Origin of the sequence: Streptomyces sp. NPDC093801 (assembly GCF_040701585.1) — a bacterium.
Classification (GTDB): domain Bacteria; phylum Actinomycetota; class Actinomycetes; order Streptomycetales; family Streptomycetaceae; genus Streptomyces.
On the sequence record NZ_JBFBDP010000001.1, the window covers coordinates 56832 to 112508 of the forward strand.

General features: G+C 74.4%; 52 protein-coding genes and 1 pseudogene (1 of these 53 cut by a window edge). 23 read left to right on the plus strand and 30 right to left on the minus strand.

The window, feature by feature from the left end:
• Positions 1-118: 118 nt before the first annotated feature.
• The 3 genes from AB0469_RS00250 to AB0469_RS00260 all read right to left on the minus strand — a co-directional run bounded on the left by AB0469_RS00250 (position 119) and on the right by AB0469_RS00260 (position 3062).
• The gene (locus tag AB0469_RS00250; protein WP_366449017.1) at positions 119-643 is read right to left on the minus strand and encodes a hypothetical protein; all 525 of its coding nucleotides are present in this window, start codon (positions 641-643) and stop codon (positions 119-121) included.
• A gap of 298 nt (positions 644-941) precedes the next feature.
• Positions 942-2645 (minus strand): sulfate permease, encoded by a 1704-nt coding sequence (gene sulP / locus AB0469_RS00255; protein WP_366449018.1) that lies wholly within the window; start codon positions 2643-2645, stop codon positions 942-944.
• Between the two features lie 93 nt (positions 2646-2738).
• Positions 2739-3062 (minus strand): SHOCT domain-containing protein, encoded by a 324-nt coding sequence (locus AB0469_RS00260; RefSeq protein ID WP_366449019.1) that lies wholly within the window; start codon positions 3060-3062, stop codon positions 2739-2741.
• A gap of 241 nt (positions 3063-3303) precedes the next feature.
• Here AB0469_RS00260 and AB0469_RS00265 point away from each other — a divergent pair, with 241 nt between their 5' ends.
• From AB0469_RS00265 to AB0469_RS00285, 5 genes are all read left to right on the plus strand, one after another.
• Complete coding sequence (locus AB0469_RS00265; RefSeq protein WP_366449020.1) at positions 3304-3984, plus strand: CBS domain-containing protein; 681 nt, start codon at positions 3304-3306, stop codon at positions 3982-3984.
• Between the two features lie 47 nt (positions 3985-4031).
• A complete protein-coding gene (locus AB0469_RS00270; RefSeq protein ID WP_366449021.1) occupies positions 4032-4745 on the plus strand; it encodes a response regulator transcription factor in 714 nt (237 codons plus the stop codon).
• Positions 4746-4907: 162 nt separating this feature from the next.
• Positions 4908-5576: a CBS domain-containing protein gene (locus tag AB0469_RS00275; protein WP_366449022.1), complete on the plus strand. Its 669-nt coding sequence runs from the start codon at positions 4908-4910 to the stop codon at positions 5574-5576.
• Positions 5577-5616: 40 nt separating this feature from the next.
• Entirely contained in the window at positions 5617-6612 is a 996-nt protein-coding gene (locus AB0469_RS00280; RefSeq protein ID WP_366449023.1) for a nitroreductase family protein, read from the plus strand.
• Between the two features lie 187 nt (positions 6613-6799).
• The gene (locus AB0469_RS00285; protein ID WP_366449024.1) at positions 6800-8482 is read left to right on the plus strand and encodes a GAF domain-containing sensor histidine kinase; all 1683 of its coding nucleotides are present in this window, start codon (positions 6800-6802) and stop codon (positions 8480-8482) included.
• A 46-nt stretch (positions 8483-8528) separates the two neighbouring features.
• On the opposite strand, the gene AB0469_RS00290 is transcribed toward AB0469_RS00285, so the two are convergent.
• Both AB0469_RS00290 and AB0469_RS00295 read right to left on the minus strand, forming a co-directional pair.
• Positions 8529-8957: a pyridoxamine 5'-phosphate oxidase family protein gene (locus AB0469_RS00290; RefSeq protein WP_366449279.1), complete on the minus strand. Its 429-nt coding sequence runs from the start codon at positions 8955-8957 to the stop codon at positions 8529-8531.
• A 94-nt stretch (positions 8958-9051) separates the two neighbouring features.
• Positions 9052-9378, minus strand: a complete 327-nt coding sequence (locus tag AB0469_RS00295) for an STAS domain-containing protein (protein ID WP_366449025.1) — start codon at positions 9376-9378, stop codon at positions 9052-9054.
• A gap of 252 nt (positions 9379-9630) precedes the next feature.
• Here AB0469_RS00295 and AB0469_RS00300 point away from each other — a divergent pair, with 252 nt between their 5' ends.
• Complete coding sequence (locus tag AB0469_RS00300; RefSeq protein ID WP_366449026.1) at positions 9631-10344, plus strand: response regulator transcription factor; 714 nt, start codon at positions 9631-9633, stop codon at positions 10342-10344.
• A gap of 204 nt (positions 10345-10548) precedes the next feature.
• Positions 10549-12918: a phosphoketolase family protein gene (locus AB0469_RS00305; protein ID WP_366449027.1), complete on the plus strand. Its 2370-nt coding sequence runs from the start codon at positions 10549-10551 to the stop codon at positions 12916-12918.
• 28 nt (positions 12919-12946) lie between these two features.
• Here AB0469_RS00305 and AB0469_RS00310 read toward each other — a convergent pair whose 3' ends face one another.
• Positions 12947-13519 (minus strand): WHG domain-containing protein, encoded by a 573-nt coding sequence (locus AB0469_RS00310; RefSeq protein WP_366449028.1) that lies wholly within the window; start codon positions 13517-13519, stop codon positions 12947-12949.
• A 207-nt stretch (positions 13520-13726) separates the two neighbouring features.
• Between AB0469_RS00310 and AB0469_RS00315 the strand changes: the two genes are divergently transcribed.
• Positions 13727-14092 carry an amphi-Trp domain-containing protein gene (locus AB0469_RS00315; RefSeq protein ID WP_366449029.1) on the plus strand — a complete coding sequence of 122 codons (366 nt, stop codon included), beginning with the start codon at positions 13727-13729 and terminating at the stop codon, positions 14090-14092.
• Between the two features lie 15 nt (positions 14093-14107).
• Here AB0469_RS00315 and AB0469_RS00320 read toward each other — a convergent pair whose 3' ends face one another.
• From AB0469_RS00320 to AB0469_RS00350, 7 genes are all read right to left on the minus strand, one after another.
• The gene (locus AB0469_RS00320) at positions 14108-15139 is read right to left on the minus strand and encodes a CorA family divalent cation transporter (protein ID WP_366449030.1); all 1032 of its coding nucleotides are present in this window, start codon (positions 15137-15139) and stop codon (positions 14108-14110) included.
• An 80-nt stretch (positions 15140-15219) separates the two neighbouring features.
• A complete protein-coding gene (locus AB0469_RS00325) occupies positions 15220-15495 on the minus strand; it encodes an isoamylase early set domain-containing protein (RefSeq protein WP_366449031.1) in 276 nt (91 codons plus the stop codon).
• Positions 15496-15629: 134 nt separating this feature from the next.
• Positions 15630-16466 carry a class II glutamine amidotransferase gene (locus tag AB0469_RS00330; RefSeq protein WP_366449032.1) on the minus strand — a complete coding sequence of 279 codons (837 nt, stop codon included), beginning with the start codon at positions 16464-16466 and terminating at the stop codon, positions 15630-15632.
• 118 nt (positions 16467-16584) lie between these two features.
• A complete protein-coding gene (locus AB0469_RS00335; protein WP_366449033.1) occupies positions 16585-16863 on the minus strand; it encodes an SHOCT domain-containing protein in 279 nt (92 codons plus the stop codon).
• A gap of 76 nt (positions 16864-16939) precedes the next feature.
• Positions 16940-17362, minus strand: a complete 423-nt coding sequence (locus tag AB0469_RS00340) for a DUF6325 family protein (protein ID WP_366449280.1) — start codon at positions 17360-17362, stop codon at positions 16940-16942.
• A gap of 129 nt (positions 17363-17491) precedes the next feature.
• Positions 17492-18190, minus strand: coding sequence for a hypothetical protein (locus AB0469_RS00345; RefSeq protein WP_366449034.1), 699 nt, complete (start codon positions 18188-18190; stop codon positions 17492-17494).
• Entirely contained in the window at positions 18178-19098 is a 921-nt protein-coding gene (locus AB0469_RS00350) for an aldose 1-epimerase family protein (protein WP_366449035.1), read from the minus strand. Before AB0469_RS00350 ends, AB0469_RS00345 begins: the two co-directional genes overlap by 13 nt.
• 265 nt (positions 19099-19363) lie before the next feature.
• On the opposite strand from AB0469_RS00350, the gene AB0469_RS00355 reads away from it, so the two are divergent.
• The 4 genes from AB0469_RS00355 to AB0469_RS00370 all read left to right on the plus strand — a co-directional run bounded on the left by AB0469_RS00355 (position 19364) and on the right by AB0469_RS00370 (position 24404).
• On the plus strand, positions 19364-21184 hold the full coding sequence (locus AB0469_RS00355) for a glycoside hydrolase family 15 protein (protein ID WP_366449036.1): 1821 nt from the start codon (positions 19364-19366) through the stop codon (positions 21182-21184).
• Between the two features lie 2 nt (positions 21185-21186).
• Positions 21187-22131 carry a cyclase family protein gene (locus AB0469_RS00360; RefSeq protein WP_366449037.1) on the plus strand — a complete coding sequence of 315 codons (945 nt, stop codon included), beginning with the start codon at positions 21187-21189 and terminating at the stop codon, positions 22129-22131.
• 38 nt (positions 22132-22169) lie between these two features.
• Entirely contained in the window at positions 22170-22694 is a 525-nt protein-coding gene (locus AB0469_RS00365; protein ID WP_366449038.1) for a gluconokinase, read from the plus strand.
• Between the two features lie 129 nt (positions 22695-22823).
• Positions 22824-24404 (plus strand): GMC family oxidoreductase, encoded by a 1581-nt coding sequence (locus AB0469_RS00370; protein WP_366449039.1) that lies wholly within the window; start codon positions 22824-22826, stop codon positions 24402-24404.
• A gap of 41 nt (positions 24405-24445) precedes the next feature.
• Here the strand turns inward: AB0469_RS00370 and AB0469_RS00375 are convergent, their stop codons facing one another.
• From AB0469_RS00375 to AB0469_RS00415, 9 genes are all read right to left on the minus strand, one after another.
• Positions 24446-25486: a cytochrome d ubiquinol oxidase subunit II gene (locus AB0469_RS00375; RefSeq protein ID WP_366449040.1), complete on the minus strand. Its 1041-nt coding sequence runs from the start codon at positions 25484-25486 to the stop codon at positions 24446-24448.
• The gene (locus AB0469_RS00380; RefSeq protein ID WP_366449041.1) at positions 25486-26976 is read right to left on the minus strand and encodes a cytochrome ubiquinol oxidase subunit I; all 1491 of its coding nucleotides are present in this window, start codon (positions 26974-26976) and stop codon (positions 25486-25488) included. The genes AB0469_RS00375 and AB0469_RS00380 overlap by 1 nt, the downstream gene beginning before the upstream one ends.
• A 157-nt stretch (positions 26977-27133) precedes the next feature.
• Complete coding sequence (locus tag AB0469_RS00385; RefSeq protein WP_366449281.1) at positions 27134-27928, minus strand: SDR family oxidoreductase; 795 nt, start codon at positions 27926-27928, stop codon at positions 27134-27136.
• A gap of 376 nt (positions 27929-28304) precedes the next feature.
• Positions 28305-30236 (minus strand): MFS transporter, encoded by a 1932-nt coding sequence (locus tag AB0469_RS00390; RefSeq protein ID WP_366449042.1) that lies wholly within the window; start codon positions 30234-30236, stop codon positions 28305-28307.
• Positions 30237-30259: 23 nt separating this feature from the next.
• Complete coding sequence (locus tag AB0469_RS00395) at positions 30260-31597, minus strand: carotenoid oxygenase family protein (protein ID WP_366449043.1); 1338 nt, start codon at positions 31595-31597, stop codon at positions 30260-30262.
• Positions 31598-31999: 402 nt separating this feature from the next.
• Positions 32000-32665, minus strand: coding sequence for a response regulator transcription factor (locus tag AB0469_RS00400; protein WP_366449044.1), 666 nt, complete (start codon positions 32663-32665; stop codon positions 32000-32002).
• Positions 32662-33837, minus strand: a complete 1176-nt coding sequence (locus tag AB0469_RS00405) for a histidine kinase (protein ID WP_366449045.1) — start codon at positions 33835-33837, stop codon at positions 32662-32664. Before AB0469_RS00405 ends, AB0469_RS00400 begins: the two co-directional genes overlap by 4 nt.
• A gap of 32 nt (positions 33838-33869) precedes the next feature.
• The gene (locus tag AB0469_RS00410; RefSeq protein ID WP_366449046.1) at positions 33870-34646 is read right to left on the minus strand and encodes a hypothetical protein; all 777 of its coding nucleotides are present in this window, start codon (positions 34644-34646) and stop codon (positions 33870-33872) included.
• Positions 34643-35539: an ATP-binding cassette domain-containing protein gene (locus AB0469_RS00415; protein ID WP_366449282.1), complete on the minus strand. Its 897-nt coding sequence runs from the start codon at positions 35537-35539 to the stop codon at positions 34643-34645. Before AB0469_RS00415 ends, AB0469_RS00410 begins: the two co-directional genes overlap by 4 nt.
• 219 nt (positions 35540-35758) lie before the next feature.
• Here AB0469_RS00415 and AB0469_RS00420 point away from each other — a divergent pair, with 219 nt between their 5' ends.
• From AB0469_RS00420 to AB0469_RS00430, 3 genes are all read left to right on the plus strand, one after another.
• Positions 35759-36052, plus strand: a complete 294-nt coding sequence (locus AB0469_RS00420; RefSeq protein ID WP_366449047.1) for a hypothetical protein — start codon at positions 35759-35761, stop codon at positions 36050-36052.
• 310 nt (positions 36053-36362) lie between these two features.
• Positions 36363-40346 carry an AAA domain-containing protein gene (locus tag AB0469_RS00425; protein WP_366449048.1) on the plus strand — a complete coding sequence of 1328 codons (3984 nt, stop codon included), beginning with the start codon at positions 36363-36365 and terminating at the stop codon, positions 40344-40346.
• A 494-nt stretch (positions 40347-40840) separates the two neighbouring features.
• On the plus strand, positions 40841-41242 hold the full coding sequence (locus AB0469_RS00430) for a hypothetical protein (RefSeq protein WP_366449049.1): 402 nt from the start codon (positions 40841-40843) through the stop codon (positions 41240-41242).
• An 85-nt stretch (positions 41243-41327) separates the two neighbouring features.
• Here AB0469_RS00430 and AB0469_RS00435 read toward each other — a convergent pair whose 3' ends face one another.
• Positions 41328-42293, minus strand: a complete 966-nt coding sequence (locus AB0469_RS00435; RefSeq protein ID WP_366449050.1) for a pirin family protein — start codon at positions 42291-42293, stop codon at positions 41328-41330.
• A gap of 102 nt (positions 42294-42395) precedes the next feature.
• Between AB0469_RS00435 and AB0469_RS00440 the strand changes: the two genes are divergently transcribed.
• The 6 genes from AB0469_RS00440 (at position 42396) to AB0469_RS00465 (ending at position 46689) form a co-directional block, all read left to right on the plus strand.
• Entirely contained in the window at positions 42396-43598 is a 1203-nt protein-coding gene (locus AB0469_RS00440; protein WP_366449051.1) for a methyltransferase, read from the plus strand.
• Between the two features lie 87 nt (positions 43599-43685).
• Positions 43686-44444, plus strand: coding sequence for a MerR family transcriptional regulator (locus tag AB0469_RS00445; protein ID WP_366449052.1), 759 nt, complete (start codon positions 43686-43688; stop codon positions 44442-44444).
• A 107-nt stretch (positions 44445-44551) separates the two neighbouring features.
• A complete protein-coding gene (locus tag AB0469_RS00450) occupies positions 44552-45202 on the plus strand; it encodes a DUF6230 family protein (RefSeq protein ID WP_366449053.1) in 651 nt (216 codons plus the stop codon).
• On the plus strand, positions 45193-45630 hold the full coding sequence (locus AB0469_RS00455; protein ID WP_366449054.1) for a DUF6114 domain-containing protein: 438 nt from the start codon (positions 45193-45195) through the stop codon (positions 45628-45630). Before AB0469_RS00450 ends, AB0469_RS00455 begins: the two co-directional genes overlap by 10 nt.
• Positions 45627-46277, plus strand: a complete 651-nt coding sequence (locus AB0469_RS00460; RefSeq protein WP_366449055.1) for a hypothetical protein — start codon at positions 45627-45629, stop codon at positions 46275-46277. The genes AB0469_RS00455 and AB0469_RS00460 overlap by 4 nt, the downstream gene beginning before the upstream one ends.
• 91 nt (positions 46278-46368) lie before the next feature.
• On the plus strand, positions 46369-46689 hold the full coding sequence (locus AB0469_RS00465; protein ID WP_366449056.1) for a DUF2087 domain-containing protein: 321 nt from the start codon (positions 46369-46371) through the stop codon (positions 46687-46689).
• On the opposite strand, the gene AB0469_RS00470 is transcribed toward AB0469_RS00465, so the two are convergent.
• Positions 46662-47423: a metallophosphoesterase gene (locus AB0469_RS00470; protein ID WP_366449057.1), complete on the minus strand. Its 762-nt coding sequence runs from the start codon at positions 47421-47423 to the stop codon at positions 46662-46664. The two genes, AB0469_RS00465 and AB0469_RS00470, sit on opposite strands and share 28 nt — an antisense overlap.
• 226 nt (positions 47424-47649) lie before the next feature.
• On the opposite strand from AB0469_RS00470, the pseudogene AB0469_RS00475 reads away from it, so the two are divergent.
• Both AB0469_RS00475 and AB0469_RS00480 read left to right on the plus strand, forming a co-directional pair.
• Positions 47650-48294 (plus strand): annotated as a pseudogene (locus tag AB0469_RS00475) (phosphoribosyltransferase family protein); the annotation flags it as partial.
• 269 nt (positions 48295-48563) lie between these two features.
• The gene (locus AB0469_RS00480) at positions 48564-49316 is read left to right on the plus strand and encodes an SDR family oxidoreductase (RefSeq protein WP_366449058.1); all 753 of its coding nucleotides are present in this window, start codon (positions 48564-48566) and stop codon (positions 49314-49316) included.
• A gap of 3 nt (positions 49317-49319) precedes the next feature.
• Here the strand turns inward: AB0469_RS00480 and AB0469_RS00485 are convergent, their stop codons facing one another.
• The 6 genes from AB0469_RS00485 to AB0469_RS00510 all read right to left on the minus strand — a co-directional run.
• Positions 49320-50759 carry an NAD(P)/FAD-dependent oxidoreductase gene (locus tag AB0469_RS00485; RefSeq protein WP_366449059.1) on the minus strand — a complete coding sequence of 480 codons (1440 nt, stop codon included), beginning with the start codon at positions 50757-50759 and terminating at the stop codon, positions 49320-49322.
• Positions 50760-50802: 43 nt separating this feature from the next.
• On the minus strand, positions 50803-51201 hold the full coding sequence (locus tag AB0469_RS00490; protein ID WP_366449060.1) for a thioredoxin family protein: 399 nt from the start codon (positions 51199-51201) through the stop codon (positions 50803-50805).
• Positions 51202-51348: 147 nt separating this feature from the next.
• On the minus strand, positions 51349-52788 hold the full coding sequence (locus tag AB0469_RS00495; protein WP_366449061.1) for an aldehyde dehydrogenase family protein: 1440 nt from the start codon (positions 52786-52788) through the stop codon (positions 51349-51351).
• A gap of 191 nt (positions 52789-52979) precedes the next feature.
• Positions 52980-54179 (minus strand): thiolase family protein, encoded by a 1200-nt coding sequence (locus tag AB0469_RS00500; RefSeq protein ID WP_366449062.1) that lies wholly within the window; start codon positions 54177-54179, stop codon positions 52980-52982.
• 260 nt (positions 54180-54439) lie between these two features.
• On the minus strand, positions 54440-55453 hold the full coding sequence (locus AB0469_RS00505; RefSeq protein ID WP_366449063.1) for a LacI family DNA-binding transcriptional regulator: 1014 nt from the start codon (positions 55451-55453) through the stop codon (positions 54440-54442).
• Positions 55454-55518: 65 nt separating this feature from the next.
• Positions 55519-55677 carry the 3' end of a DUF6596 domain-containing protein gene (locus AB0469_RS00510; protein WP_366449064.1) on the minus strand. Its footprint extends 1059 nt past the window's final position, so the window shows 159 of its 1218 coding nt (coding positions 1060-1218); its start codon lies beyond the right edge, outside the window; its stop codon occupies positions 55519-55521.

The window sequence follows — 55677 nt, forward strand, 5'->3', positions numbered from 1 at the left end:
GGGGGGGGGGGCGGGGCGCGACGGGCGCTGCCGCGCCCCCCCCCGCCCTAGTGGTCCAGACCAATAGATCCGGAGGTCGGGGGCGATTTCAGGCCACCCCCGGCCGGTACGGAGGCCGTCAGGCGCAGAGGACGCGGGTCTCGGGGGTGTAGACCGGGCCACCGCTGGTGTTGGTGCTGTCGCTGAACTCGGCGTAGTAGTACGAGTAGAAGCCGATGTTGCCGTTGCAGCCGGAGTCGGCGGCCACCTGGAGGGTCAGCGTCACCGTGCGGCTCTGGCCGGGGGGTATGGTCGCACCGTAGTTGGCGCCGAGGTCGGACGGGCCGACGCCGGAGCAGGCGGCGGCACCGGTCGGGGTGGCCACGCTGCAGCCGGTGAAGCTGTACTTGAGGTCGGCGCGCTGGGTGGTGAGCCAGGTCGGGGAGATGGTCTGGTAGACGAACCAGACGTCGTAGGTCTTGTTGTTGGTGAGCGTCATCGAGAGGTTGACCGTCCCGCCGGGGGTGACGGTCGCGGCGTTCGTGGTGAACGCCAGGGCGGCCGGGGCGGGGTCGGCCTGGGCCGCGGGGGCGAGGCCGAACAGGGCCAGGACGAGGGCGAGGATCGCGGCGAGGCCGAGGCGGCCCTTCAGAGGTGATCGCATGGCCCGGGAGGCTAGGGCGGCGCCTCGCGCGCCGTCTGCCCCCCGGAGCGGCGCGGGGGTCCACAAAGGCCAGAAGTGTGCGCCCCGTGAAGACCTTCTGATGAACCCGTGAGGATGATCACGCAGCGTATAGCGGCAGTCCACGGTGGGTGTCCGCACGGCTAAACCCGGCCCCCGCGGCCGGAAGGCGCCCCCGGGGCGCGAATGGCGCGTACATGACCCTGGCATGTTCCGGAGTCCCTGCCACCACTTCCCGGACGCCCCCGAGCGCCCGGTCCGGCGGCGGACCGGGGACGGGTCAGGGACCGTCCTCGCGGCCCTCGGCCCGCTGCCAGGCGCGGTAGGCGGCGACCGCCGTGGGGAGGGTGGGGTAGATGCGGTCGGGGCCCACCTTCGCCGTGAGGCCGTAGGCGTCCAGGGGGTCGCGGAGGTCCTGCTTCACCCGGGCCAGCGCGAACACGACGTCCCGCCGGACGAGTTCGGAGCGCAGGGCCTCGACGGCGTCGAGGGCGGTGATGTCGACCTCGACGTTCGCCTCGGTGTTGAGGACGAACCAGTGGACCGGTGCGCTCTGGACGTCGACGGCGGCCAGGGCGCGGCGGTGGAAGTCCTCGGCGTTGGCGAAGAACAGCGGGGAGTCGTACCGGTAGACGAGCAGGCCGGGGATGGTGCGGGCGGTCGGGTGGTCGTCGATGTCGTGCATGCCCGCCAGACCGGGCACGATGCCCTCGACGGCGTCGTGCGGGCGGGCGACCCGGGCGAGCAGGTCGATGACGGAGAGGGCCACCGCGACCAGGACGCCGTAGAGGATCCCGAGGGCGAGGACGCCGAGGGTGCAGCCGAGGGCCAGCAGGAGTTCGCGCCGGCGGAAGGCCGCGAGGCGGCGGAACTGGCCCACCTCTACCAGGCGGACGGCGGCGTAGACGACGATCGCGCCGAGGGCGGCGTCGGGGGTGTGGGCCAGCAGGGGGCCGAGGAAGAGCAGCACGGCCGCCACGCAGGCGGCGCCGACGAGGGAGTACACCTGGGTGCGGGCGCCGGCGGATTCGGCGAGGGCGGTGCGGCTGGCGCTGCTGCTGACGGGGAACCCGTGCAGGAGGCCGGCCCCGAGGTTGGCCGCGCCGAGCGCCAGGAGCTCCCGGTTGGCCTCCAGGGGGTACGGGTCGTCGTGGCGGACGAAGGCGCGGGCGGTCAGGATGACGTCGGTGTAGCCGACCATGAGGACGCCCAGGGCGGGCAGGAGCAGGTCCGGGAGGTCGCCCGGCCGGGGCAGCGCGAGGCCCGGCAGGCCGGTCGGGACCGCGCCGATGACGGCGACGCCGTGGTCCTCGTCGAGGGCGAGGACCGCGACCGCCGCCGTGGCGAGGACGAGGACGACGAGCGGGCCGGGCACGGCGCGCCACACCCGGGGCAGGGTGAACAGCAGGAGCAGGCAGCCGGCCCCCAGCCAGACCGTGGTCGGGTGGACGTCGCCGAGGTCGCGGACGAAGGAGAGGAGCTGGGGGAAGAAGCCCGAGCCGCCGCCCTCGGTGCCGGTCAGCCGGGGCAGCTGGTCCACGATCATGATGAACGCGACTCCCGCCAGGTAGCCCACGAGCACGGGCCGGGACAGGAGGTCGGAGAGGAAGCCGAGCCGGGCGGCCCAGGCCACCAGGCACAGCAGGCCGACGACGAGGGCCAGGGCCGCGGCGAGCGCCGCGTACCGGGCGGGGTCTCCGGCCGCCGCCGGGCCCACGGCCACGGCGGTCATCAGCGCGGTGGTCGACTCGGGGCCGACGGACAGCAGGCGGGAGGAGCCGCTGAGGGCGTAGAGGACCATGGCCGGCAGGACGGCCCACAGGCCGGTGACCGGAGGCAGTCCGGCCACGCCCGCGTAGGCCATGACCTGCGGGACCAGGTAGGCGGCGACGGTGATGCCGGCGAGGAGGTCGCCGCCCAGCCAGGCCCTGCGGTAGCCGCGGACGGCGTGCGGGACGGCGGCGGTCCGTCCGTGGGTCGGCATGGAACCTCCGGGGCTCGCGGCGGGCGGCGGATCGGTGCCGCACCATCGTGCCGCGCCCCCGGCCCCGCAGGCGTGAAGCGCACGGGCCGGCGGCTACGCGCCCCACCGCGGGGCGCCGCGCGGGCCGGGGCCTTCCCCGGGGGGCGCGGGTCCCGCCGCGTGGCCGCGCAGGACGGCGAGCCGCCGCCCGTACTCCTCGTCGTCGATCTCGCCCCGGGCGTACCGCTCGGCGAGGAGCGTCTCGGCGCCCCTGGCGGGGTCGGCGCCCGCGGCGGGTGCCGACCGTCCGGGGGCGGCGTCCCCCCTGGAGGCGCGGACCACCAGGACGACGGCGGCGACGATCAGGCCCCAGAACACCAGGGTCGTGAGGGACATCGCGAACCAGCCCCAGGGTCCCATGTGACCGTTCCAGTACATCGTGCACCTGCCTGGTCGACGGGGCGGGCGGCCGCGGACCGGCCGTCCGCCGCCAGCGTCCCCCCGGACGGGCGGGACCGGGGAGGGGCCGGTCGGGTCCCCGACGGGGCCACAGGGCCCCTGTCCGCAGGGGAGCGGTGCGCGAAGACTGGAGGCGGACCCGAACCCGGGTGGCCGCCCGGGCGCACCCCGCCGGACCGGCTCCCGGACTCCGCCCGTCCCCGTCGCCGAGGAGGCGGTCATGCCCGCATCCCGCTACACCGTCAGTGACGTCATGACGCACACCGCCGTCGCCATCGGCCGTGAGGCGTCCTACAAGGAGATCGTCGAGCTGATGCACGAGTGGAAGGTCAGCGCGCTCCCCGTCCTGGAGGGCGAGGGGAGGGTCGTCGGCGTGGTCTCCGAGGCGGACCTCCTGCCGAAGGAGGAGTTCCGGAGCGCGGAGCCCGCGCTGCCCGAGCAGCTGGAGGAGGCGTCCAAGGCGGGCGCGGTCCTGGCCGAGGAGCTGATGTCGAGCCCCGCCGTCACCGTCCACCCCGGCGCTCCCGTCGCCGAGGCCGCCCGGATCATGGCCCGCAGGGGCGTCAAGCGCCTGCCCGTCGTGAACGGGGTCGGCATGCTGGAGGGCGTCGTCAGCCGCAGTGACCTGCTGAAGGTCTTCCTGCGCCCCGACGAGGAGCTCGCCGAGGAGATCCGCCGGGAGGTGCTCTCCGGTCCGGCTCCGGGCGCGGGCCTGGACCTCACCGTGGAGGAGGGCGTCGTGACCCTGCGCGGCCCGCTGCGGGACCGCGCGCTGGTGCCCCTGCTCGCGCGGGCGGTCCGGGCGGTCGAGGGCGTGGTGGACGTCCGGCTGGAGCTCGACGGCCCGGCCGGCGGGGCCGCCCGGACGGCCGGTCCCGGGGTGCGGCACGCGGCTTCCTGAGACAATGCGGGTGGAAGAACCCGGCGGGCACCGAACCAGGGGCGACCATGTCCGACGCTGTGCAGCCCTCCCCCGAGGCACCGGTCAAGGTGTTCCTCCTCGACGACCACGAGGTGGTCCGGCGCGGCCTGCGGGACCTCCTGGAAGCCGAACCGGACATCACCGTGGTGGGCGAGGCCGGCACGGCCGAGCAGGCCCTGGCCCGCGGGCCGGCGCTGCGGCCCGACGTCGCCGTGCTCGACGTGCGGCTGCCCGACGGCGACGGCATCGGCGTCTGCCGGGAGCTGCGCTCGCGCATGCCGGACCTCGCCTGCCTGATGCTCACCTCGTTCGACGACGAGGACGCCCTGCTGGACGCGATCATGGCGGGGGCCGCCGGGTACGTGCTGAAACAGATCAAGGGCTCCGACCTGGTCTCCGCCGTCCGCACGGTCGCCACCGGCCAGTCCATGCTGGACCCGGCCACGACCGCCCGCCTGATGCATTCGCTGCGCGACCCGGAGGCGGTCAGGGAGCCGCACGACGCCCGGCTGGCGGCGCTGACGGAGCGGGAGCGGGCCGTCCTGGAGCTCATCGGGGACGGTCTGACCAACCGGCAGATCGCGAAGCGGCTCTACCTGTCCGAGAAGACGGTCAAGAACCACATCTCGCGGCTCCTGGGCAAGCTCGGGGTGGAACGCCGGGTCCAGGCGGCCGTCATCGCCGCCCAGGTCCACGAGGACGCCCCGCCCCCTCCCGCGGGTCCCGCCGCCCGCCCGTGAGGACGGAGCCGTGCGGGCCCGGACCGGTGGGCCCTTCCGGTCCCCGGACGGGGCCGTTCGGCCCTCGATCCGCACGCCGCACCGGCGGAAGGTGAGGGGCACACCCCATCCGACACCAGCCGCCGACCCGGCAGAGCACGGCCCGGCGGAGCGGGAGGCACCGTGAACCGGATCAAAGTGGCGGACCTGATGTCCGACGAGGTCGTCTCCGCAGCCCCCGGCACCGCCGTCAAGGACATCGTGAGACTGCTCGCCCAGTACGACATCAGCGGGATCCCCGTCCTCGACGACGAGGACCGCGTCGTGGGCGTGGTCTCGCAGACGGACGTCCTGGCCCGCGCCGCACCCCTCCGCGCCGAAGACCCCGGGCGCAACGGGGACGGGGAGCGGCCGCCGACGGCGGGCACCATCATGTCCTCCCCCGCCGTCACCGTCCGCGCCGAGGAGACGGCCGCCGACGCCGCCCGGCTGATGACGCGGCGCGGCATCGAACGGCTGCCCGTGGTCGACGTGGAGGACCGGCTCGTCGGCATCGTCACCCGCCGGGACCTGCTGCGCATGTTCCTGCGGCCCGACAGCGAGATCCGCCGGCGGGTCCGGGAGGTCCTGGAGGACGTGCTGGACGTGCCGGCCGGGGACGTCGAGGTGCACGTGGTGGACGGGATCGTCACCCTGGAGGGCCGCCTGCCCGACCGGAGCCGGCTGCCGGTCCTGCTGGGCCTCGTCGAACGGATCGACGGGGTGGTGGCCGTGGCCCCGCGCCTCACCGCCGGCTCCGGCGACGCGCAGGGCAGCGGGGACGACCGGTCCCGCCAGGCGATGCCGTGGTGACGCGCCGGGACCCCCACGGACCACAGACAGGACCAGTGCCATGACCACAGCCCACGTCGACGCCGCGACGGCCGCACTGCTCGTCGGCGACGCCGTCACCGCCCCCTCCATGCACAACGCCCAGCCCTGGCGGTTCGTCCTGCGCCCAGACAGCGGGGCGCTCGCCCTGTACGGCGATCCTCAGCGGGCCATGACGCGGACCGACCCCGACCACCGCGCGCTCCACCTCGGCTGCGCCGCGGCCCTGTTCAACCTGCGCGTGTCCGCGGCCCGGCGCCGGCTCGGCGCCCGTGTGGACCTGCTGCCCGACGCCTCCGACCCCTGGCTGCTGGCCACGGTCGCCTTCGACGGGACGTGCGCCGACGACGGGGACCGGGACCTGTCCGCGCTGCACGGCGCGCTGCGGCGCCGGCACACCAGCCGGTACCCGTTCAGCGACGAGCCCGTGCCGCCCGCGATCCTGGACGGGCTCCGGGCGGCCGCCCGGCTGGAGGGCTGCCGGCTGGCCGTCCCCGACGTCTGGCACGCCGACACCGTGCTCTCCCTCGTGCGCGACGCGGAACACCGCGAGGAGCTGGACCCGGCGGTCCGGGCCGAGACGGCCGCCTGGACCGGCGCCGGGCCCGACGGGGCCGCCGTGCGCCGCGACGGGGTTCCCGCCGCGGCCTTCGGCCCGCGCGCCTCCGGCGGCCCGGCGCCCGTCCGCGACTTCGGCCGGGCCGCCCCCGTACCCGACCGCGGCTGGGCGGTGTTCGAGGAGCGGCCGCAGCTCGCCCTGCTGAGCACGGCCGGCGACACCCCCGCCGACTGGCTGCGCGCCGGCCAGGCACTGGAACGCGTCCTCCTCCAGGCCACCACCGACGGCCTGGCCACCTCGATGACCTCCCAGCCCCTCGAATGGCCGGAGCTGCGCTGGACGGCCCGCGACCCGCTCGCCGCCACGGGCCACATCCAGATGGTCCTGCGCCTCGGCTACGGCCCGGCGGGGGCCGACACCCCGCGCCGGCCGGTGGCGGAGGTCCTGGAGACCGGATGACGCACCCCCGCGGCCCCGCCGCGCGGGCGGACGGCGGGACGGCGCGAAGCCGTGCGGCGGCGCCCGCAACGGGGCCCGCCGGACCGCCGCGAATCGATACGCTGACCGTAGTCATGCCGGAACAACGGGTGGGCAATCGGAGGTCGGACGCGTGGGTGTGGGGGATCCGTTGACTCGGGTACCGCGGATGCGGCTGGACGAGCTGCTGGACGAGCTCCAGGTGCGCATCGACGAGGTGCGCGGCACCCGCGACCGGGTGCACAGCCTGCTGGAGGCCGTCGTGTCGGTCGGGCGGCAGCTGGACCTCTCGCAGGTGCTGCGCCGGATCGTGGAGGCGGCGGCGCTGCTGGTGGACGCCGAGTACGGGGCCCTGGGTGTGATCGGCCCCGACGGCCGCACGCTGGCGCAGTTCCTGACGGTGGGGCTGACCGACGAGGAGATCGCGGCGATCGGCCCGCTGCCGGCCGGCCACGGCCTGCTCGGCGAGGTGATCCACCACCCGGAGCCGCTGCGCCTCACCGACCTCGGGGCGCACTCCTCCTCGTACGGGTTCCCGGCCCACCACCCGCCCATGCGCACCTTCCTCGGCGTGCCGATCCGCGTCCGTGACGAGGTGTTCGGGAACCTCTACCTGACCGACAAGCGGGGCGGCGTCGACTTCGACACCGAGGACGAGACCGTGATCTCCACCCTCTCGGTGGCCGCCGGGGTGGCGATCGACAACGCCCGGCTCTACGAGGGGGCCCAGCGCCAGCAGCTGTGGCTCAGGGCGAACGCGGAGATCACCGAGAGCCTGCTGTCCGGCAGTTCGCGCCCGGCGGTGCTGGAGCTCATCGCCCGCCGCGCCCAGGAGATCACCGCGGCACGGCTGGCGCACGTCGCCGTGCCGGTAGCCGGTGTCGACGGCCTGGTCGTGGAGTTCGCGGCCGGCGCGGACGGGGCCGCGTGCCAGGGGCTGGTGGTCCCCTTCGAGGGCACGCTCTCCGGGGCCGCGCACCGCGCGGGCAAGCCGGTGACGGCGATGCAGGTCTCGGGGGACGGGCTCCATCCGGCCGAGGCGCGGGGGCGGCAGGCGCTGGGGCCCACGGTCGCGGTTCCGCTCGGCACCGCGGGCGGGGAGAGCCGGGGCGTCCTGCTGCTGTCGCGGCCGACGGGCGACCCGGCGTTCGGCGAGGGCGAGCTGGAGCCGCTCGTCGCCTTCGCCGGGCAGGCGGCCCTCGCCCTGGAGCTGGCGGAACGACGCCGGGACGCCGAGCAGATAGCACTGCTGGAGGAACGCGACCGGATCGCCCGCGACCTCCACGACCTGGCCATCCAGCGGCTCTTCGCCACCGGTATGACGCTGCAGAGCGCCGCCCGGCTCGTGGAGCACGACGGGGCCGCCGAACGCGTCGGCCGGGCGGTCGACGACCTGGACGAGACCATCAAGATCATCCGGTCCACGATCTTCGGGCTGCGCACCAAGGACCGCGAGGGCGGCCCCGGGCTGCGGGCGCGCGCCGCCCGCGCCGTCGGCGACGCGGCCGTCTCCCTCGGCCATCCGCCGCGCCTGAGCATGGAGGGGCTCCTCGACACCGACGTCCCCGCGCCGATCGCCGACCACGTGGTGGCGGCGCTGGGCGAGCTCCTGAGCAACGCGGCCCGCCACGCACGGGCGACCCGGGTCGGGGTGACCCTCCGGGCCGGCCTGGGCGAGATCGTGCTGACCGTCTCCGACAACGGCACCGGTATTCCGCCCCAGGGGCGCAGGAGCGGTCTGCGCAACCTCGACGAGCGGGCCCGGGGCGTGGGCGGGACCTTCAGCGTCGAGACCCCCGAGGAGGGGGGCAGCCGGCTCGTGTGGCGGGCGCCGCTCCCCGGCGGCGCCTGAGGGCGGGCCCGCGGCCGCGGGGCGCCGGGCTCACGGAGGGGCGGGGTCAGACGCGCAGCGCCCGGACGGCCGGCGGCGCGGCCTCCAGCCGGAAGCCGGTGACCAGGTCCGGGCGGATGCGCAGGGTGCCCTCCATGGGCCGCCCCACCCAGGGGCACAGCAACTCCGCGTACCGGGCGGCGTCCTCGGCCTCGGTCACCGGCCGCACGTAGCCGGTGACGACGACGCTCCAGCCCAGGTGGGTCTCGGGGTCGATGGCGTCCGCCTCGTACGCCACCACCACGCCGGGGACGTCGGCGGGGGCCGCCAGGGAGGCCAGCGCGCCGCCCCCGTGGACCCGGATGACGATGTCCTCGCCGTCGACGAGGTGGTTCACCGGCCGTACGGCCGGCAGCGCGTGCCGGGTGAAGACGATGCGGCCCAGCGACACCGTGGCGAGGAGCTCCAGGGCCTCGGCCCTGTCCAGTTCCCGCATGTGCCGGACGGCCGTCGTGGGCGTCCGGCGGGCGGGCCGGCGCAGGGCTTCCTGGTCCATGGTGCGCACCTCCGTCCGGCGCGGGCGCCGGTGGTCACGAGACGACGAGCTTCAGGTCGCGGTCGGCGCCGAGCACCCGTATGGACCTGGCGACCAGGGGCGGCACGTCGCACAGCAGGAGCCGGGTCCCCGCCACACGGCAGCGGCAGTCCAGGCTGAGGAAGAGGTCGATGCCGGCGCTGTCGCAGAAGGAGAGGTCGCCTAGGTCCAGCACCAGGTTGGGGTGGTCGGATTCCGCGAGGGCGCACAGGCGCGGCCGCACCAGCCCGGCCGTGTGGAAGTCGAGCTCGCCGGCCAGGGCGACGCGCAGGCCGTGGTCGTCGTGCGCCACCGTCCTCAGGTCGATCAAGGCGGTCGTCATGGCATCCTCCGCGCTGCGTGCGGCCCCTGCGGGCCGCGCCCTTCCCCGTGCGCCACCAGTCCAGCCGGTGCCGCGCGCCCTCCGGAAGGCCCGGCAGGCCCCACGGACAGGGCCGAAGGTCCCTTCCTGCGGGGTCCGGTCGGTACCGCACCCCCGCGATCAGGGCCGATCGGCCCTGGCCGTTCGGCCCACCGGCCGGGCAGGATGCCGGTGTTCGCGCGTGCGGGCGGACCCAGGCGAAGGAGTTGTGCGATGACCGGCGGCAGTGCCCCCTCCCCCGATGCGGAGCCCATCGGCGTCTTCCTCCTCGACGATCACGAGGTCGTGCGCCGGGGGGTGCACGACCTGCTGGACGCCGAACCCGACCTGACCGTGGTGGGCGAGGCGGGCACGGCCGAACAGGCCCTGGTGCGCATCCCCGCGCTGCGGCCCCGGGTCGCGGTCCTCGACGTGCGGCTCCAGGACGGCGACGGGGTGAGCGTGTGCCGTGAACTGCGCTCGCGGATGCCCGACCTGGCCTGCCTGATGCTGACCTCGTTCGACGACGAGGAGGCGCTGCTGGACGCCGTGATGGCGGGTGCCTCGGGCTACGTCCTGAAGCAGATCACCGGGACCGACCTGGTGACCGCCGTCCGGACGGTGGCCGCGGGCCAGTCGATGCTCGACCCCGGGGCGACGGCACGGCTGATGGCGCGCATGCGCGGCGAGGTGCCCGAGGAGGAGCGGGTGCCGGGGCTGCCCGGTTTCACGGACCGGGAGAAGGAGATCCTGCTCATGGTCAGCGAGGGGCTCACCAACCGGGAGATCGGCAAGCGGCTGTACCTCGCGGAGAAGACCGTGAAGAACATCATCTCGCGGCTGTTCGTCAAGCTCGGGGTGGAGCGGCGCGTGCAGGCCGCCGTGATCGCCAGCCACGCCCTGACCCCGCCCGGCCGGCACCCGGCTCCGGCGCCGGCCGCGGAATAGGGCGCCCCGTGGGGGCGGCGCCGGCCGGGGGAGGACCGGGCGCCGCCGGGATTCACCCTCTCCGGTCCGGGCAGGTGCGCGAAAGGGCCGACGGTCCCTCCCGGAGGGCCGGTCCTCCCCCTGCGGACCGGGCCCCGCCCGGTGCAAGGTGGGGGCATCGGCCCAGTCGACGGACTCCCGGACCCCTCAACCGCAGGAGCGGACATGACGGCGTTGACCGCGCACTCGATCTCGGAGCTGGACGCCCACTGGCGCGCCGCCAACTACCTGGCCGCGGGCCAGATCTACCTCATGGACAACCCCCTGCTGACCGAACCGCTGCGGCCGGAGCACATCAAGCCGCGGCTGCTCGGCCACTGGGGCACCTCCCCCGGCCTGAACCTGGTGTACACCCACCTCAACCGGGTGATCGTGGAGCGCTCGCTGGAGGCCCTGTGCGTCTGGGGTCCCGGGCACGGCGGCCCGGCCGTCCTCGCCAACTCCTGGCTGGAGGGGACGTACGGCGAGACCTACCCGGACGTGCCGCGCGACGCAGGCGGCATGGCCCGGCTGTTCCGGCAGTTCTCCTTCCCCGGCGGCGTGCCCAGCCACGTGGCGCCGGAGACGCCCGGCTCCATCCACGAGGGCGGGGAGCTGGGGTACTCCCTCGCCCACGCCTACGGGGCCGCCTTCGACCGGCCCGGCCTGCTGGTCGCCTGCGTCATCGGCGACGGCGAGGCGGAGACGGGCCCGCTGGCCGCGTCCTGGCACGCGAACAAGTTCCTCGACCCCGTCCACGACGGGGCCGTCCTGCCCGTCCTGCACCTCAACGGCTACAAGATCGCCAACCCGACGGTGCTGTCCCGGATCCCCGAGTCGGAGCTCGACGCGCTGCTGCGCGGCTACGGCCACGAGCCGCTGTACGTGACCGGCAGCGACCCCGCCCTGGTCCACCGGTCCATGGCCCGCGCGATGGACCGGGCCCTGGACCGCATCGCCGTCATCCAGCGGGAGGCGCGGGCGGCGGGCACCGACCGCGGCCGGGAGTACCCGCGCTGGCCGGTGGTCGTGCTGCGCACCCCGAAGGGCTGGACGGGACCGGCGGCCGTCGACGGCGATCCGGTCGAGGGCACGTGGCGCTCCCACCAGGTACCGCTCGCCGGGGTGCGCGAGAACCCCGCGCACCTGAGGCAGCTGGAGGACTGGCTGCGCTCGTACCGGCCGGAGGAGCTCTTCGACCCCGCGGGCCGTCCCAAGCCGCAGGTCCTGGCCTGCGTCCCGGAGGGCGGCCGCCGCCTGGGCGCGGTGCCCTGCGCGAACGGGGGCCGGCTGCTGCGGCCGCTCCCGCTGCCCGCGCCCGACGCGCACACCGTCCCGGTCGACAAGCCGGGCCGCACCCTGCACGAGCCGACCCGGGTGCTCGGCCGCTACCTCACGCAGGTCATGCGGGACACGGCGGGGCGCAGGGACTTCCGGGTCGTCGGGCCGGACGAGACCGCCTCGAACCGGCTGGACGACCTGTACGCGGCCACCGGCAAGGCCTGGCAGGGCGCCACCGAGCCGGTGGACCGGAACCTGGCCCGGGACGGCCGGGTCATGGAGATCCTGTCGGAGCACGTCTGCCAGGGCTGGCTGGAGGGATACCTCCTCACCGGCCGCCACGGCCTGTTCTCCACGTACGAGGCCTTCGCCCACATCGTCGACTCGATGGTCGGCCAGCACGTCAAATGGCTCAAGACCGCGCGCGAACTGTCCTGGCGGGCGCCGATCGCCTCCCTCAACTACCTGCTCACCTCGCACGTCTGGCGCCAGGACAACAACGGCTTCTCGCACCAGGACCCCGGGTTCGTCGACCACGTCCTCAACAAGAGCCCCGAGGTCGTGCGGGTCTACCTGCCGCCGGACGCCAACACCCTCCTGGCCGTGGCCGACCACGCGCTGCGCAGCCGCGACCGGGTCAACGTGATCGTCGCCGGCAAGCAGCCGTGCTTCGACTGGCTCCCCGCCGACGAGGCCCGCACGCACGTCGCGCGCGGCGCCGGGATCTGGGCGTGGGCGGGCACCGACGACGGATCCCGCGCACCGGACGTGGTGCTGGCCTGCGCCGGCGACGTGCCGACGATGGAGGTGCTGGCCGCCTCGGCCCTGCTGCGCGAGCACCTCCCCTCGCTGGCCGTCCGCGTCGTCAACGTGGTCGACATCGCCCGCCTGATGCCCCACGAGGAGCACCCGCACGGCATGACGGACACCGAGTACGACGCCCTGTTCACCACCGACCGGCCGGTGGTGTTCGCCTACCACGGCTATCCGTGGCTCATCCACCGGCTCGCCTACCGCCGCAGGGGCCACCCGCAGCTGCACGTCCGCGGGTACAAGGAGTCCGGGACGACCACGACCCCGTTCGACATGGTGGTCCGCAACGGCATGGACCGCTACCGGCTGGTCATGGACGTGATCGACCGCGTCCCCGGCCTCGCCGGCCGCGCCGAACACCTGCGCCAGGCCATGGCCGACCGGCACATCCGCCACCACGACTGGATCCGCGAGCACGGCACGGACCTTCCGGAGGTCGCCGACTGGTCCTGGCCCTACTGAGCCGCCGCGCCCGCCGCGGCGCGGCAGGTCAGCCGGCGGGCCAGGTGCGCAGCAGGGTGTCGAGGGCGTCGACGATGCGCTCCCAGCTCTCCTGGCTGTCCGGGGTGCTGTGGCTGAAGCCGCCGGTCCCCTCCAGGCTGACGTAGCCGTGGAAGACGCTGCCGAGCATGCGGACGGCGTGGGTCTCCTCCGGTTCGGCCAGGTCGTAGCCGCGCAGGACGGCGCGGGTCATCCGGGCGTGCCGTACGCCGGCGCTCGCCAGGGCGGTCTCGGTGTCCAGCGGGAACCGGGTCGCGGCGTAGCGGCCCGGGTGCTGCCGGGCGTAGTCCCTCAGGGCGTCGGCGTACGCCCTGAGGGCGTCCTTGCCGGAGCGGCCGGCGAGGGCGTCGGCGGCCCGGTCGGCGAGCTCCTCCAGGCAGGTCAGCGCGATCCGGGTCTTCAGGTCCTGGGAGTTGCGCAGGTGGGAGTACAGGCTCGCGACCTTGACGTCGAACCTCCGGGCGAGTTCCGAGAGCGTCACCCGCTCGAAGCCGATCTCGTCCGCCAGCTCCGCCCCGGCACGTACCAGCCGGTCCGCCGTGAGCCCCGCACGCCGTGCCATGGCGCCTCCTCCAGAAGTCCACCTACGACGCATCGGGATTTCCTAAAGCATATAGGCGGGCCGGACGGCCGGACGGTCCGGCCGTCCGGGCCCGGGGCCGGAGCGTCACCCCACGGGACCCGCGGGCCGTGCGGGATGCCACCCGGAACCGGACCATGGCAGGTGTGCGACCCGTTCGGTCGGACGTGCCGTTCCCCGGAGGAAGCCATGAAGGACCTCAAGTTCGAACAGAAGCGCTCGATGACCCGTGCCGAAGCCGCCGACCAGCTCGCGGGGCTCGCCCGGGCCCTGCGCGAGGGCGGGGAGGCCGAGGTCGATCTGGGCACGGGCACGCTGAGCCTGCGGGTCCCCGACGAACTCCACAGCGAGGTGGAGATCGAGGTGGACGGGGACGAGATCGAGCTGGAGATCGAGCTGAAGTGGACCACCGGACGCCCCCGCGCGGCCGCCGCCCGTACGCCGGAACCGGCGCCGCAGCCGCGTCCGGCCCCCGCGGCGGCGTCCGCGTCCGCACGGCCCCGGAAGACCGCCGCGACGGCCAAACCCCGGCGCTCCCCCGCCAAGCGCGCCTGAGCAGGGGCTGGACGGCTAGTCGTCCTCGCGCAGCCTGCGCCAGACGCGGGTGCGGTGCAGCACGTAGAGGCAGCCGGCGAGGACCAGCAGCTGAAGGCCGACGGCGAGCAGCCAGAACTCCTCGCGGCTCTCCATGCTGTCCGTCAGGAACGTGAAGTTCATGCCGAAGAACCCGGTCAGGAACGACAGCGGCAGGAAGACCACCGACACGATCGCCAGCCGGTTGATCACGCCGTTCTGTTCGCCGGCGCTGAGCGAGGCGTGGCTGGCGAACGCCCGGCGGGTGGCCTCCTTGAGGGACTCGATGTCCGCGAGCACCAGGCGCCCCCTGGTCTGGAACTCCTGGGCGAGCCGCCGCCGCTCCTGCGGGAAGGCGGGACTCAGCATCCGCCGGGTGAGGACCTCGTCGGTCACGTCCAGGAAGGGCCGCAGGAAGTGGTGCAGCTGCGCGGAGCGCCGGCGCAGCCGCGCCAGCCGGTAGAGCTGTTCGGGGCGGCGCTCCTCGAACAGGGCGTCCTCGATGGCCTCGGCCTCCAGCAGGGCCTGCACGGCGGCCCGGCGGAAGGTCCCCAGCGCCTCGCCGAGCAGGAAGAAGAGCACGGCCACGGTGTCGTCCGCCTCCTGCCGCGCCAGCCTCTCCGGCAGGTCGCGCGCCTGTTCGCCCCGGCCCCGGTGCACCGTGATCAGGAAGCGCTCCGTCACCAGCACGTGGACGTGGGTGATCTGCTCCCCGCGCACCAGTGGTACGACCAGGCAGGCCCGGTCGCCCAGGTACTCGGCGCGCGGCTGCTCCCCCACCCGGCCGAACCAGTCCAGTCCCTCGAAGTCCAGGCCGAGCAGGTCGGCGACCGCTTCCTCCCCGGCCGGAGCCCGCGCCGGCTCGGCTTCCAGGAGCCCCTCCTCCAGAAGGTCCTCCTCCGGGACCTCGCCCTCCGGAAGCTCCACGTCGACGAGCAGGAAGGGGTCCGACGCCAGCCGGGCCCGTACCTCCGCCACATCGGGGCGGGTGACGCGCATGTCCGGCATCGACACCACCGTCAGCTCCATCGCACCCGTGCTCTCCCCCGGTCCGCGCGCCGCCCCGCCCTCCGGCGGCCGCGGCCCTCCCGGGTCCGTCCGCCCGCCGCTCAGGTGTGGAGCCGGCCGTTGGCGCCGTCGTGGCCGTCGGCCTGCTCGTCGTCGAACCAGTAGTCGCCGGCCGCCAGGTAGCGGAAGGAGTGGCTGCCGCGGGCGGGCAGGGCCACCGTCGCGGCCCGGGTGCCGTCACCGCGGGGGGTGAGGGGGTGCGCGGAGGGGTTCCACTGGTTGAAGTCCCCCACCACGCTGACCGGCCCGTCCGGGGCGCCCTCCGGGAGGACGAAGGTGACCTGCGTACGGTCCTCGAGCTGTTGGCGTTCCAGCACGGACGACTCCCGACGGTGAGCTGGCAGAGGCCATGCACCGTCGCACGGCCCGCCCCTCGCCGGCGCCGCACACGCCGGGGACGGCGTGCGCCGTCACCCGCCCGGCCGCCCGGGACCGGACGGCCGGCGGGGCGTCAGGCGGCCGGGACGAACGGGTGGAGCGAGTCGTCGCCGCGGCGCACCACGCCGTAGCTGTGCTCGGGCACCTCGTTCCAGGCCCCGGGAAGGTCGCCCAGCGGCTCCGAGACCACGAGCCGGGTCTCGTCGGACAGCTCCTGGAGGAAGGACATGTCGGGGTGCAGCGCGCGCAGGGAGTCCACCCGGGTGCTGTAGTAGAGCGACCGGGCGTCGCCCCCGCTGGCGTAGCGGAACGCCCACAGCGCCTCGCCGTCCGTGACGGCGACCGTCATCTGCATCGGGTCCTCGACGCCGTGCGCGCGGCCGGTGCGCTCCACGAGGCCGACCATCCGGGCCACCGCGCCCGGGGGGTCCTCCTCCAGCCCCAGGGTCAGGGCCAGGTAGAACATCACCTCGGAGTCCGTGGTCCCCTCCATCCCGGGGAAGAGGGAGGGCTCGACCGCCAGGCAGAGCTCCCTGCGCATCTCGTGGAAGCCGGCGATGGAGCCGTTGTGCATCCACAGCCAGCGGCCGTGGCGGAAGGGGTGGCAGTTCGTCTGCTGGACGGCCGTGCCCGTCGAGGCCCTGATGTGGGCGAAGAAGAGCGGGGACGTGACGTGCTGGGCGATCTCCCGCAGGTTGCGGTTGTTCCAGGCGGGTCCGACGTCCCGCATCACCGCGGGGGTGTCGATGCCGGACTCCCGCGTGTACCAGCCGATTCCGAAGCCGTCGCCGTTGGTCGTCTCGACGCCCAGCCGCGCGTGCAGGCTCTGGTCGATCAGGGAGTGCGCGGGTTTGTAGAGGATGGTGTCGAGGAGCACGGGGGTTCCCGAATAGGCCAGCCACCTGCACATGGTCGATCACCTCTCCGCGGGGACGGGTCGTGGTCCCAGCATGGCCCCGCAGCCGGACGCGCACCTCACCCCCGGCGGGTGAGGTGCGCGTCCGGGACGCCGCCGGGCCCGGCGGCGCTCAGCCGAGGATCCTGCGCTTCTGCTCCTCGAACTCAGCCTCCGTGAGCACGCCCTGCGCCTTGAGCTCGCCGAGCTGCTTCAGTTCGTCCAGCATGTTCGACCGGTCGGGGGCGGGCGCCGCGGCCGGCGGCGGGGGTGGGGGCGGCGGGGCGGGCTCGGGCTCCGGCTGCTGGGCGGCCCACCGGCCGGCCTGCCGGCGGGACACACGGTTCGAGACCGCGGTCGCGGTTCCCGCGACCACGGCGGTGCGGGCTACGCCGCGGAGAAGTCCTGGCATGGCGGTCCTTCGCTGTCTCTCCCGTCCGCCGGGGGAAGGCGGCGGGGCGTCGGCTGTCGGTGGGTGTCCGGTGCGGTCAGGAGTCGGCCTCGGTCGCCTCCAGCGAGGCGAGGATCGCCTGGACGGGGATGCGTCCCGAGGCGACCAGCTGGGCCCCGCCGCGGCGCAGGGCGGCGGCGAGCGGCGCCGCCCAGACGTTCTCGTAGACCAGCAGTCCGGCGGAGCTGCCGGGCTCGATGGCGTGGGCGGCCTCCTCCAGGTCGTCCTGGCCCAGGAGGCCCGACGACGCGCCCTCGAAGACGGCGAGGTCGAGCTCCCCGTCGGCGTCGAGGTCCGCGATCTCCAGCCCGACCACCGAGCCGTCCTGGTCCTTCCTGATGAAGACCAGGTCGAGGATGCGGATGAGGCCGCGGTCCACCAGGTCGACGAGCAGGGGGAAGCCCTCACCGGTCATCCGGTTGCCGGGGAACTCCACCACGAGGTAGTCGATGGGGCCCATCTCCTCGATCGGCTCTCGCGTGTCGGCTTCTTCACTCACGGCGTCACCTACGGGTGTTGGCGGGTACCCCCCTCAGGGCCATTGCACCACCGGACGCCCGCGGTCGCGACCGGCCGGCCCGGCGGTTCCTCAGGCGAGGACGTTGACGGCCCGGGCGATCACGAGACCCAGGATGACCAGGGAGATGACGGACTGGAGGGTCATGGCGATCTTGGCCCAGGGGGCGAGCGGCATGACGTCGGTGGGGCTCAGCGCGGTCGAGTTGGTGAACCCCAGGTAGAAGTAGTCGACGTAGCGGGGGCGCCAGTCCCGCGCGTTCAGTTCGGGGCTGAGGTGCTGGGGGAAGGCGAGTGCGGGAGTGGCGGGCATCCCGTGGGCCCGGACGGCCGGACCGCCGCTGTCGAGCTCGAAGTACAGCAGGGAGAAGGCGAGGACGGTCGAGGTCCAGACGCTGCCGCCGGCCAGCAGGAGGGAGGTGGCGGAGTTGGTCTCGTTCCCGCCGTGGATCAGGTCGTCGATCAGCTGCACGGTGGACCAGAGGGATCCGCACGCCAGTACGGTCACCAGGGAGATGGACACGGCGCGCAGCGCGTCCGAGCGGCGGCTGATCCGGACGGGGTCGCCCGAGACCAGCGCCACCAGGAGCAGCCCCTCGGCGACGGGGAGCGCCCAGCGGGGCCCCAGGCGCAGGTCGTCGGGCAGGAGCAGGGTCAGTACGGCGGAGGCGAGGACGGCCACGGCCATCGGCCAGCGGTGCTCTCCGTGCGTGCCGGCTTCCGGCTCCGGCTCCGGCGGCCGGCCCGGCCGCGCGGGCTTCACCGCCCCCACGGCGTGATCCCCCAGCGGACGGTGTGGTGCGCGCCCGGGGCGAGGCCGACGAGGCCCGTGCCGCTGCGGAAGGCGTCCGGCGGGCAGGTCATGGGCTCGACGGCGACGGCGCGGCGCCGCTCCCCGGGCGGCAGGGTGTCACCGGTGTAGAGCTGCACCCAGTCGGCGCCCGGCCCGAGCCAGACGTCCGTGCCGAGGGCGCCCGACGGATGGGCCAGGCGGACGACGGCCCGCCCGTCCGCGTCCCGTTCCAGGTCGCCGAAGGGGGTGTCCAGCCGGAGCGCCCCGACGGCGCGCGGCGCCCGCAGGTCGTACTCCGTCCCGGCGACCGGCTCGGCGGCCACGGGCAGCCCCCGCCCGTCGGTGACCAGCCGCGTCCGTGCGGGCAGGGTCAGCACCGCCTCGTCGACGGACGCGGTGCCGGCCATGACGTAGGGGTGCTGGCCGAAACCGTAGGGCGCGGGGTCCGGGCCGAGGTTGCGCGCCGTGACGGCGACCTCGAGGCCGTGCCCGCCCAGGGCGTACTCGGCGCGGACGCCGAGGTGGAAGGGGTAGCCCGGCTGCGGCCGGAGCTCCACGTCGAGCACGGCCCGGTCGGCGCCCTCCTCGGCCACCCGCCAGGGCACCCAGCGGAGCAGTCCGTGGATGGCGTTGCCCGCGGCCGGCTCGGTGAGCGGCAGCTGCAGTTCCCGCCCTTCCCAGACGTAGCGGCCGTCCCGGATCCGGTTGGGCCACGGCACGAGGATCTGGCCGCGGCCGCCGGTGACCGGGTCCTGCGCGGCGAACCCGTCGATCACGGCGCGTCCGCCGGCGGTGTACGAGCGGAGCGCAGCGCCCAGCTCGACGACGACGGCCTCGTGCGCGCCGTGTCGGAGGGTCAGCTGGCGTCCGGTGCGGCTGTCCTGCACGCGTGGCCTCCTCGGTCCGCCCGGCGGCGGTCCGAGGCGCGGGCGTGGTCGTGGCCTGCGGTGACGGCCTCGGTCAGGAGGATGCGGCCGCGCGCCGGGCCGGTCAAGCGCGACACGTCGCCCGGGGGCCGGCCGGGTGCGGTGCGCCGCCCCGCCGGGCGGCTGGCCGGCCGTGCCGGGCCCGGTCGGCACGGCGTGGCGGGAGGGACCCGGGTGAGCGATGGTGGGTCTGCGGGAACATCTGCCGAGCCTCCCCGGAGTCACCATGGACCGCTACCCACCCATCGCCGAGCACGGACTGGTGGGCGACCTGCAGACCGCCGCCCTCGTGTCGTCGAGGGGTGTCGTCGACTGGTTCGCCGCTCCCCGGTTCGACTCCCCCAGCATCTTCGCCGCCCTGCTCGACCACGACCGCGGCGGCTACTTCGAGCTGACTCCCGAGCACCCCGACGTGACCTGCAAGCAGCTCTACTACACCGGCACGGCCATCCTGGTGACCCGCTTCATGTCGCCCGACGGGGTCGGCGAGGTGTTCGACTTCATGCCCCCCGACCGGACCCGCATCCCCACCGACCGGCACACCCTGGTCCGCGCGGTGCGCTGCGTACGGGGGACCGTCGACTTCTCCCTCGTCTGCCGGCCGCGTTTCGACTACGGCCGGGCCGAGCACTCGCTCGAACTGGACGGCGGCCGGGCCGTGTTCCGCTCACCGGAGATCGACGCCCACCTCCAGGCCACCTTCCCGCTGAAGCGCGACGGCCAGGACGTGCGGGGCAGGGTGAGGCTGAGTGCCGGCGAGTCCGGCGGCGCCGTCTTCACCGTGTGCGCCGCCGGCGGCGAGGCCCCGGTGACGCCCACGGTCGGGGCGGTCACCGACCAGTTCTGGGAGGTCGCGGGATTCTGGCAGGACTGGCTGCGCCAGTCCCGCTACCGGGGCCGCTGGCCCGAGCAGGTGCACCGCTCGGTGATCACCCTCAAGCTCCTCACCTACGCGCCCACCGGCGCCCTGGTCGCGGCGGCCACCATGGGCCTGCCCGAGCAGGTCGGCGGTGAGCGCAACTGGGACTACCGGTTCACCTGGGTGCGCGACGGCGCCCTGTCCGTGCGGGCCATGCTGGACCTCGGCTTCGTCGAGGAGGCCACGGCCTTCGTCCACTGGCTGGCGGAGAGGCTGCGCGAGCGCGAGGGCCGGGAGGCGGAGCCCCTCCAGACGATGTACCGGGTCGACGGGGACCCCGACCTGGTGGAGGAGACCCTCGACCACTTCGAGGGCTATCGCGGCTCCGCGCCCGTACGCATCGGCAACGGCGCCGCCGACCAGCTCCAGCTCGACATCTACGGCGAGGCGCTCTACGCGCTCTCCCAGGGCTACGAGATCGCCCAGCAGGCCAGCTACACGGGGTGGAAGACGGTCGCGAAGGCGCTGGACTGGCTCACCGGGGCCTGGAACCGTCCGGACGAGGGCATCTGGGAGACCCGCGGCGGCCGGAAGGACTTCACCTACAGCAGGCTGATGTGCTGGGTCGCCTTCGACCAGGGCCTCCAGCTCGCCGAGCGCTTCCGGCGCCCCGCCGACCTGGAGGGGTGGCGCCGCGCGAGGGACGAGATCTTCGAGCAGATCATGCAGCGCGGCTGGAGCGAGAAGGACCGCTCCTTCGTGCAGCACTACGAGGGCGACGTCCTGGACGCCTCCCTGCTGCTCATGCCCAGGGTCAAGTTCATCGCCCCCAAGGACCCCGTCTGGCTGTCCACCCTCGACGCGATGGACCGCACACTGGTCTCCGACAGCCTCGTCTACCGCTACGACCCGGCGGCCTCGCCGGACGGACTGCGCGGCTCGGAGGGCACGTTCAGCCTGTGCACGTTCCTCTACGTGGACGCGCTGGCCCGGGCGGGACGGCTGCCGCTGGCCCGGTACACCTTCGAGAAGATGCAGACGTACGCGAACCACGTCGGCCTCTTCGCCGAGGAGATCGGTCCGAGCGGGGAGCAACTGGGCAACTTCCCGCAGGCGTTCACCCACCTGTCCCTCATCATGGCCGCCACGACCCTCGACCGGGCGCTCGACGAGCAGCTGGAACGCTGACGATGCCCCTCCCGGCCCCTGCGGCGGGTGCGCCGCGGCTGACCGCGGCCGAGTTCGCCGCGCTCTACGCACGCGTCCGCCGCCCGGCCGGCGCCTCCCCGCGGCGCGGCGCCCTCGAGGAGCTCACGCCGGACCGGGTGCGGGCGGCGGCGGCCGAGGTGCGCTCCGGCCGGACGGTGACGATGGCGGCGCCGGTCGAGACGGAGCCGGGGCCCGACGACCCGGAACCGTGCGAGCACGTCATGACCGGCGCCGTGCGGGGCTCGATCGCGTCCACCGGGCTCCAGTTCGCCAGGGACCGCTTCACGATGAACGTCCACGGGGACGCCGACAGCCATCTCGACGCCCTGTGCCACGTGATCTACGACGGCACCCTGTACGGCGGCGTGGACGCGGACAGCGTCACGCCGGAGGGGGCCACGGCCCTGACCGTCGAGGCGGCCCACGACGGGATCGTCGGCCGCGGCGTGCTGCTGGACGTCCCGCGGTTGCGCGGGGTCCCGTGGCTCGAACCGGGCGATCACGTGACCCTGGAGGACCTCACCGCGGCGGAGCGCGCCCAGGGGGTCCGGGTGGGCGCGGGCGACCTCCTGTTCGTCCGGGTCGGCCACCGCCGGCGCCGCGCCGAGCTGGGCGCCTGGCGCGCGGCGGACCTGCGGGCCGGCCTCCATCCGTCCGCGGTGGAGTTCCTGCGGGACCGGCGGGTCGCGGTGCTCGGGGGCGACGGGAACCACGACACGGCCCCGAGCTGCACCGAGGGCGTCGACTTCCCGGTGCACGTGCTGGCCATCCACGCCATGGGCCTGCACCTGCTGGACTACCTCCAGTTCGAGGACCTCGCGGAGGTCTGCGAGGCCGAGCGGCGGTGGTCGTTCCTCTGCGTCGTCGCCCCGCTGAGGCTGCCGGACGCCACGGGCTCGCCGGTCAATCCGATCGCCGTCTTCTGAGGCCGGTCCGGGCCGGCCGGACCAGATGGGGGAACCCGATGGGAACAGCGCACCCGGTGCCGCCCGTCGTGGTCGTCATGGGCGTCTCGGGAGCGGGGAAGTCCACCGTCGGACGGCTGCTCGCCGACCGCCTGGCGGTGCCCTTCGCGGAGGCGGACGACTTCCACTCCGCCGCGAACCGGGCCAAGATGGCCGCCGGCCGGCCCCTCGACGACGCAGACCGCCTGCCGTGGCTGCTGTCCCTCGCCGACTGGATCCGGGAGGCCGAGGCCTCCGGCCGGGGCGGGGTGATGGCCTGCTCCGCGCTCAGGCACGCGTACCGGGACCTGCTGCGCCGGGCGGGCGCGGGCGTGGTGTTCGTCCACCTCGCGCTCGACCGCACCCGCGCCGCGCGGCGGGTCGCCGGGCGCCGGGGCCACTTCATGCCCGCCCCGCTGGTGGACTCCCAGTACACCGCCCTCGAACCGCTGCGGCCCGACGAGCCCGGGGTGACCCTGGAGGCGACGGCCGACCCGCGGAGCATCGTCGAGGCGGCGGCGCGCGCGGTCCGGGGGGCCTGCTGACCTGGTGGTGAGCCGTGTCCGGGCGGGGCGGCCCCCGGCGGGCGTCCTTCGGTCGCCACCGGCGGGATTGCCGGATAGCGTCGGAAAGGTACGCAATGTCCCCCTGTCTCTCCCAGAACAGGACCCCGCATGGCCGGCGATCAGCACTACGACGTCATCATCATCGGCACGGGAGCGGGCGGCGGCACGCTCGCCCACCGGCTGGCCCCCTCCGGCAAACGCGTCCTGATCCTGGAGCGCGGCGGCTACCTGCCCCGGGAACGGGACAACTGGGACTCCACGGCCGTCTTCGTCAAGGGGAAGTACCGGGCGCCCGAGTTCTGGTACGACAAGCACGGCAACGCCTTCCCCCCGGAGGTCAACTACTACGTCGGGGGCAACACCAAGTTCTACGGCGCCGCCCTCTTCCGCCTGCGCCCCGAGGACTTCGGCGAGCTGCGCCACCACGACGGCGTCTCGCCCGCCTGGCCGATCGACTACGACGACCTGGAGCCGTACTACACCCAGGCGGAGCAGCTCTACCTGGTCCACGGGCGGCACGGCGAGGACCCGACGGAGGGCCCGGCCAGCGGCCAGTACCCGCACCCCCCGGTGGAGCACGAGCCGCGCATCCAGCAGCTCAGCGACGACCTGGAGAAGAAGGGCCTGCACCCCTTCCACCTGCCCATCGGGGTGAACCTGACCCAGGACGGGAACGGCCGGGCCACCCATGACAGCGCCTGCATCCGCTGCGACCGGGTGGACGGCTTCCCCTGCCTGCTCGGCGCCAAGTCCGACGCCCAGGTGATCTGCGTCGACCCGGCCCTGGCGTACGACAACGTCACGATGGTGACGGGCGCCGACGTCCGGCGCCTGGAGACCGACCCGACCGGGCGGACCGTCACGCGCGTGGTCGCCGAGCTCGGCGACGGCTCCACGCAGGCGTTCGCCGCCGGCATCGTCGTCGTCGCCTGCGGGGCCGTCAACTCCGCCGCCCTGCTGCTGCGTTCGGCCAACGACCGGCATCCCGGCGGCCTGGCCAACAGCTCGGACGTGGTGGGGCGCCACTACATGCGGCACAACAACCTGGCGCTGATGGCGGTGTCGAAGGAGCCCAACCCCACCAAGTTCCAGAAGACCCTCGCGCTCAACGACTGGTACCTCGGCGCGGACGACTGGGACTTCCCGCTCGGCGGCATCCAGATGCTGGGAAAGTCGGACGCCGACCAGATCCACGGCGAGGCACCGCGCTGGGCCGGCAGGATCTCCCCGGACATGCCCTTCGAGATGCTCGCGCACCACGCCGTCGACTTCTGGCTCTGCGGGGAGGACCTGCCGCTGCCCGAGAGCCGCGTCACCCTCGACGCGAAGGGCGACATCCACCTGGCCCTCGACGAGAAGAACAACATCGCGGGCCTGGAGCGCCTCCAGCACAAGCTCAGGGGGATGCTCGGCCACCTGGGCATGCACGAGCACCACCTGCTGCCGCACAGCATCTACCTGCACAAGGGCATGCCCATCGGGGCCACGGCCCACCAGGCCGGCACCGTCCGGTTCGGCACCGACCCGCGCAGCTCGGCCCTGGACGTCGACTGCAAGGCCCACGACCTCGACAACCTCTACGTCGTGGACACGAGCTTCTTCCCCAGCATCGGCGCGGTGAACCCGTCGCTGACCGCCATCGCCAACGCCCTGCGGGTCGGCGACCGGCTCATCGAGCGGATGGGCTGACGGGCCCGGCGGGGACCGCGCCGGCCCCGCCGGAGTCCCGGCTACGCGTCGTCCCCGGCGGCTCCGGCCGCCTGGGTGTCGGCGTCGGTGAGGGGCTCCAGTTCACCCAGGGTGTCCAGCCGGTAGAGCAGCACCAGCGCGGGACCGACCAGCACGATCGCGATGCCGGTGACGATGACCAGCCAGTGCAGGGTGGCCGGGGCGCCCGCGGCGTCGGTCACGGTCAGCGTGGTGGGCAGTACGTAGGGCCGCTGCGCGAAGCCCCAGGCGCCGACGGTGAGGGCCACGCTCGCCGCCGCCGTGTGGCGGGTCCAGGCGTGGGAGCGGCGCACCAGCAGGAACACCGTGGCCAGCCCGCAGACGGCGGCCAGGACCACCAGCAGCAGCCCCGCGCCCCCGGTGAGCCCGTCCCAGACGTACCGGGCGTCGTCGTGGGTGACGGGCAGGGCGATGAGCGCGAGGACGACGATCGCCGCGAAGGCGAGCAGCGCCCGGAGGCGGAAGTAGCCGACGAGGTCGTCCGCGCCGAACCGGCGGGCGTCCGAGCAGAGGTACACCGCGCCGAGGAACGCGGCGGCCGCGACGGCCAGCAGGCCGGTGAGGACCGAGGTCGGATTGGCCCAGGCGTCCGCGGAGGCGACCGTCCCGACCTCGACCCGTCCGGAGGCGATGCCTCCGAGCACCGCGCCGAGGAAGAAGGGCGTGAGGAGCGAGGAGACCGCGAACGCCGCGCCGTAGAGGCGCCGTCGGGACATCCGGTGGGTCGGCTTGCGCAGCGCGAACCCGGCGCCCCGCAGGACCAGCCCGACCGCCGCGAGCGCGAGCGGCAGCCACATCGCCTCGAAGACGGCCTGGAACATCGTCGGGAAGCCGGTCCACATGACGACGAGCACGAAGATCAGCCAGACGTTGTTGACCTCCCAGACCGGTGCCATCGCGTGGTCGATCAGCCGGCGGGGCCTCTTGCCTCGCTCCGGCCCGCCGGCCAGGAGGTCCCAGAAGCCCGCGCCGTAGTCGGTGCCCCCGCCGCAGGCGTAGGCCGCGATGACGGCCACCAGGACCCAGGCGATGAAGTCCGCCATCAGGACGCACCCCCTGCGTCCCGGTCGGCGCCGCCGGCCGGCGGCGCCCCGCCGACCGCGGCCCCGGCACCGGGCTCGTCCCTGGGCCCGTAGGGGGTGTCGGCCTCCGGGGGCGGGGCACCCCGCACGGCTTCCGGGTTCTCGTCGGCGGTGCGCCAGCGGGTGCGCATCGTGAGGACGACCGCGAGGAACGCGCCGAAGACCAGCACGTACACGACGGCGACCAGGCCGAACATCGCCCACAGCGATCCGGCGCGGGTGGTGGTCACCGCCTCCGAGACCCTCATCTCGTTGTAGACGATCCAGGGCTGGCGGCCCACCTCGGTGGTGATCCAGCCGCATTCCACGGTGAGCAGGCAGGCCGCTCCCGCGACGGCGGCGCAGCGGAAGAACCAGCGGTTGCGGGGCAGCTCCCGGTGCCGCAGCCAGCACCAGCCGTACCAGAGCGCGAGCAGGATCAGCAGGCTGCCGATGGTGACCATGGTGTCGAAGGCCCAGTGGGCGATGGTCGCCTGGACGGCGGTGGGCCGGTCGGACGCCGGGACCGAGGTCAGGCCCGTCACCTGGGTGCTCGGCTTGAAGCCGGCGAGGATCGAGTCCAGCTGGGGGATCTTGATCCCGCCGACGATCGTGCCGTCCTCCTTCAGCCTCCCGTACAGGTACTCCGGGACGTGCGTGTCGGTCTGCCAGACCAGTTCCGTGGCGGCGAACTTGACCGGCTGCTTCCGGAAGACGGCGCGGGCGGTGGCGTCACCGATCATGAACTGGACCGGTGTGAGGATCGCGGCGACGGTGAACGGCAGGGTGAAGCCGAGCCGGTGGTACCGGTCGCGCCGCCCGCGCAGCCAGCCCATGGCGTACACCCCGGCGACCGCGTACCCGGCGGTCATGAACATAGCGACCGCGAAGTGCCAGTACTCGGGACCGAACATCGGCGTGAAGATCGCCCGGCGCACCTCGACGTCGACGGGGTTGCCCTGGCTGTCGAGGCTGAACCCCCGCGGGGTGTTCATCCAGGCGTTGGCCGCGATGATCCCGAACGCCCCCATCAGGGCCGCCAGCGGCAGCGGCGCGCCCAGCCAGAAGTGGGTCCACGGCTTCAGGCGGCGCCATCCGTACAGGTAGACGGCGATCAGCACGGCCTCCAGGAAGAAGGCCCACGCCTCGACGCCGAACCCGAGCCCGAAGACGTCGCCCCAGCGCCCCAGCATGCCGGGCCACAGCAGACCGAGCTCGAAGGAGAGCACCGTGCCCGTGACGACGCCGATGGCGAACTGCACGGCCATCACGGCGGACCAGCGCCGCGCCAGCTTGAGGGCGACGGGGTCCTCGCGGCGCAGCCCCCGGTAGTGCATCAGCAGCGTGAGGAACGGCAGCGCCACCCCGAAGGGGACCAGCAGGATGTGCGAACCGAGGGTGAAGGCCATCAGCTCGCGGGCCGGCAGGAGTTGGGGCGGCGCTTCCGCCAGGTGGAACACCGTGCTGGACATGTGTGCCTCGTTGGTCGTGCCCGCGGACGACGGGGCTGAGGGGCCGTGGCGCGGGCGGAGGGGCACCGTGGAGCCGTCCTCGCCCGGTGGGCGCACCATCGGCCGGCCGGTGCGCGCGGCTGTACGTCGCCCGGTGGCCCGGGTCCCGTACGGGCGGTCAGCCCCCGGTGGCGAAGCCGGGGAAGAGCGTCATGCCCCCGTCGACGTAGAGCGTGGTGCCGACGACGTAGTCGAGGAGGTCGGAGGCGACGGCGACGACCGCGTTGGCGATGTCGTCCGGGTCGCCCACGCGGTGGTAGGGGATCAGCTGCAGGAGGGCGGCCTCGGCCTCGGGGGTGGACCAGGCGTCGCGGTTGATCGGGGTGCGGATCGCGCCGGGCGCGATCGCGTTGACCCGGATCCGCCGGGGGGCCAGCTCCTGTGCGAGGGTCTGCATCAGCATGCCGACACCTCCCTTGGAGGAGGCGTAGTTGACGTGCCCCGCCCATGGGATGACCTGGTGGACCGAGCTCATGCAGATGATCTTCCCGGCCGACCGGGAGACCTCCTCGACCACGCCGCGCCGCACGAACTCCTTGGCGGCCTCGCGGGCGCAGAGGAACTGCCCGGTCAGGTTGACGTCGATGACCTTCTGCCACTGGGCGAGGGTCATCTCGGTCAGCGCCGCGTCCCGCTGCAGTCCGGCGTTGGCCACCATGATGTCGATGGTGCCGAACTCCTGCACCATCCGGGCCACCATGGCGACCACCTGCTCCTCGTCGGACACGTCGGCCTGGTGGGCGTAGGCGCGGACCCCGAAGCCCTCGATCTGCGCCACGACCTCCTCCGCCTCGTCCGCGCCGGCGACGTAGTTGACCACGACGTCCGCTCCGGCCCGGCCCAGGGCGACGGCGGTCGCCAGGCCGATGCCCGAGTTGGCACCGGTCACCAGTGCCTTCTGGCCGGCGAGCAACTGCGCGGACCCGGCACCGCTCCCCGTGTCGACTGTGGTGGCCACGCTCTCTCCTCAGGCAGGTGGGACGGAGCGCCCGCCCCCGGGAGCAGCGCCCGGTCGGCGACGCGTCGGGAGGGGCCGGCCCCGGTCGAAGGAGCGGCCACCGGCCCGGCCACCGACGAAAGCACCCCGCGCCGCGACGGAGCGCACCGGCACGCCACGCACCCCCCTTTCGGCCGCACCGCTCCCACGGTCGGACCACACCCCGTCCCCGCCCCTTCACACGGTCGGCGGCTCCCAGGACGCGCCGCGCCCGCCGGCGGGGTCGCACCCCGCCGGCGGGCGCCGGCCGCCCGGTCCTCGCGGGCGCGGGCGGTCTCCTCGTCTCCTCGTGTCAGGACAGTTCGCGGACACCGAGCTGCTGCACGAACAGCAGGCTGTCGGCGTTGGCCCAGTACTCGGCGAGCATGCCGTCCTTGACCAGCAGGGTGTCGGTTCCCGTGAAGCGGACCCGTTCGCCCACGGCGTCCTGCGACGCGCCCGGGAAGCCTCCGGCGTACGTGCCTTCGGCCGCCCAGCGGACCACCAGGAAGTCGTCGGTGGCGATCGGGCCGACGGTGATCTCGAAGCTGAGGTCGCGCAGGATCGTGTGGATGCCCGCCACCCACCCGTTCAGGCCCTCACGGCCGTGCACCGTGTCGTCGCCCGATCCGGTGAGAGGAGCGGCGTGCGCGACGAAGTCGGGAGCGATGATCTCGTCGGTCAGGGACAGGTCGTTGTTCCACAGGGCCTTCCACGGCTCGGCGAGCAGGGCGTTGGAGGAAGCGGACATGGCGGATTCTCCTTCGGGATGGGGGTTGTCGGGGGTCCGGGGGGCGTCGAGGGTGGTCCGTGGACCGGTGCGGCGCGTGAGGAGCAGGGCGAGGAGGGCGGTCGAGGCCAGCACCGCGGCCGAGAGGGTGAACGCGGTGCGGTAGCCGGCGGTGAGCGCCTCCGCGTGCGGTTCTCGTAGCGCGGCGTGTGCGGTGACCGAGCCGGCCAGGGTGGCGAGGGCGGCGAGTCCGACGGCGCCGCCGACCTGGCGGGTGGTGTTCACCAGTGCCCCGGCCAGGCCCGCGTCCCGTGGCGGGACGCCCTCGACGGCGAGGGCGGTGAGCCGGACGAAGGCGACGCCGAGACCGAGGCCGACCAGGACGCTCGGGCCGAGGACGTCGGCGAGGTAGCTGCCGTCGGCGCTGATCCGGGACAGCCACAGCAGTCCGGCGGCCTCGGTGAGCAGGGCGCCGGTCAGGGTCGCTGTGGTACCGAATCGGCGGGACAGGCGCGGCGCGAGGGTGGAGCCGTACATGTTCGCGGCGGCGAGTGGGAGCTGGCCCGCGCCGGTGGCCAAGGGGCCCGATCCGAGCACCTGTTGCTGGTAGAGCGGGAGGAAGAAGAACAGGGCGATCCATACGGAGCCCAGCAGGGCCATCAGCAGGTTGCCGGCGGCGACCCTGCCGGTGGTGAAGAGCCTCGGCGGTATCAGGGCATCGGGCCGGCGCCGCTCGATCACGGTGAACGCCGCGAGCAGTGCGGCGGCGGCGGCGAGTGCGGCGAGCACCCGGGCGTCCGTCCACCCGGCGCCGCGTGCGGTGGTCAGCGCCCAGACCAGGCAGGTCAGGGCGAGGGTGACGGTGGTGGTGCCCAGCAGGTCGAACCGTCCTGGCCGTCGTCCGTCCGGGGCCGGCACGAGAACGACCACGGCGGCCAGGACCAGTGCCGATCCGAGTGCGACGGTGTGGAAGATCCACGGCCAGCCCCACGCCTGGGTCAGCACGCCGCCCAGCAGGACGCCGCCCGCTCCGCCCGCTCCGGAGACCGCTCCCCATACGCCGAGCGCCCTGCCGCGTCCGGCGCCGGAGGGGAACTGCTCCATGGCCAGGGCGAGCGCGGCCGGCGCGATGGCTGCGGCGCCGACCCCCTGGGCGGCTCGGGCTGCGATCAGCACGCCCGGGGTGGCGGCCAGTCCGGCCGCCAGTGAGGCTCCGGCGAAGAGGGACAGACCCGCGATCAGTACCCGGCGCCGGCCGAGGAGGTCGGCGGCCCGGCCGCCCGCCAGGAGCAGTGCCCCGAAGGCCAGGCCGTAGGCGTTGACCACCCATGTGGTCGCGGTGTCCGAGAGGTGCACCCCGGTACGGATCCGGGGGAGCGCCACGTTGACGACGGAGGTGGCGAGCATGACGGCGAACTGGCTCGCGGCCAGCGCGGCAAGTGCGGCCGGCGCGGGACCACGGCCGGGGGCGGTGCGGTGGGTGGGAGGACCGCCCCGGGAGAATCTGTGGTTCATGGTGGTCCGGTCCACGGGGCCGGTCAGGAGGGCAGCTCGGTGTCGGGGATCCAGTGGCCGTGGATGCCGGCGGGTACCCTGCGCGGGAGTTCGACGGCGGCGACGGTGCTCAGGTCGCCCGCGTCCAGGACGAGGAGTTCCGAGGCGTCGGCCTTGACGTCGCTGACGATGGTGAGCAGGTAGCCGTCGTCTTCGGCGGTCGCGCCCTCGGCGGGTGCGAAGACGGCTTCGCCGGGCATCCGGCCCTCGCCGTGCGCGAACAGCAGCTGTTCGCCGGTGCGTGAGTCGAGCTTGGCGGTGTGGTAGCCCGACAGGCTCGCGCCGGGGAAGGCGATGGCGTAGCTGTAGCGGTAGTCGGCACCGGTGTGGGCGTCGTTGATCGCGGGGAACTCGGTGACCAGGTCGTTGAGGGATTCGGTGGTGACCGTGCCGGTGGCGGGGTCGATGACCCAGCGGTGGAAGGTCGAGCCGGCGTTGGGGGTGGTGCCGTATCCGGGCGCGCCGACCCACCACTTCCACGAGCTCTCCCAGGCGGAACGGTCGAAGCGGGGTGCTTCGAGGACGATCCGGCCCCGTGCGTCGGTGTAGGCGTTGGTGACGTGCAGCAGCACGGCTTGGTCGGGCACCTCGAACCAGGTGGCCCTGCCTCCGGCGCGCGGGATCACGCCGAGACGCAGCGGGACGTCGTCGTGCCAGCGGTAGGGGATGCCGGACTGCTCCGCATGGTCGAAGACCACCGGCGAGTCGATGAAGACGACGTGCTCGCGGGTGAGGGCGAAGTCGTGCATGAGCGACGGGCCGGCGCCTTCGACGATCTGCGAGCTGACGATGGCGCCGGAAGCGTCGGCCACGTAGTGGGTCAGGTGCGGCGGGAAGGGACTGTAGCTGAAGAAGTGCAGCTCACCGGTCTGCGGATCCTCCTTGGGGTGGGCGGTCATCGCGCTGGTGAGCTTGCCGCCGAAGTCGTACACCCCGATCGTGTCGAGGTCGGCGCTGACCTCCCAGGGCAGGTTGGCCTCCTGGAGCGCCAGGTAGCGGCCGCCGTGGAAGATGATGTTGGTGGCCGCGGCGCTGACCTCGAGTTCGGTCCCGGTGAAGGGGACGCCGTCCAGGAACGGGGTCTTCACCCAGCGGTTGCGGTACCACTCGGCCCGGCCGTCCTTGAGGCGGATACCGTGGAGCATGCCCTCGCCCCGGAACCAGTGGGTGGGGGTGACGCCCGGCTTGGGGTTGTGGCCGTTGCGGAAGTAGCGGCCGTTCAGCTCGGGCGGGAGAGTGCCCCGCACCCGCAGTTCACGGCCCGTGATCTCGTCGGTGACGGGAGAGAAGTGCTCGCTGATGTAGGGCTTGCTGAGAGTCATGGTCGGTCTTTCCTGGTCGAGGAGGCCGAGGGGCCGCGCGTGCCCGGATGAACGAGGCCGGGACGGACGGGCGGTTCAACGCCTGCCGGGTGTCGGACAGTCGACGGGGCGGGCGTCGTGCCGGCCGGTTCCGTTCGAACACCCCTATCGTCGTCCGGAGCTGCCCTCGGCCACGTCCGCCTTTCTGCTCGTGGCGGGTTACCCGAAAGTCGTACCGGGCGGGCCGGCGTCGAGGCCCAGAGCGGTAGCCGGCGCTCCTGCGGGGCGACTCGGGGCGACTCGTGCGACACCACTGCCCGGACGTCGGCTCCCGGCCGGAGCTGCTCCCGCCCTCGGAGCCGTCGGTTGCCGACGAAGTCGGCCCCGTCGGCGAGCTGGTGGCACCTGCCCGGCTGCGTACGGTCAGGCGAGCCGGGCGTCGTGGGCGATGATGGCGACCTGGGTGCGGTTGGCCGCCTCGAGCTTGGTCATGATCCGTCCGATGTGAACCTTCACCGTCGACTCGCTCAGGTACAGGTCGGCGGCGATCTCGGCGTTGCTCAGGCCCTGCGCGACCGCAGCGGCGACCTCGCGCTCCCGGTCGGTGAGGACGGTCAGCCGGCGACGGGCCGCCTCCGCGGCCTCGTTCCCGGAAAAGGTGCTGAGCAGCCGCTTGGTGACGCGCGGCGACAGCATCGCCTCCCCGCGGGCCAGGACGTGCACGGCACGGGCCAGTTCCCGGGGCGGGGTGTCCTTGAGCAGGAAGCCCGCCGCGCCCGCGCGCAGCGCCGCGTGGACGTACTCGTCGAGATCGAAGGTGGTGAGCACGCCGACGGCGGGCGGGTCGGGAACGGCGAGCAGTCGTCTGGTGACTTCCAGGCCGTCGACGCGGGGCATCTGGATGTCGGTGAGCACCACCTGCGGGCGGTACCGGGCCACCAGCTCCACGGCGGTGTCCCCGTCGCGGCCCTCGGCGACCACGTCGATCCGCGGGTCGGCGTCGAGGATCATCCGTACGCCGCTGCGGACGAGTTCCTCGTCGTCCAGCAGGACCACCTTCACCGAAGGGCCGGGCTGGTCGTCGGTCACGCGGACTCCTTGGCGACGGTGGACGCGAGCGGGAAGGCTGCGTGCACACGGTAGCCGCCCTCCGGGGTCGGGCCCGTATGGAGGGTGCCCCGGACGAGGGTGACGCGTTCCCGCATGCCGAGCAGGCCGTAGCCGGATCCGGGCACGGCGTGGCCGGCCGGGCGCCTGCCGCCGCGCCGGTTGGTCACGGTGAGCTGCAACTCGCCCTGCTCGTCCACGAGACGGATGTCGACGCGGGCGTGCGGGGCGTGTTTGGCGGCGTTGGTGAGGGCTTCCTGGGTCACCCGGTGGACGGCCCGGCGCACGGCCCCGGTGACCACGGGGAGTTCCGCAGCCGCGTGCAGGTGGATGTTGCCGCCGGCGGCGACGCAGTCGCGCACCAGCGCGGACACGTCCGCCTGCACGGAGCCGTCCGCCTGCACCCCGAGCACACCGTCCGCCGACTCCTGCTGGTCGTGGCGCAGGACGTTCAGGATCTCGCGCAGTTCCGTCAGGGCCTGGGCGCTGACGTGCCGGATGACCTCGGCGACCTCGCCCGTGCGCTCGTCCGGGGCGGTCACGCTCAGAGCGCCCGCCTGCAGGGCTATGGTGCTGACGCGGTGGGCGACCACGTCGTGCATCTCCCGGGCTATGCGCCGGCGTTCGGCGGCGACCGCCCGCTCGGCGAGCAGGTCCCGCTCCCGCTCGGCCTGCCGGGTGCGTTCACTCAGCGCGGCAAGCAGCGCGTGCCGCTGGCGCATCCACAGCCCGCCCAGCACGAACAGGGCCAACCAGGCCGGGGGGACGAAGAGTTGATAGAGGACACCGTCCTGCGGCGTCGGATTCCAGGCGACGATCACCGTGCCGGCCGCGGTCAGGAGGAAGGACAGCAGGGTGCGCCAGCGCCATCCCCACTGCCGGGCCACCGTGTAGCACACCACCATGGCCGGGAAGGCTCCCCAGCTCCAGCAGAACAGCGGCATCGCCACCACGGGCAGCCACGGGAAGCGACGGCGTACCAGCAGGGTCGGCAGAGCGGCGAAGAAGGCCAGGAGCCTCCAGGGGCTGCCTCCGGCGGCGAGAGCCGGTACCGCGCATCCGGCCACCGCCACGACGTCGAGGGCGAGATACGCGGGCCTGCTCTCCCACCAGGCCAGCCAGGGGCGGTCCGGTCGGGCGGCGAAGATCTTCACCGGACCGGATCCTAGCCGCACGCGCCGGACCGTCACACGTCCCGTCGGCGGAACAGGACGCCGGCAACGGTCAGCAGCACCGTGGTGAGGACGGCCAGCGGCAGCACCAGCAGCCACTGCGGCCCGCTTCCGCCGCCTGCCCGGGCCTGCGCCGCGGCCGCGCCGAACGGAGCCAGGTTCCGGCCGAAACCGGTGGTCAGGACCAGCAGGTTCTCCAGCAGGACCGGCCAGAGGATCACCAGGGCGATCGACAGCGCCGAGTTCCGGGTCACCCCGGCCAGCGCCAGGCCGACCAGTGCGCACAGCACCGCGTAGAGGACGGCGGCGCCCCCCATCGCGACCGCTTCGGCCGCGGGGAGCGAGGTCTTTCCGAGCACCGGCACGCTCAGCGCGTTCACCAGCATCATGACCGTGGCGACGGACGCGGTGACCGCGCCGGTCAGCATCGCCTTGGCCGGCAGGATCCCGCGGCGGGCGCCCAGGGTGAGGACGGTCCTGGTGAGGGTGCGGTGCCGGTATTCCCCGCCCAGGGCGTTGACGCCGAACGCGGCCAGGAGCACGAACCCGACGAGGGTCACCCCCACCGTGCCGCCGGCGAACTGCCGCAGACCGGACGTCCCGTCGCGGCCCACCGCCAGGTCGACCAGTACCTGCGCCGCCACCGCCGAACCGCACAACACCCACGGTGTGCGCAGCGACCGCAGGGCGAACCACTCGTACGACAGGGCCCGGCCGATCGCGCCGCACCGGCCGGCCGCGGCGACGGGCGGCGGGGCCGCATCGCAGCCGGGCGTGCTCGGGGCCGTCATGCGACGGACCCCCGGAACCGGGTCCGGTCGGCCGTGGCTGCGAGGAAGGCGTCCTCCAGACCGCTGCGCCGCGTACGCAACTCCCGCACCACCAGACGGTGTCGGGCGGCGATCGCGCCGACGCGCCCGGCGTCGGAACCGATCACGATCAGGGTGCCGGACGCATCCGCCCAAGCCTGCGCGCCCTCCCTCCGCAGCAGGGCCGCCAGTTCCTCCGGGCGATCGGCGCGCACGACGACCTCGGAGCGGGTGTGGGCGGCGACGAAGTCCTCGACCGGCTGCGCGGCGATCAGCCGCCCCCGTGCGATCACCACCAGGTCCTCGGCGAGCGTGGCCATCTCCGACAGCAGGTGCGAGGAGGCGAACACGACCCGCCCCTCCTCGGCGAGCCCGACGAGCAGGCGGCGCATCCAGCGCACCCCCTCCGGGTCGAGGCCGTTGGCCGGCTCGTCCAGGATCAGGTACTCCGGATCCCCCAGGAGCGCCGTGGCCAGCCCCAGCCGTTGCCGCATGCCCAGGCTGAGGGCGCCGGTGCGGCAGCGGCGTACGTCGTCGAGACCCACCAGGGAGAGCACGTCCCGCACCCGCCGGTCCGGAAGGCCCGCGCCGGCGGCGACCATCCGCAGGTGGTGGTGGGCGCTCCGGGCCGGGTGCACGGCACCCGCGTCCAGCAGCGAACCCACCGTCCCGACCGGGCATCCGAGCTCCGCGTACCGCACACCGTCGAAGGTGGTGCTCCCCTCCCCCGCGTCCAGCCCGAGCATCAGGCGCATCGTGGTCGACTTGCCGGCGCCGTTCGGCCCGAGGAAGCCCGTGACCACCCCCGGCCGCACCGTGAACGAGAGACCGTCCACGGCGAGCCTGTCGCCGTACCTCTTCCGCAACCCCTGCACCCGGAGCATGCCGATCCCTTCCGCTGGTTCCCGCCTCGGATTCCAGGCTCCGCAACGGGCGGGGGGCGGGGCATCGAACGACCGGGCAGGCCCGGTACGACTTTCGGGTGACCGCAACGAGCTGAAAGACGAACGTGGACGGAAACGTCGCCGGGTGACGATACGGCGGTCGAACCGAACGGCACGACACCGCAGCACGAGGACAAGGAGTCACCCCCCATGCGTCATCGCCTTGCCGCCATCACCCTGACCGCCGCCCTGACCGGCGGAGCCCTGCTCGCGGCGGCACCCGCACAGGCCGCCCCCGCCCAGCAGGCCCGCACCACCGCCGCCGCGGCCGCGGCCGCCGTTTCCCGCCACGACATACCCCGGCTGCGCCAGCACGTGGAGGACCTGTACGACAAGGCCGTGATCCTGGACCAGCTCGGCCAGCACGCGGACGCCGAGCGCACCCGCTCCGAGGCCAGGCTGCTGCAGGCGATCATCGCCAACCTCATCAAGTCGGGCGGCTGACCCGGCCCGGGCCCCGGCGGGCGATCGCCGGGGCCGTTGTGGTTCCCGAGGGCCGAGTCCTGCCGGTGTTGACGACCCCGCGTCGGACGACCACCCCGAGTCCTCTGAGCTGTTGCCGACCGTCGGGCCCGCAGGAATTTCACCGCACCCCGGACACCGTCCCGCCCCGTGCCCGAGTCGGCCGAACCGGCCCTGTGAGCCAGGCGTTCCGGCGCCGGACACGCTCTGCTGACGGTCCGGTAGATTCAGCGGGTACGGCTGATCTTCAAGGGAGCGGCAACTTGCCGCGCGTGCGACACGGGGGCAGTGGGTGCGGAGCGGACACGCGCAGGACCGTCGACGGAAGGCCCTGCTGGAGTGCTGGCGCGCCATCGAACTGTTCGGTCCGCCCACCATCCCGGCACTGCCTCGCCGGCGCCCCGCCGCGCGCTCCGGGCCGAGGGACGAGTACGTGGTCGACCTGACTCCGGAGCCGGGCCGGGTACCGCCGCTCCTGCCGTGGGCTCCGGACCATCCGGAGACGGGGGCACGGCGGGCACCGTACGGACGTACGTGGCGGCACGAGGTCTACTGCGGGGTCTTCGATCTGGAGCTGCTCCGCCAGGCGATGATCGCCGTACTGCCTGCGGGGACCGATCCCGACCCCGGCGTGCCTCAGACCGAACTGGTGCTGTCGGGCCAGAGCGCGATGTTCGCGCTGGTCCTGGACGACGAGGGCCGACCGCTCGAAGACACGTCCGTGATCTCTGCGTGCGCCTGGGCGACCGGCCGCCTGTTCGATCCCGGGCCGTCCGCACCGGGGTGGCTGGACGGGTTCGAGGAACTCGACGACGCGTTCGGCACGGCGATCGACGAGCTTGCGGCCACCGCGATCCCTTACGGCCCCACCGCCCCGACCGCCGGAACGGCTTACGAGCGGGGGCCCGGCTCCGCGGCCGGGCCGGGCGCTCCGGCCGCGGCCGGCGGCGGGAGCTGGCAGCGGCTGCTCGCCGAGATCCTGGGCGGCGCTGCCGTCGGTGCGGTCGGGGCCCTGTTCGGCGAGGTCGCCGGAGCCGCCCTGCAGGGCGCGGCGGAACCCCTGGTCCGCCGCGCAGCGGACTGGGTCGCCGCCCGGCGCCCCGCCGAGGAGCAGGCGGAGTCCGGGCGGCCGGAGGGCGCCGGACGCGTCCCGGAAGGAGCGCCGTCGGACGGTCCGGACTCCACGGAGGCGGAGCCCGGGGCCGACGCCGGTGCTGGGGCCCGGGCCCTCGGGTTCGCCGATCTCGTCGCCCTGACCGCGCAGATCGCCGACCTGTGCGGGGTACGGGACCACCTGCGGCCGCAGGCGATCCGGGTCCGCAGCAGGCTGGTCCACCGGCCGAAGGACCCGCGGACGAAGGCGGCCGCTGCGGCGCCGTTCCTGAACAGTCTGCTCCCGCCCGATCTGGCCCGGGTGTCCGCGGCCGTCGACAAGGGGATCGGCCCCGCGCTGGAGGCGTACCTGACCGAGCTCGACGCGGTCGCCGTGGGGGCGCGGACGGATGTGCGCCAGGAGCGCGGGGTCGTCCTGGAAGGGGTGGCCCCTGACCTGGTTCCGGCCGGCCGCTGGCCCGCACCGGCGCGGTTCCCGCTCGCGCTGAGCCAGCAGTTCGCGGTCGACCGCATGCTCGCCGACCGGGCGGGAACCGAGGGCGGGATGTTCTCCGTGAACGGCCCGCCGGGCACGGGCAAGACCACGATGCTGCGCGACCTGGTCGCCGCACTGGTGGTCGAGCGGGCGGCGGTGCTGGCCACGTTCGACCGGCCCGGGCAGGCGTTCACCGGTCCGGTGTGGCGGGGCAGGGACCGCCAGGGGGCGTACCCCCGCTCCGTGTCGCGGCTCGACCCGCGGCTGACCGGGTTCGAGATCGTGGTCACCTCCTCCAACAACGGTGCCGTGGAGAACATCACCGCCGAACTGCCCGGCATCGGCGCGCTCGACGAGCACTGGCACGGCGGCCCCGACCACTTCTCCGACCTCGCCTCCGCACTCCTCGGCGGGCCGGCCTGGGGGCTGGTCGCGGCGGTGCTCGGCAACAAGGCCAACCGCAGGGAGTTCGGGGACCGGTTCTGGTGGGGCCGGCTGCCCGAGAAGGAGACCGACGCCCGCAAGGCCGCGGACCTGCCGCCGCTGCGCGGCATGCAGGAGGTCCTGCGCGACTGGATTCCGGCTCAGCCCCCGTCCGGAGGCCGACGTCCCGTCACCCCGGCGGACCGAGCTGCGGCCGGCGCACCCGCCCCCGCCCGGCCCGTGCCGTCATGGACCGGCGCCGTCACGGCCTTCCGCTCCGCCCAGGCCGAGGTCGAGCGGCTGCGCGCCGGGCGCGCCCGGCTGGCCGGGGTCCTGGCGGTCGTCGAGTCCCCGTCGGCCGGCCAGCGGATCGCGGACCTGGAAGCCGCCGTGTCCCGGGCCGACCAGGGGGTCGTCGCCGCCACGGAGGTCCTGGACCGGGCCGCCGCCGCCACCGCCGCCTGCCGGACCGCCACCGCGGCGGCCGAGGCCGGACACCGCACGGCCTCCGCGCAGGTACCGCAGGCCCGCCAGGAGCTGGCCACCGCCCGCGCGAACCTGTCGGCCGCCCGTGAAGTGAGCGCGTACCACCGCGAGTACGTGACCGCGCTCACCGCCCGGCACGACGCGCCCCCGGCCGTCGAACGGGGGCTGCGCGGCGGGCTGCGCCGCCTGCTGCAGAGCGCGGCCGAACGGCAGGCCGCCGAACGGCAGCAGGAGCACACCCAGGCCGAAATCGCGTACCTGCTCGTCCGGCAGCGCGCCGCGCTCGACGACTCCCTGGAACAGGTCGCCGCGGCCGTGCGCGCCGAGTCCCTGGCCGCCGGCCGGCACTCCGGGTCCGCCGCCGCCGTCGACGAGGCAGCCGCCGGCCTCACCGCCGCCCTCGACCACGAACGGGCCGCCGGCGCGCGGGAGTCCGCGGCGGCCGCCTCCCTGCGCCGCGCCCGGCAGGTCGCCGACTCCTCCCGCAGCGACCTGCGGGCCGCCGTCGCCGAACTCGACGGCCGCCACCGCGAGCTGCGGGAGGCAGCCCGGACGCTGCCGTCCCTGCCGCTCGGCTGGTCGCACCTCGCCGAAGCCGACCAGGAACTCGGCTCGCCCTGGTCCGACGAGGCATGGTCCACCGCGCGCAGCGACCTGTTCCTGCGCGCCCTCGACCTGCACCGCGCCTTCGTCGCCGGCGCCGCGAAGAAGGTCCGCGGCAACCTCCAGGTCCTCATGGAACTGATGGCCGGCAGCAACGGGCCCGTCCCCGACGAGGAGGTCGCGCACGCCTGGCAGACCCTCTTCCTCCTGGTGCCCGTCGTCTCCACCACCTTCTCCTCCATCGGCAGCATGTTCGCCCGCCTGGGCCGGGAGTCGATCGGCTGGGTCCTCGTCGACGAGGCCGGGCAGGCCACCCCGCAGGCCGCCGCCGGGGCGCTCTGGCGGGCCCGCCGCGCCGTTCTGGTCGGCGATCCGCTCCAGCTCGAACCCGTCGTCACCATGCCCACGGCCCTGCAGCGCCGACTGCTGCGCGCCTACGGAGTCGACGAGCACTGGCTGCCCTCGGCCACCTCGGCCCAGGCCGTCGCCGACCGGACCAACCGCTACGGCACCTACCTCCCCGCCCCGGACACCGACGACGAGCACGTCTGGGTGGGCTCGCCGCTGCGCGTACACCGCCGCTGCGAAGATCCGATGTTCACGGTCAGCAACGAGGTCGCGTACGGCGGCCTCATGGTCTACGGCACCGGCCCCAAGGCGTTCCCCGATCCGGAACGGGACGGTCTGCTGCCCAGCCGCTGGCTCAACACCGACGACCCGGCCCGCCCGCCCGAGGCCCCGTGGGGCGAACGCGACCGCCGGGCCTTCGAGTTCGTCCTCGACCACCTGCACCGGCACGGCGTCACCGTCGAGCGCGTGCGCGTCATCGCCCCCTTCCGGGCCCTCGTCGCCGAATGCCAGAAGATCTGCCGCGGCCGGGAAGGCTGGACGTCCGCACTGATCGAGGAGCGCTGCGCCACCGTCCACCGGGCCCAGGGCAAGGAAGCCGACGTCGTCGTCCTCGTGCTCGGCGGCGGCCGCCCCGGCGCCCGCGCGTGGGCGGCCCGCACCCCGCACCTGCTCAACGTCGCCGCGAGCCGCGCCAAACGCCGCCTCTACGTCATCGGCGAGCGCGACCTGTGGTCCCCGCTCCCACACTTCGACGTCCTCGCCCGCGAGCTGACCGATTTCCACCACCGCCGCGACCACGCCACCTGGCCGCCGTACGGCGAGTAACCGCCGACGAAACGGCAGGGAAGAGGGCTACACGACCCCGGACTCTTCGCCGCAGGCGGCGGCGTCGACCACACGTACCGCCAGGCCGCCGTCGCAGCGGCTTCCGGCCCCACAGCGGCACTCGACGCCGGGCGCTGCCCCGCCGCCCCGAGGGATGCAGCGCCGAAGCCGGCCTGTCGCTACAGCTGCCCCCGGGAGGTGCTGCACTCGCTTGGCCGTGCCGACGTCCTGGCCCGCCAGGGCGCGGGGCGAGGGCGCGCCGAGCACTGGGCCGGCCTGAAGTACTGCCGGGCTCTCACCGGCAACGACGGCCCACGCTCTACGGACTCCAGGCCCCGGGCGACGGCACTCTCCGGGATGCGAAGGATCTCCGCCTCGACCCTCCCGTCGAAGACCGCAGCATCCGCCCCGGCATCGACGCGCCGACCGGACCGAACGAGGAACCGCCGGTCGGCCATCACGTGTGCCCCGAGGAGTGCGGCTGGTTCGGCCGCGTGCTCGCCCAGGCCGGCGCCGCCGGCCTCATGGCCTTCACCGGAGGCGGCGAACCCACGGCCCGGTACCTCACCAAGCGCCAGGGCAAGGGCCACTTCGAGACCTTCACCCACGCCGGCACCGGCATCGTCCAGGACGTCACCCACACCGTCCACGGCAAGAAGTTCGTGGGCACCGACCACGTCTTCCGCCTCAACGGCGTCCGGGTGGAATCGTTCTCCGGCCTGGCGGCAGACCTCTTCGACCACCTCCGCGACGGCAGGGTCGAGCAGTACCGCCACGAAGCCCACAACCTCCGCGGTTCCTGGCCGACCGACCCCTGGGACGCCAAGTGGCGAGGTCCCGTCTCCCTCCACCCCGACAACACCGTCATGGCCCTGCGCCGCCTCCGCCTCGGCTGACCGCGGCTGCGAGAACCTCGTGGCGGGAGGCCACCTTCGCTCCGGCTGGTCCCGGGCCGATCGGACCGAACTAAAAACGTGCAGGTCAGCGTACTCGCCCACGGGCCTTCAGCGACCCCGGCGGGAGCTCGGGAGCCGGGATCGGGGGGCCGTCGTAGCCCTTGACCTCGCCGAAGCGGGTGCCGGTCGCCCAGTCCTCGCGGGCCTGGACGATCTCCTCGTGGGAGCGCCCGATCCAGTTCCAGAACGTGACGATCTCCTCCTCGAACGGCTCGCCGCCCAGCAGCATCAGGCCCGCGTCCGAGGTGGCGCGCAGGGGGAGTTCGGTGCGGCCGCAGCCCAGGTAGAGCATCGAGCCCGGGAGGAGGGGGACGCCGTCGGCGTGGGCCTCGCCGGACATGGAGAGGACCGCGTACTCGAAGTCCGGGTCGAGCGGGAGGCGGGTCTCGGTGCCGGCGGTCAGGGCGAGGTCGGCGCCGACGATGGGGGTGTACGCGGTGCCCGGGGAGGTCGCGGTGTCCAGGGTGCCGAGGATGACCGTCGCGTTCAGCCCGGGGGCCGTGACCTGCGGGAGGTCCGGGTGGTGCTGGAAGTGCGGGGCGACGTCGCGGTGGGCGTCGGGCAGGGCCACCCACAGCTGCGCGCCGTGCAGGAAGCGGGCGTGCGGGCGCGGGCTCTCCTCGGAGTGGCTGATGCCCCGCCCGGAGGTCATCAGGCCCAGCTCGCGCGGGCGGATCGTGGCGAGGCTGCCGACGCTGTCGCGGTGCAGCACCTCGCCCTCGTGCAGCCAGCTCACGGTCTGCAGGCCGGCGTGGGGGTGGGGGGCCACCTGCATGCCGGGCTCGTCGGCGATGTCGTCGGGGCCGTAGTGGTCGACGAAGCACCAGGCGCCCACCATGCGGCGGCCCAGGTTCGGCAGGAGTCGGCGGACCTCGGTGGACTCCCCCAGCCTGACCGTGCGCGGGCTGAGGAGCTCCCGTACCGGTTCGGCCACCACGAAGCCGCGGCCGCCGCAGGAGGAGAGCGCGGGCTGGCGATCGAGATTGCTCATACGGGACAAGGTAGTCCCGCGGGGTGCCGTTGCTCGGTTCCTTTCCGCGGAATGACGCGGCGTGCGGGGGCCGGCGGCCGCCTCGGCTAGCCTGGGTCCGATATGAACCGCCTGACCACGCCTTTCGGCTCCTACGAACTCACCCGCTTCCCCGCCGACCCGCGCGACCGGCTCCGCGCCTGGGACGCCGCCGACGAGTACCTGCTGCGCCACCTCGACGCCGGTACCGGCGAGCGCGGCCCGGTGGACCTGGCCGGCGCCGGGCAGATCACCGTCGTCGGCGACCGCTGGGGTGCGCTGACGACGGCCCTGGCCGCCCACCACCCGGCCCAGATCACCGACTCCGCGCTGGCCCGGGCCGCCACCGAGGCGAACCTGGACCGGGCCGGCATCGGCACCGCCAAGTCCACGGTGACCCTGCTGACCACGCGGGACGAGCCGCCGTCGCGGATCGACGTCCTGCTCGTCCGGGTGCCCAAGAGCCTGGCGCTGCTGGAGGACCAGCTCCTGCGCCTGGCCCCGCACCTGCACGAGGGCACGGTGGTCGTGGGCGCCGGCATGGTCAAGGAGATCCACACCTCCACCCTGGACCTCTTCGAGCGGATCGTCGGACCGACGCGCACCTCCCTCGCGGAGAAGAAGGCCCGGCTGATCTTCTGCACCCCGGATCCCGCGCTGCTGGCCGCCGCCGGCACCTCGCCGTGGCCGCTGACCTACACGGTGGACCAGGACGGGGGCTCGGGCGCCGGGCTGACCGTGGTCAACCACGCCGGGATCTTCTGCGCCGACCGGCTGGACGTCGGCACCCGCTTCTTCCTCCAGAGCATCCCCACCAACACCGACGGGGCCCGGGTCGTGGACCTCGGCTGCGGCAACGGGGTCGTCGGCACCGCGGTCCAGGTGGCCGACCCCGACGCCGAGGTCGTGTTCACGGACGAGTCGTACCAGGCGGTCGCCTCGGCGCGGGCCACCTACGAGGCCGCCGTCCGCCCGGGCAGGCGGACGGCGGAGTTCCTCGTCGGCGACGGGGTGGCCATGCTGCCGCCCTCCTCGGTGGACCTGATCCTCAACAACCCGCCCTTCCACTCGCACCAGGCGACCACGGACGCGACGGCGCTGCGCATGTTCGCGCAGTCGCGCAAGGCGTTGCGCCCGGGCGGGGAGCTGTGGGTGGTCGCCAACCGGCACATGGGCTACCACACCCACCTGCGCCGGCTCTTCGGCAACAGCGAAGTCGTCGCGAGCGAACCGCGGTTCGTGGTGCTGCGGGCCGTCAAGCGCGAGGCGCGCCAGCACGGCAGGTGACGCACCGGCGCCCCGCCCCGCGCCCCGGCCGTCGCCCCGCCATGTGACCTGCCGGTACACCCGCCGGTAGGTCCTACACTCGGCCGCGTGAGCACTGGGGCGGGGACGTACGGCGGGGACGGGCGGCGGCGCTGGCGCCGGGAGGAGGTGGCCCGGGCGGCCGGGGTCAAGGTGCGCAACCTGCGCTACTACCAGGAGCGCGGGCTGCTGCCCCCGCCGCGCCGGGAGGGCCGGATCGCCTGGTACTCCGACGACCACCTGACCCGGCTGCGGCTGATCAGCGACCTGCTGGGGCGCGGCTACACGGTCAACGGCATCGGCGAGCTGCTGGCGGCCTGGGAGCAGGGCGGCGGGATCTCCCAGCTCCTGGGCCTGGAGCGGGAGATGACGCGGGACTGGGTGCGCGAGGAGCCGGTGACGATGACCCGGGCCGAGCTGCGCGAGCTGTTCGGCCCGGGGGCGACGGCCGAGCACACCCGGCGGGCGGCCGAACTGGGGTACGTACGGGTCGACGGGGACCGGGTGACGTATCCGAGCCGGCAGCTGCTGGAGGCGACGGTGGCGCTGGTGCGGCAGGGGATGCCGCTGGCGGAGATCCTGGACGCCGGGGAGTTCGTGCAGGACCAGGCGGCCGCGCTGGCGGACCGGTTCGTCGGCCTGTTCCGCAGGCATGTGATCGGCCCGGAGGGGCTGGGGCGGCTTTCGGCCACCCAGCTGGATCACGTCCGGGAGGCGGTGGCGGCGCTGCGGCCGGTGGCTGGTGAGGTGGTGGCCACGGAGTTCGCCCGGGCGATGGGGCGGCGGGTGGAGGCGGAGGTCGCCGAACTGCTGCGTACGGAGCAGTAGGAGTCGGCCTAAAGGGTGCACTCGCACAACCTTGCCAACCACCATTGGCACTCTTACATTCAACTCGTCGGTAACAAAGGTGCACAGCCGAGATAAGGGACGATCTCATGGCAGATTCACCGTCCTTACCCGTATTCGATTCAGATGACGAGTCCGCCGGAAGAGTGGAGGGCCGGGTCCGCTGGCGCAAGTTCGCGCTGCTGACCGTGCCGGCCGTGGCGGTGACCGCGGGACTGGGCGTCGCCCTCGCGCAGGGCGCCCTCGCCGCCTCCTTCGCGGTGTCGGGCCAGCAGTTCAAGGTGTCGGCGACGAGCCTGGAGGGCGAGGGCTTCGCCCAGTACGGCAGCGTCGACGTCAACGCCCGCCAGGAGCTGATCCCGGTGGCCGTCACCGCCATCAAGGAGGCCAAGCTGCACAGCCTCTGCCAGTCGGTGGTCACCACCCTCCCGGTCATCGGGGACATCTCCCTGAACCTGACCGCCGGCCAGAAGGCCCCGGTCGAGGCCTCCAACCTGTTCGTGGACGCCACCCAGCTCGCCGGCGACGCCGAGTTCACGAACATCGAGATCGGGCGCGACGCCTCCACCCTGGACAAGGGCCCGGCCGAGGCCCAGGGCATGCAGGACCTCTTCGCCCAGCAGGCGGACAAGGTCAGCATCAGCAGCCTCCAGCAGACGGCGTGGGCGACCAACGCCGGCACCTTCAAGCTCTCCGGGCTGAGCATGAACATCAGCAAGGGAAAGAAGGAATGCTTCTGAGCCGCTGGCGGCGGTGGCGGCGCGGCAGGCCCTTCTGGGGCGGCCTCTTCGCCGTCCTGGCCGGGGCGTGGATCTGCGTCCTTCCGCTGGCACCACTGAAGATCATGCTCCAGCAGGGCATCGCGGGGATCCCGTCCGTCCTGATGGGCATCATCATGATCGTCCTCGGTCTCACCGCCTGGCTCTCACCCCGCCAGCGCGCCCTCGCCGGCGTCCTCACCACCCTGATCGCCACCGCCGCGCTGGTGCTGTCGAACCTCGGCGGGTTCCTGATCGGCACCCTGCTCGGCATCCTCGGCGGCGGGCTGATGTTCGCCTGGCAGCCGTACGCCGCCCCACGCGCCGGGGGCTCCGCCGCCCCCGCCCGGCCCTCCCCCGCCGGGAGCTCCCCCACTCCGCACCCCGATCCCCAAGGAGCACAGCCATGAGCCGTACGCGTACCGCGCTCGCCCTCGGCATGGCGGCCGCGGCCGCACTGACGGTGGCCTCCACCACCGCCCACGCCGCTCCGTTACCGCTGGCCGGGTCGACCACCGTCACCCCGGCCGGGCACGCCTTCAAGGCGTCCCTCAGCGGGAAGGCCACCCTCAAGGCCGGTTCGGTGACCGTGACCTGCTCGGTCTCCGTCTCCACCGGCTCGGTGCCGGCCGCCCCCGGCAACCACAACGCGGCCGGGCCGGTGTCCTCGCCGATCTCCCCGCCCACCTACAGCTCCTGCACGTCCAGCATGCCGGGCGTGACCCCGACGGTGACCACGAGCGGCGCCTGGTCGGTCTCCATGCAGAACGGCTCGCCGATCACGGCCACCATGACGGTGCCCACCGGCGGTCTGGTCGTGCACACCACGGGCCTGGCCACCTGTACCGTCACCGCGGCCCCCGGCGGCCCGGCGAGCGTCCCGGCCACCTGGGCCAACGGGGCCCCGTCGAGCCTGACCTTCTCCGGCGCGTCCGTCCCGGTGACGGTGTCCGGCGGCTTCGGCTGCCCGACGAGCGCGACCTCGTCCACCTTCAACGCGGTCTACCTGGTCTCCGACACCACCGACCCCGCCCAGCAGATCACCGTCACGCCCTGACGGCGGTCCGGTCCGCCGCCGCCTCCCGCTCCGGGGGGCGGCGGCGGATATTGCGTTGCCCCGGGCCGCCGGGCCGGGCGAAGCTCGGGGGATGTCACAGACCATCGATCAGCAGAGCGCCGACGAGCGCGGGCCGTCCGCCCCCAAGGGTCCGCGCGGGGTGTCCGACCTGTTCTCGGGCGGCCGCCTCGTCGCCGTCCCGCGCAAGGCCGCGCGCCGCGAGCAGCTGCTCGCGCACCTCGCCGAGACCCTGTTCGCCCCGGACCGCGCGTACTCCGAGCCCGAGGTCAACGACGCGCTGCGGACCGTGCACGAGGACTGCTCCGCGCTGCGGCGCTACCTGATCACCTCGGGACACCTCAGCCGGACCCGGGACGGCGCCAGCTACCGGCGGTCGACGACCACCCGGTAGTGGGTCGTCAGCCGGCCGTCCTCACCGATGACGTGGAAGGCGACGGCCGGCGGCTCGTCGAGGTGCACGTGCGGGTCGCCCGTCGGCTCCTCCCAGGGCAGGCGCAGGGTGGACACCACCCCGGGCGCGACGAGCAGGGGCCGGCCCGCGAAAGTGGTCGCCGCCGCCGTGTGCGCGTGGCCGCACAGGAAGGCCAGCAGGTGGGGGTGGCGTCCGGCCAGCGCCGCGAGCCGCTCCTCGCCGAACTGCCGGATGTCGTCCACGTACGGGGTGTGCAGCGGCACCGGCGGGTGGTGGAAGGCGACCAGGACCGGCACGTCACGCGGGGTCCCGGCCAGGATCCCGTCGAGCCAGTCGAGGGTGGACTCCTCCAGGCGGCCGTGGTGCTCGCCGGGGACGGAGGAGTCGCACACGGCGAGGACGAAGCCCTCGCCGCGCAGCACCCGGTCGACCGGTCCGGCGGACGGGTCCTCCTCGCCCAGCAGGACGCGCCGGAAGGCGGTCCGCTCGTCGTGGTTGCCGGGGCAGACGACCAGCGGGTGCCGCGACACGAGCCCCTTGCGGGCCTGCTCGTACTCCGCCGGGGTCCCGTTGTCGGCGATGTCCCCGCTGACCAGGACCGCGTCCAGGTCGTACGGGAGGCCGTCCAGGTACTCCATGACGGCGCGGGTGCGCTCGGCGGCCCGGGGACCCCCGTCGAAGTGGACGTCACTGAGCTGCGCTATCACGATCACGGACGGTGGCTCCTTCGTCGCCGATGGGGGCACGCCCCCGGCCCGTTTCCCGACGCCCGGTCAGTTGCCGTCCAGGGGTCATGTGTTCGACCCGGCCGCCCAACCTACCCCACGGGGCCGGGGGGCCGGCGGGGGCGCCCGGGGCTCCGCCTCCGGGTCCCCGGGTTGCGGGAACGCCCCGGACGGTGTTCGTTCGAAGGGGGTACCCGGGACGGGGTGAGCCGTCATGTCCTCCACCGGCCGGTTCTTCACCGATCGCGCGGACGCGGGGCGCGCGCTGGCGGACGCGCTGCGTCACCTGGCGGGAGCGGACGCCGTCGTCCTCGGGCTGCCCCGGGGCGGTGTGCCCGTGGCGTACGAGGTGGCGCGGGCGCTCGGCGCCCCGCTCGACGTCATCGTGGTCCGCAAGCTCGGCGTCCCGGGCCACCGGGAGCTGGGGTTCGGCGCCATCGGGGAGGGCGGGGTCCGGATCGTCAACGAGGACGTCGTCCGCCACATCCGGGCCTCCCGGGAGGACCTCGACTCCGTCGAGCGCGCCGAGGAGGCGGAGCTCGAACGGCGGGCCCTGCGCTACCGGGAGGGGCGGGCCCGGGTACCGCTCGCCGGCCGGACGGTGGTCGTCGTGGACGACGGGATCGCGACCGGGGCCACGGCCGCGGCCGCCTGCGCGATCGCCCGTGCCTCGGGGGCCGCCCGGGTGGTGCTGGCCGCCCCGGTGGCGCCGCCGGAGGCGGTCGACCGGCTGCGCGGGGCGGCCGACGAGGTGGTCTGCCTCTCCGCGCCGCCCGCGTTCCGCGCCGTCGGCGAGTGGTACCGGGACTTCTCCCAGACCGCGGACGAGGAGGTCGTGGCGGTACTGGCGCGGGCGGCGGGCGGGCCGGGCGCCGGTGCGTGACCGTGCCGCGGCCGTGCCGATGCCGTCGCTGCCTTGCCGTGGCCGGAATCCGGGTGGAATCCGGGTGGGATCCGGGTGGGATCCGGGTGGGATCCGGGGCTGCTTCATGATCAGATGGCGGGGCCGGCCGGCCGCCGACCGGCCCCCGGGCCGCGCTCCGGGCCGACCACCGAAGGAGTCCCGATGCCCCTGCCCGCGATCCCCTCCACCCCGACGGCCGCCCCCGCGGCCCCGGAGCGTGCGGCATGAGCCGGGGCGTACTGGTCACCGGCGCCTCCCGCGGCATCGGCCGGGCCGTCGCCGCCGCGTTCGCCCGCCAGGGCGACCGGGTCGCCGTCCACGCCTCCGCCCCGCACTCCGACGCCCGCGAGACCCTGGCCGCCCTGGAGGGGCGGGGCCACACCCTGGTCACCGGTGACCTGGGGGATCCGGCACGCGTCGAGGAGCTGGTCGCCGAAGCCGCGGACGCGCTCGGCGGGGTGGACGTGCTGGTGAACAACGCCGCCGCGATGATCGCGCACCCGCTGCCCACGACCACGTACGCCGACTGGCAGGAGGCCTGGCAGCGCACGGCGGCGGTGAACCTCTTCGGGGCGGTCAACACCGGCTACTGCGTGGCCCGCCGGATGATCGACGAGGGACGGCCGGGACACATCGTCAACGTCGGCTCGCGCGGCGCGTTCCGCGGCGAGCCCGACCATCCCGCGTACGGGGCCACCAAGGCCGCCCTGCACGCCTTCGGCCAGTCCCTGGCCGTCTCCCTGGCGCCCCACGGCATCACGGTGGCCTCGGTGGCCCCGGGCTTCGTCGCCACCGAGCGGGTCTCCGGCCGGCTCCGGGGCGAGGAGGGCGAGCAGATCCGCGCGCAGAGCCCCTTCGGCCGGGTCGCCGAGCCCGAGGAGATCGCCTCCGCCGTGCTGTACCTCGCCTCGCCCGCGGCCCGGTGGAGCTCGGGCGCGGTACTGGACGTCAACGGGGCCTCCTACCTGCGCACCTGAGGATCAGCCCCGGTAGGCCTCCAGCAGCCGCAGCCAGACCTCGCTGATGGTCGGGAAGGCCGGCACCGCGTGCCACAGCCGCCCGACCGGGACCTCCCCGACGACGGCGATCGTCGCCGCGTGCAGCAGCTCGGCGGCGCCCGGTCCCACGAAGGTGGCGCCGAGCAGCACCTCGCGGTCGAGGTCGACGACCATCCGGGCCCGGCCCCGGTAGCCGTCGGCGTACAGGCCCGCACCGGAGACCTTGCCGAGGTCGTGGTCGACGGCGCGCACCCGGCGCCCGGACCGCTGGGCCTCCGCCAGGGTCAGGCCGACGGACGCGGCCTCGGGGTCGGTGAAGACGGCCTGCGGGACGGCCCCGGTGTCGGCGGTCGCGGCGTACGGGCTCCAGGGGCCGGTGTCCGGGGCCGGGGCGCCGTTCCCCCGGGCCGCGCGGGCGGCGATGGCGGCCCCGGCGATCCGGGCCTGGTACTTGCCCTGGTGGGTCAGGAGCGCCCGGTGGTTGACGTCCCCGACGGCGTACAGCCAGTCGTGGCCCTCGACCCGGCAGCTCTCGTCGACGCCGATCCAGTCGCCGGGGGTCAGGCCGACCGTGTCGAGCCCGATGTCCTCGGTGCGGGGCGCGCGGCCCGTGGCCATCAGCAGTTCGTCGCCCTCCAGCAGCTCGCCGCCCTCCAGGACCACGGTGACGGGGCCCGTCGGCCCGTCCCGTACGACCGCCTCGACGGCCACGCCGGTACGGACGACCGCGCCGGCGGCGGTCAGGGCCTCGGCGACCAGCTCCCCGGCGAAGGCCTCCATCCTCGGGAGCAGCCCGGAGCCGCGGGCCAGTACGGTCACCTGCGCGCCCAGCGCCTGCCAGGCGGTGGCCATCTCGCAGGCCACGACAGAGCCGCCGACGATCAGCAGCCGGCCGGGGACGTGCCGGGCGGAGGTGGCCTCGCGGCTGGTCCACGCCCCGGCCCCGTGCAGCCCGGGGAGGTCCGGGACGACCGGCCTGGTGCCGGTGGCGACGACCACGGCGTGCCGGGCGGAGAGGACGTGGTGGACGCCCTCGGGGCTGGTCACGGCGACCTTGCGGATGCCGTAGAGCCTGCCGTGGCCCCGGTAGAGGTGCGCGCCGATGGAGTCGAGCCAGTCGACCTGGCCGCCGTCCTTCCAGTCGCCCGTCCAGTAGTCGCGGTGCGCGAACACCGCCTCGGCGTCGAGCGGCCCGGAGGCGGCCGCGGCCAGGCCGGGGACCCGGCGGGCGTCTGCGCGGGCCAGCGCCGGGCGCAGCAGGGCCTTGCTGGGGACGCAGGCCCAGTACGAGCACTCCCCGCCCACGAGTTCGCTCTCCACCAGGGCCGTGCTCAGCCCGGCGGCACGGGTCCGGTCGACGATGTTCTCGCCTGCCGGGCCCCCGCCGAGCACCACGACGTCGTACTCCACCGCTTCGGTCATGCCGCCCAGTGTCCCCGCGGGACGGGGGCCGCGTCCGGCAATCTCAGCCCTCCGGCGTGCCGGGGGCCTCGCCGGGCGCCGCCTGCTGCTGCGCGGCGATCTTCTCGCGGACCTCGTCCATGTCCAGGGCGCGGGCCTGGCCGATCAGGTCGGTGAGCGCGTTCTCCGGCAGGGCGCCGGGCTGGGCGAAGATGGCCACCTGGTCCCGGACGATCATCAGGGTGGGGATCGAGGTGATCTGGAAGGCCGCCGCCAGCTCCTGCTGGGCCTCGGTGTCCACCTTGGCGAACACCAGGTCCGGGTTGGCCTCCGAGGCCTTCTCGTAGACCGGGGCGAACTGGAGGCAGGGGCGGCACCAGCCCGCCCAGAAGTCGATCAGCACGAACGGGTTCTCGCTGACCGTCCGGTCGAAGTTCTCCTTGGTGAGCTCGACTGTAGCCACGGTTTCCTGACCTCCTGATCGCTGCGTCGCCGCGTGTCCTGCGCGTGTCGCGTGTCCTGCGCGTGTCGCGTGTCCTGCACGTGTCCTGCGCGTGTCCTGCTTGAACGAACGGCCGCCCCGTGGCATTCCGCCCCGTGCCGCACGTCCCTAGAACGGGTGACCGGGCGGGGTCCGGCGGACCGTGGTCCAGCGCAGTTCGGTGAAGGCGTCGAGGTTGGCCTCGCCGCCGAACCGGGCGCCCGTGCCGGAGACCCCGACGCCGCCGAAGGGGGCCACCGCCTCGTCGTTGACGGTCTGGTCGTTGACGTGCGCGATGCCGGTCGGTATGCGCTCGGCCAGCTCCAGGCCGCGGGCCGCGTCGCGGGTGACGATGCCCAGGGAGAGCCCGTACGGGCCGGCGGCGGCCAGCTCGACCGCCTCGTCCTCGGTCGCGAAGGAGCGGACGGGCGCCACCGGGCCGAAGACCTCCTCGGTGTAGGCGGGGGTGTCGTCGGAGACCGCCGCCAGCACGGTCGGCCGGTAGAACAGCCGCTCGTGGGTGCCCCCGGCGACCAGCTTGGCGCCCCGCTCCACGCTCTCCTCGACCAGGCCGTGGACCCGCTCCAGCTGCGCCCCGTCGAGCAGCGGGCCCAGGTGCACGCGCTCGCGGTACGGGTCCCCGACGGCGAGCGCCTCGGCGCGGGCGGCGAGCCGCTCCACGTACTCGTCGTAGAGCGAGGCGTGGACGAGGTGGCGTCCCGCGGTCATGCAGATCTGGCCCTGGTGGAAGAAGGAGCCCCAGGAGGCCTGCGCGACGGCGGCCTCGACGTCGGCGTCGGCGAGTACGACGAGGGCCGAGTTGCCGCCCAACTCCAGGTGCGCCCGCTTGAGGTGACGTCCCGCCAGTTCCCCGACGGCCCGGCCCGCGGTGGTGGACCCGGTGAAGGAGACGACGCGCACGCGGGGGTCGGACACCACCGCGGCGCCCGTCGCGGCGCCGCCGGGCAGGACGTGGAGCAGCCCGGCCGGGAGTCCGGCGGCGGCGAACACGGCGGCCGGCGCGAGGCCTCCGCAGACGGCCGTCCGGCGGTCCGGCTTGAGGAGGACCGCGTTGCCGAGGGCGAGGGCGGGCGCGACCGAGCGCATGGAGAGGATCAGCGGGGCGTTGAAGGGCGCCACCACCCCGACCACCCCCGCCGGGACGCGGCGGGTGTAGGAGAGCCGGGGCGCCTCGCTGGGCAGGACCTGTCCGGCCGGCCGCGAGGCCAGCGCGGCGGCCTCGTAGCACTCCTGGGCGGCGACGTGCAGCTCGAAGTCGGCCTTGCCGGGTATGGAGCCCGACTCCCGGACCAGCCAGTCCCGCAGCTCGTCTGCGTGCGCCGTGAAGAGGTCCCCGGCCCGGCGCAGCACGGCCGCCCGCTCCGGGTGGGTGGCCCGTGCCCAGTCGCGCTGCGCGGCCCGCGCCCGTACGGCCGCCTCCGCGACGTCGGCGGGGGCGGCCAGGTCGAGCGTGGCGAGGGTACGGCCGGTCGCGGGTTCGACGACCGGGGCCGTACCGCCGGTGAGGGTGGGTCCGTCCTGCCAGAGTGTCGGGTCGAGCAGTGGCATGGCGCGGGGCCTCCGGAGGGGGTGGGCGGGGCGGGGGGCGGCGGTGGCAGGCGCCATCGTGCCAGACCCCGGTCTCCGGATTCTGTTCAGTTATTGGGCAGTTGACCCCTCGCCCTGTCCGGAAACGATCGCCGTCCGGTCGGCCCGCGGCCTGGCGGAGCGGCCGGCCCGCGCGCCGGCGGGGCGGCCGGTCAGCGTTCCAGGACCAGGGCGATCCCCTGGCCGACGCCGATGCACAGCGCCGCCATGCCGGTGCCCGAGCCCGCCGCCGCCAGCTGGTGCGCGACGGAGCCCGCGAGCCGCGCCCCGGAGGCGCCGAGGGGGTGCCCGATCGCGATGGCGCCGCCGCGCGGGTTGAGCACGGCGGGGTCCAGCTCCGGCCAGGCCGCCAGACAGCCCAGTGCCTGCGCCGCGAACGCCTCGTTGAGCTCGAAGGCGGCCAGGTCGGACAGGTCGCGGCCGGCCTTCGCGAGGGCCCGCTGGACGGCGTCGACCGGGCCGAGGCCGAAGAGCTGCGGCTCGATGCCGGTGACGGCGGAGGCGCTGATCCGGGCGAGCGGCTCGCGGCCGGTGGCGGCCAGGCCCGCCTCGTCGGTGAGCAGGAGGGCGGCGGCGCCGTCGTTCAGGGGGGAGGCGTTGCCGGCCGTGACGGTTCCGGAACCGTCCGTCCGGAAGGCCGGCTTGAGGCGGGCCAGCGCCTCGGGGGTGGAGCCCTCGCGGATGCACTCGTCGCGCAGCAGGTCCACGCCGGGGTACGGGACGACCTCGTCGTCGTACAGGCCGGCCGTCCACGCCGCGGCGGCCTTGCGGTGGCTGTCGAGGGCGAAGGCGTCCTGGGCCTCCCGGGTGATGCCGTGCTTCTCGGCGATGAGCTCGGCGCCCTCGCCGAGCGAGCCGGTCCATTCCGCGGGCATGCGGGGGTTGGTCATCCGCCAGCCGAGGGTGGTCGACCACATCTGCTGGTGCCCGGCGGGGTGCGCGCGCTCGGGCTTCTGCACCACCCAGGGGGCGCGGGTCATCGACTCGACGCCGCCGGCGATGGCCACGGAGGCGTCGCCGAGGGCGATGGCGCGGGCCGCCTGGATCACGGCTTCGAGGCCGGAGCCGCAGAGGCGGTTGACGGTGGCGCCGGGGACGCTGACCGGCAGCCCGGCGAGGAGCACGGCCATGCGGGCCACGTCGCGGTTGTCCTCGCCCGCTCCGTTGGCGTCCCCGAAGACCACGTCGTCGATGCGGGCCGGGTCGAGGTCGGGGGTCCGGTCGACGAGGGCGCGGACCACGTGGGCCGCGAGGTCGTCGGGGCGGACTCCGGCGAGGGCTCCGCCGAACTTGCCGATGGGGGTGCGGACGGCGTCGACGACGTAGACGTCGCGGACGGTGCGGATGCTCATGGGGGCTCTCCTGGGCGACTCCGTACGGTCGGCGGCGCGCCGGCGCCGATGTGGGCACCGGGCCGCACCGCCGGGCACGCCCGGTGGGGCGCGCCCGCAGTCTCCGCCGCGGCATCACCGCGTGTCAACGGGGTCCCGGGACCGGGCCCGGCCGCATCCGGCCCCGTCGGCGCGCGCGGCGCCGGGGGTCCGGGCGCGGCCCGGGGGACGGACGGGAGGCCGGGGCGGGGAGCGGCCCCGCGCAGCGGGACCCGCAACGGTCAGGTCGAGTCGCGTGGGACGGCGGACGCGCCCATCAGTTCGTGCCGTTCCGCGATCGCCGACGGCACCCGTACGGCCCGGTCCACCAGCCCCGCCAACCGCTCCCCGCTCGGCATCTCGATCCGCACCGAGCTCAGCCGCGGCCGCACCAGCCGGGCGATCAGCAGGTCGTCGGCCCCCATCACGGCGACGTCCCGCGGCACCCTCAGCCCCGCGTCCAGCAGCGCCCGCAGCAGCAGGACCGCGTACTCGTCGTTGTAGGCGAACACCGCGTCCAGCCCCAGCTCCCCCCACCGCGCGGCCAGCGCCGCGGCCGACTCCTCGGTGTAGGCCAGGCCCAGCGGCACGACCTCCGCGTGCGGCGTCGCGCGGGCCCCCGCCAGCCGGGGCCCGGAGAACAGGTCCAGGCCCGGTTCCTCCGGGACGACCACCCCGATCCGGCGGCGGCCCCGTGCGACCAGGTGGGCGGCGGCCCGGGCGCCGACCTCGGCCTGGTCCATCACCAGCGCGTGCGCTCCCGCCACCCGCTGCGGACCGAGGGTGACCACGGCGCGCGCGCCGGCCCGTTTGAGGGTGTCGACGTGGTGCGGGGAGAGGGCGATCCCACCGAGGGAGATCACGGCGACGGGCCGCAGCTCGGCCCACGCGCGGACGGCCTCTTCGCCGCCGAGACCGACGCTGCCGTACTGCACGACGGTGTAGTCGAGGCGGCGCAGGGCCCGCTGGAGATCGTCGAGGAAGGCGCTGTACAGGGGGCCGGCCGGGACGTGCGCGGTGGGCAGCAGCACGATGCGGGTGTGTCCGGCGCGCAGGCTGCGGGCCGCGGCGTGCGGGACGTAGCCCAGTTCCTCGGCGGCCGCACGGACCTTGCGGCGCGTCGGCTCGCTGATCCGTACGGCCTCCGCGTTGTTGAGGACGTACGAGACCGTGGCGCGCGAGACGCCGGCGAGCCGGGCCACGTCGGCGCTGGTCGGCGGGTTCGGCGGGGTAGGCGGGGTCGTTGAGTCAGACATGGCCGTCGCATCCTTCCAGACCGGCCGGGCCCGGGCTCCGGCGGTTGGCCTGAAACGGGCCCGCCTCAGGCGGGGCCGGCCGGCCCGGCGTTGAGGCGGGCCGCCTGCCGGGTGAGGTGGGCCCGCTCGGCGAGGGTCGGGGCCTGGTGGGCGGCCTCCGCGTAGAGCCGGGCGGCGCCGGCCCGGTCGCCGTCGCGCTCGTGCAGCCAGGCGGCGACGGCGGT

What these genes read in the sequence shown, in the direction of transcription:
- AB0469_RS00285 (WP_366449024.1), top strand. Translation starts at nt 6,800, where the DNA reads ATGCGGCTGGACGAGCTGCTGGACGAGCTCCAGGTGCGCATCGACGAG.
- AB0469_RS00380 (WP_366449041.1), bottom strand. Translation starts at nt 26,976, where the DNA reads ATGTCCAGCACGGTGTTCCACCTGGCGGAAGCGCCGCCCCAACTCCTG.
- AB0469_RS00270 (WP_366449021.1), top strand. Translation starts at nt 4,032, where the DNA reads ATGTCCGACGCTGTGCAGCCCTCCCCCGAGGCACCGGTCAAGGTGTTC.
- AB0469_RS00315 (WP_366449029.1), top strand. Translation starts at nt 13,727, where the DNA reads ATGAAGGACCTCAAGTTCGAACAGAAGCGCTCGATGACCCGTGCCGAA.
- AB0469_RS00360 (WP_366449037.1), top strand. Translation starts at nt 21,187, where the DNA reads ATGCCCCTCCCGGCCCCTGCGGCGGGTGCGCCGCGGCTGACCGCGGCC.
- AB0469_RS00355 (WP_366449036.1), top strand. Translation starts at nt 19,364, where the DNA reads ATGGACCGCTACCCACCCATCGCCGAGCACGGACTGGTGGGCGACCTG.
- AB0469_RS00280 (WP_366449023.1), top strand. Translation starts at nt 5,617, where the DNA reads ATGACCACAGCCCACGTCGACGCCGCGACGGCCGCACTGCTCGTCGGC.
- AB0469_RS00250 (WP_366449017.1), bottom strand. Translation starts at nt 643, where the DNA reads ATGCGATCACCTCTGAAGGGCCGCCTCGGCCTCGCCGCGATCCTCGCC.
- AB0469_RS00395 (WP_366449043.1), bottom strand. Translation starts at nt 31,597, where the DNA reads ATGACTCTCAGCAAGCCCTACATCAGCGAGCACTTCTCTCCCGTCACC.
- AB0469_RS00435 (WP_366449050.1), bottom strand. Translation starts at nt 42,293, where the DNA reads ATGAGCAATCTCGATCGCCAGCCCGCGCTCTCCTCCTGCGGCGGCCGC.
- AB0469_RS00460 (WP_366449055.1), top strand. Translation starts at nt 45,627, where the DNA reads ATGAGCCGTACGCGTACCGCGCTCGCCCTCGGCATGGCGGCCGCGGCC.
- AB0469_RS00500 (WP_366449062.1), bottom strand. Translation starts at nt 54,179, where the DNA reads ATGAGCATCCGCACCGTCCGCGACGTCTACGTCGTCGACGCCGTCCGC.
- AB0469_RS00370 (WP_366449039.1), top strand. Translation starts at nt 22,824, where the DNA reads ATGGCCGGCGATCAGCACTACGACGTCATCATCATCGGCACGGGAGCG.
- AB0469_RS00265 (WP_366449020.1), top strand. Translation starts at nt 3,304, where the DNA reads ATGCCCGCATCCCGCTACACCGTCAGTGACGTCATGACGCACACCGCC.
- AB0469_RS00320 (WP_366449030.1), bottom strand. Translation starts at nt 15,139, where the DNA reads ATGGAGCTGACGGTGGTGTCGATGCCGGACATGCGCGTCACCCGCCCC.
- AB0469_RS00450 (WP_366449053.1), top strand. Translation starts at nt 44,552, where the DNA reads ATGGCAGATTCACCGTCCTTACCCGTATTCGATTCAGATGACGAGTCC.
- AB0469_RS00480 (WP_366449058.1), top strand. Translation starts at nt 48,564, where the DNA reads ATGAGCCGGGGCGTACTGGTCACCGGCGCCTCCCGCGGCATCGGCCGG.
- AB0469_RS00440 (WP_366449051.1), top strand. Translation starts at nt 42,396, where the DNA reads ATGAACCGCCTGACCACGCCTTTCGGCTCCTACGAACTCACCCGCTTC.
- AB0469_RS00465 (WP_366449056.1), top strand. Translation starts at nt 46,369, where the DNA reads ATGTCACAGACCATCGATCAGCAGAGCGCCGACGAGCGCGGGCCGTCC.
- AB0469_RS00300 (WP_366449026.1), top strand. Translation starts at nt 9,631, where the DNA reads ATGACCGGCGGCAGTGCCCCCTCCCCCGATGCGGAGCCCATCGGCGTC.
- AB0469_RS00505 (WP_366449063.1), bottom strand. Translation starts at nt 55,453, where the DNA reads ATGTCTGACTCAACGACCCCGCCTACCCCGCCGAACCCGCCGACCAGC.
- AB0469_RS00260 (WP_366449019.1), bottom strand. Translation starts at nt 3,062, where the DNA reads ATGTACTGGAACGGTCACATGGGACCCTGGGGCTGGTTCGCGATGTCC.
- AB0469_RS00310 (WP_366449028.1), bottom strand. Translation starts at nt 13,519, where the DNA reads ATGGCACGGCGTGCGGGGCTCACGGCGGACCGGCTGGTACGTGCCGGG.
- sulP (WP_366449018.1), bottom strand. Translation starts at nt 2,645, where the DNA reads ATGCCGACCCACGGACGGACCGCCGCCGTCCCGCACGCCGTCCGCGGC.
- AB0469_RS00410 (WP_366449046.1), bottom strand. Translation starts at nt 34,646, where the DNA reads ATGACGGCCCCGAGCACGCCCGGCTGCGATGCGGCCCCGCCGCCCGTC.
- AB0469_RS00455 (WP_366449054.1), top strand. Translation starts at nt 45,193, where the DNA reads ATGCTTCTGAGCCGCTGGCGGCGGTGGCGGCGCGGCAGGCCCTTCTGG.
- AB0469_RS00390 (WP_366449042.1), bottom strand. Translation starts at nt 30,236, where the DNA reads ATGAACCACAGATTCTCCCGGGGCGGTCCTCCCACCCACCGCACCGCC.
- AB0469_RS00365 (WP_366449038.1), top strand. Translation starts at nt 22,170, where the DNA reads ATGGGAACAGCGCACCCGGTGCCGCCCGTCGTGGTCGTCATGGGCGTC.
- AB0469_RS00290 (WP_366449279.1), bottom strand. Translation starts at nt 8,957, where the DNA reads ATGCGGGAACTGGACAGGGCCGAGGCCCTGGAGCTCCTCGCCACGGTG.
- AB0469_RS00340 (WP_366449280.1), bottom strand. Translation starts at nt 17,362, where the DNA reads ATGGGCCCCATCGACTACCTCGTGGTGGAGTTCCCCGGCAACCGGATG.
- AB0469_RS00485 (WP_366449059.1), bottom strand. Translation starts at nt 50,759, where the DNA reads ATGACCGAAGCGGTGGAGTACGACGTCGTGGTGCTCGGCGGGGGCCCG.
- AB0469_RS00330 (WP_366449032.1), bottom strand. Translation starts at nt 16,466, where the DNA reads ATGTGCAGGTGGCTGGCCTATTCGGGAACCCCCGTGCTCCTCGACACC.
- AB0469_RS00335 (WP_366449033.1), bottom strand. Translation starts at nt 16,863, where the DNA reads ATGCCAGGACTTCTCCGCGGCGTAGCCCGCACCGCCGTGGTCGCGGGA.
- AB0469_RS00420 (WP_366449047.1), top strand. Translation starts at nt 35,759, where the DNA reads ATGCGTCATCGCCTTGCCGCCATCACCCTGACCGCCGCCCTGACCGGC.
- AB0469_RS00295 (WP_366449025.1), bottom strand. Translation starts at nt 9,378, where the DNA reads ATGACGACCGCCTTGATCGACCTGAGGACGGTGGCGCACGACGACCAC.
- AB0469_RS00495 (WP_366449061.1), bottom strand. Translation starts at nt 52,788, where the DNA reads ATGCCACTGCTCGACCCGACACTCTGGCAGGACGGACCCACCCTCACC.
- AB0469_RS00305 (WP_366449027.1), top strand. Translation starts at nt 10,549, where the DNA reads ATGACGGCGTTGACCGCGCACTCGATCTCGGAGCTGGACGCCCACTGG.
- AB0469_RS00375 (WP_366449040.1), bottom strand. Translation starts at nt 25,486, where the DNA reads ATGGCGGACTTCATCGCCTGGGTCCTGGTGGCCGTCATCGCGGCCTAC.